The sequence below is a fragment of the Mesorhizobium sp. CNPSo 4670 genome (assembly GCF_057784235.1).
The window spans coordinates 223713-278318 of record NZ_JBWJFQ010000005.1; the positions used below are offsets into that span (position 1 = coordinate 223713).

General features: G+C 63.1%; 61 protein-coding genes and 1 other RNA gene (2 of these 62 running past the window's edge). 24 read left to right on the forward strand and 38 right to left on the reverse strand.

Annotated elements, in window-relative coordinates; genetic code table 11:
* Positions 1-1349: the 5' portion of a phosphoglucosamine mutase gene (glmM, locus tag AC0ZT5_RS11925; protein ID WP_488496593.1), read on the reverse strand. Its footprint begins 4 nt before the window's first position; only the first 1349 of its 1353 coding nucleotides appear in the window; its start codon is at positions 1347-1349; the stop codon falls past the left edge of the window.
* Between the two features lie 367 nt (positions 1350-1716).
* Between glmM and AC0ZT5_RS11930 the strand changes: the two genes are divergently transcribed.
* Entirely contained in the window at positions 1717-2556 is an 840-nt protein-coding gene (locus AC0ZT5_RS11930; RefSeq protein ID WP_488496594.1) for a hypothetical protein, read from the forward strand.
* Between the two features lie 64 nt (positions 2557-2620).
* Here the strand turns inward: AC0ZT5_RS11930 and AC0ZT5_RS11935 are convergent, their stop codons facing one another.
* Positions 2621-3505: an NAD(P)-dependent oxidoreductase gene (locus AC0ZT5_RS11935; protein WP_488496595.1), complete on the reverse strand. Its 885-nt coding sequence runs from the start codon at positions 3503-3505 to the stop codon at positions 2621-2623.
* Between the two features lie 34 nt (positions 3506-3539).
* Positions 3540-4304 carry an SDR family oxidoreductase gene (locus AC0ZT5_RS11940; protein ID WP_488496596.1) on the reverse strand — a complete coding sequence of 255 codons (765 nt, stop codon included), beginning with the start codon at positions 4302-4304 and terminating at the stop codon, positions 3540-3542.
* 184 nt (positions 4305-4488) lie between these two features.
* Between AC0ZT5_RS11940 and AC0ZT5_RS11945 the strand changes: the two genes are divergently transcribed.
* Positions 4489-4857, forward strand: a complete 369-nt coding sequence (locus AC0ZT5_RS11945) for a winged helix-turn-helix transcriptional regulator (RefSeq protein ID WP_488496597.1) — start codon at positions 4489-4491, stop codon at positions 4855-4857.
* Positions 4858-4927: 70 nt separating this feature from the next.
* Here the strand turns inward: AC0ZT5_RS11945 and ftsH are convergent, their stop codons facing one another.
* The 9 genes from ftsH to ybgC form a co-directional block, all read right to left on the reverse strand.
* Entirely contained in the window at positions 4928-6856 is a 1929-nt protein-coding gene (ftsH, locus tag AC0ZT5_RS11950) for an ATP-dependent zinc metalloprotease FtsH (protein WP_488496598.1), read from the reverse strand.
* 124 nt (positions 6857-6980) lie between these two features.
* The gene (gene tilS, locus AC0ZT5_RS11955) at positions 6981-8354 is read right to left on the reverse strand and encodes a tRNA lysidine(34) synthetase TilS (protein WP_488496599.1); all 1374 of its coding nucleotides are present in this window, start codon (positions 8352-8354) and stop codon (positions 6981-6983) included.
* 58 nt (positions 8355-8412) lie between these two features.
* A complete protein-coding gene (gene ybgF / locus AC0ZT5_RS11960; protein ID WP_488496600.1) occupies positions 8413-9486 on the reverse strand; it encodes a tol-pal system protein YbgF in 1074 nt (357 codons plus the stop codon).
* Between the two features lie 223 nt (positions 9487-9709).
* On the reverse strand, positions 9710-10216 hold the full coding sequence (pal, locus tag AC0ZT5_RS11965) for a peptidoglycan-associated lipoprotein Pal (protein WP_095089511.1): 507 nt from the start codon (positions 10214-10216) through the stop codon (positions 9710-9712).
* A 234-nt stretch (positions 10217-10450) separates the two neighbouring features.
* Positions 10451-11734 (reverse strand): Tol-Pal system beta propeller repeat protein TolB, encoded by a 1284-nt coding sequence (gene tolB / locus AC0ZT5_RS11970; protein WP_245331229.1) that lies wholly within the window; start codon positions 11732-11734, stop codon positions 10451-10453.
* A gap of 66 nt (positions 11735-11800) precedes the next feature.
* Positions 11801-12958 (reverse strand): energy transducer TonB family protein, encoded by a 1158-nt coding sequence (locus tag AC0ZT5_RS11975; protein ID WP_488496601.1) that lies wholly within the window; start codon positions 12956-12958, stop codon positions 11801-11803.
* 7 nt (positions 12959-12965) lie between these two features.
* Positions 12966-13418 carry a protein TolR gene (gene tolR, locus AC0ZT5_RS11980; RefSeq protein WP_111548317.1) on the reverse strand — a complete coding sequence of 151 codons (453 nt, stop codon included), beginning with the start codon at positions 13416-13418 and terminating at the stop codon, positions 12966-12968.
* Between the two features lie 10 nt (positions 13419-13428).
* The gene (gene tolQ / locus AC0ZT5_RS11985; RefSeq protein WP_095089519.1) at positions 13429-14139 is read right to left on the reverse strand and encodes a protein TolQ; all 711 of its coding nucleotides are present in this window, start codon (positions 14137-14139) and stop codon (positions 13429-13431) included.
* Between the two features lie 272 nt (positions 14140-14411).
* On the reverse strand, positions 14412-14894 hold the full coding sequence (ybgC, locus tag AC0ZT5_RS11990) for a tol-pal system-associated acyl-CoA thioesterase (protein ID WP_488496602.1): 483 nt from the start codon (positions 14892-14894) through the stop codon (positions 14412-14414).
* A 57-nt stretch (positions 14895-14951) separates the two neighbouring features.
* Here ybgC and AC0ZT5_RS11995 point away from each other — a divergent pair, with 57 nt between their 5' ends.
* Positions 14952-16202 carry a glycoside hydrolase family 5 protein gene (locus AC0ZT5_RS11995; RefSeq protein ID WP_488496603.1) on the forward strand — a complete coding sequence of 417 codons (1251 nt, stop codon included), beginning with the start codon at positions 14952-14954 and terminating at the stop codon, positions 16200-16202.
* A gap of 4 nt (positions 16203-16206) precedes the next feature.
* On the opposite strand, the gene AC0ZT5_RS12000 is transcribed toward AC0ZT5_RS11995, so the two are convergent.
* The 8 genes from AC0ZT5_RS12000 to AC0ZT5_RS12035 all read right to left on the reverse strand — a co-directional run bounded on the left by AC0ZT5_RS12000 (position 16207) and on the right by AC0ZT5_RS12035 (position 21721).
* The gene (locus AC0ZT5_RS12000; protein ID WP_488496604.1) at positions 16207-17103 is read right to left on the reverse strand and encodes a metallophosphoesterase; all 897 of its coding nucleotides are present in this window, start codon (positions 17101-17103) and stop codon (positions 16207-16209) included.
* A gap of 149 nt (positions 17104-17252) precedes the next feature.
* Positions 17253-18290, reverse strand: a complete 1038-nt coding sequence (gene ruvB, locus AC0ZT5_RS12005) for a Holliday junction branch migration DNA helicase RuvB (RefSeq protein WP_111548320.1) — start codon at positions 18288-18290, stop codon at positions 17253-17255.
* A gap of 43 nt (positions 18291-18333) precedes the next feature.
* The gene (gene ruvA / locus AC0ZT5_RS12010; RefSeq protein WP_488496605.1) at positions 18334-18954 is read right to left on the reverse strand and encodes a Holliday junction branch migration protein RuvA; all 621 of its coding nucleotides are present in this window, start codon (positions 18952-18954) and stop codon (positions 18334-18336) included.
* Between the two features lie 27 nt (positions 18955-18981).
* Positions 18982-19401, reverse strand: coding sequence for a type II toxin-antitoxin system VapC family toxin (locus tag AC0ZT5_RS12015; RefSeq protein WP_488496606.1), 420 nt, complete (start codon positions 19399-19401; stop codon positions 18982-18984).
* A complete protein-coding gene (locus AC0ZT5_RS12020; RefSeq protein WP_488496607.1) occupies positions 19379-19648 on the reverse strand; it encodes an AbrB/MazE/SpoVT family DNA-binding domain-containing protein in 270 nt (89 codons plus the stop codon). The genes AC0ZT5_RS12015 and AC0ZT5_RS12020 overlap by 23 nt, the downstream gene beginning before the upstream one ends.
* 56 nt (positions 19649-19704) lie before the next feature.
* Positions 19705-20214, reverse strand: coding sequence for a crossover junction endodeoxyribonuclease RuvC (gene ruvC, locus AC0ZT5_RS12025; protein ID WP_095089535.1), 510 nt, complete (start codon positions 20212-20214; stop codon positions 19705-19707).
* 74 nt (positions 20215-20288) lie between these two features.
* Complete coding sequence (rcdA, locus tag AC0ZT5_RS12030; protein ID WP_095089536.1) at positions 20289-20822, reverse strand: protease adaptor protein RcdA; 534 nt, start codon at positions 20820-20822, stop codon at positions 20289-20291.
* Positions 20823-21340: 518 nt separating this feature from the next.
* Positions 21341-21721, reverse strand: a complete 381-nt coding sequence (locus tag AC0ZT5_RS12035) for a hypothetical protein (protein WP_010912040.1) — start codon at positions 21719-21721, stop codon at positions 21341-21343.
* Positions 21722-22052: 331 nt separating this feature from the next.
* On the opposite strand from AC0ZT5_RS12035, the gene AC0ZT5_RS12040 reads away from it, so the two are divergent.
* Positions 22053-22604 (forward strand): DUF2269 family protein, encoded by a 552-nt coding sequence (locus tag AC0ZT5_RS12040; RefSeq protein WP_488496608.1) that lies wholly within the window; start codon positions 22053-22055, stop codon positions 22602-22604.
* 41 nt (positions 22605-22645) lie between these two features.
* Here AC0ZT5_RS12040 and AC0ZT5_RS12045 read toward each other — a convergent pair whose 3' ends face one another.
* The gene (locus tag AC0ZT5_RS12045) at positions 22646-23416 is read right to left on the reverse strand and encodes a sulfite exporter TauE/SafE family protein (RefSeq protein ID WP_488496609.1); all 771 of its coding nucleotides are present in this window, start codon (positions 23414-23416) and stop codon (positions 22646-22648) included.
* Positions 23417-23527: 111 nt separating this feature from the next.
* Entirely contained in the window at positions 23528-24007 is a 480-nt protein-coding gene (locus tag AC0ZT5_RS12050) for an Lrp/AsnC family transcriptional regulator (RefSeq protein WP_488496610.1), read from the reverse strand.
* A gap of 132 nt (positions 24008-24139) precedes the next feature.
* Between AC0ZT5_RS12050 and AC0ZT5_RS12055 the strand changes: the two genes are divergently transcribed.
* The 9 genes from AC0ZT5_RS12055 (at position 24140) to AC0ZT5_RS12095 (ending at position 32247) form a co-directional block, all read left to right on the forward strand.
* The gene (locus AC0ZT5_RS12055) at positions 24140-25045 is read left to right on the forward strand and encodes a DMT family transporter (protein WP_488496611.1); all 906 of its coding nucleotides are present in this window, start codon (positions 24140-24142) and stop codon (positions 25043-25045) included.
* Between the two features lie 133 nt (positions 25046-25178).
* Positions 25179-25826, forward strand: coding sequence for a thiamine phosphate synthase (locus AC0ZT5_RS12060; protein ID WP_488496612.1), 648 nt, complete (start codon positions 25179-25181; stop codon positions 25824-25826).
* Positions 25827-25872: 46 nt separating this feature from the next.
* Entirely contained in the window at positions 25873-26868 is a 996-nt protein-coding gene (locus AC0ZT5_RS12065) for a tetratricopeptide repeat protein (protein ID WP_488496690.1), read from the forward strand.
* 283 nt (positions 26869-27151) lie between these two features.
* Positions 27152-27718 carry an elongation factor P gene (gene efp, locus AC0ZT5_RS12070; protein WP_095084240.1) on the forward strand — a complete coding sequence of 189 codons (567 nt, stop codon included), beginning with the start codon at positions 27152-27154 and terminating at the stop codon, positions 27716-27718.
* An 86-nt stretch (positions 27719-27804) separates the two neighbouring features.
* Positions 27805-28605, forward strand: a complete 801-nt coding sequence (locus AC0ZT5_RS12075; protein WP_477284857.1) for an inositol monophosphatase family protein — start codon at positions 27805-27807, stop codon at positions 28603-28605.
* Positions 28606-28709: 104 nt separating this feature from the next.
* Positions 28710-29396 (forward strand): PAQR family membrane homeostasis protein TrhA, encoded by a 687-nt coding sequence (trhA, locus tag AC0ZT5_RS12080; RefSeq protein WP_488496613.1) that lies wholly within the window; start codon positions 28710-28712, stop codon positions 29394-29396.
* Between the two features lie 109 nt (positions 29397-29505).
* Positions 29506-30531: a MotA/TolQ/ExbB proton channel family protein gene (locus AC0ZT5_RS12085; RefSeq protein WP_477284853.1), complete on the forward strand. Its 1026-nt coding sequence runs from the start codon at positions 29506-29508 to the stop codon at positions 30529-30531.
* Between the two features lies 1 nt (position 30532).
* Positions 30533-31564: a peptidoglycan -binding protein gene (locus tag AC0ZT5_RS12090; protein ID WP_488496614.1), complete on the forward strand. Its 1032-nt coding sequence runs from the start codon at positions 30533-30535 to the stop codon at positions 31562-31564.
* A 248-nt stretch (positions 31565-31812) separates the two neighbouring features.
* On the forward strand, positions 31813-32247 hold the full coding sequence (locus AC0ZT5_RS12095) for a hypothetical protein (protein WP_488496615.1): 435 nt from the start codon (positions 31813-31815) through the stop codon (positions 32245-32247).
* Positions 32248-32396: 149 nt separating this feature from the next.
* Here the strand turns inward: AC0ZT5_RS12095 and AC0ZT5_RS12100 are convergent, their stop codons facing one another.
* The gene (locus AC0ZT5_RS12100; protein ID WP_095084234.1) at positions 32397-32750 is read right to left on the reverse strand and encodes a DUF1304 domain-containing protein; all 354 of its coding nucleotides are present in this window, start codon (positions 32748-32750) and stop codon (positions 32397-32399) included.
* 142 nt (positions 32751-32892) lie between these two features.
* Here AC0ZT5_RS12100 and AC0ZT5_RS12105 point away from each other — a divergent pair, with 142 nt between their 5' ends.
* Positions 32893-34380, forward strand: a complete 1488-nt coding sequence (locus AC0ZT5_RS12105) for a carboxypeptidase M32 (RefSeq protein ID WP_488496616.1) — start codon at positions 32893-32895, stop codon at positions 34378-34380.
* 36 nt (positions 34381-34416) lie between these two features.
* Here AC0ZT5_RS12105 and AC0ZT5_RS12110 read toward each other — a convergent pair whose 3' ends face one another.
* Positions 34417-36216, reverse strand: a complete 1800-nt coding sequence (locus AC0ZT5_RS12110) for an ABC transporter transmembrane domain-containing protein (protein ID WP_488496617.1) — start codon at positions 36214-36216, stop codon at positions 34417-34419.
* Positions 36217-36424: 208 nt separating this feature from the next.
* On the opposite strand from AC0ZT5_RS12110, the gene rpmE reads away from it, so the two are divergent.
* Together rpmE and AC0ZT5_RS12120 are read left to right on the forward strand one after the other, a co-directional pair.
* The gene (gene rpmE, locus AC0ZT5_RS12115) at positions 36425-36646 is read left to right on the forward strand and encodes a 50S ribosomal protein L31 (RefSeq protein ID WP_006327661.1); all 222 of its coding nucleotides are present in this window, start codon (positions 36425-36427) and stop codon (positions 36644-36646) included.
* A 101-nt stretch (positions 36647-36747) separates the two neighbouring features.
* Entirely contained in the window at positions 36748-37248 is a 501-nt protein-coding gene (locus AC0ZT5_RS12120) for a hypothetical protein (RefSeq protein WP_488496618.1), read from the forward strand.
* A 2-nt stretch (positions 37249-37250) separates the two neighbouring features.
* On the opposite strand, the gene AC0ZT5_RS12125 is transcribed toward AC0ZT5_RS12120, so the two are convergent.
* Complete coding sequence (locus AC0ZT5_RS12125) at positions 37251-37889, reverse strand: TetR/AcrR family transcriptional regulator (protein ID WP_488496619.1); 639 nt, start codon at positions 37887-37889, stop codon at positions 37251-37253.
* Between the two features lie 106 nt (positions 37890-37995).
* Between AC0ZT5_RS12125 and AC0ZT5_RS12130 the strand changes: the two genes are divergently transcribed.
* Together AC0ZT5_RS12130 and AC0ZT5_RS12135 are read left to right on the forward strand one after the other, a co-directional pair.
* On the forward strand, positions 37996-38829 hold the full coding sequence (locus tag AC0ZT5_RS12130) for an NAD(P)H-binding protein (protein WP_488496620.1): 834 nt from the start codon (positions 37996-37998) through the stop codon (positions 38827-38829).
* A gap of 1 nt (position 38830) precedes the next feature.
* Positions 38831-39310 (forward strand): anthrone oxygenase family protein, encoded by a 480-nt coding sequence (locus AC0ZT5_RS12135; RefSeq protein WP_488496621.1) that lies wholly within the window; start codon positions 38831-38833, stop codon positions 39308-39310.
* Between the two features lie 81 nt (positions 39311-39391).
* Here the strand turns inward: AC0ZT5_RS12135 and AC0ZT5_RS12140 are convergent, their stop codons facing one another.
* The 6 genes from AC0ZT5_RS12140 to ssrS all read right to left on the reverse strand — a co-directional run bounded on the left by AC0ZT5_RS12140 (position 39392) and on the right by ssrS (position 43374).
* Positions 39392-39703: an Rdx family protein gene (locus tag AC0ZT5_RS12140; RefSeq protein WP_488496622.1), complete on the reverse strand. Its 312-nt coding sequence runs from the start codon at positions 39701-39703 to the stop codon at positions 39392-39394.
* Positions 39704-39722: 19 nt separating this feature from the next.
* Positions 39723-40472 carry a YebC/PmpR family DNA-binding transcriptional regulator gene (locus AC0ZT5_RS12145; protein WP_184872386.1) on the reverse strand — a complete coding sequence of 250 codons (750 nt, stop codon included), beginning with the start codon at positions 40470-40472 and terminating at the stop codon, positions 39723-39725.
* Positions 40473-40795: 323 nt separating this feature from the next.
* Complete coding sequence (locus AC0ZT5_RS12150) at positions 40796-41563, reverse strand: TerC family protein (RefSeq protein WP_488496623.1); 768 nt, start codon at positions 41561-41563, stop codon at positions 40796-40798.
* A 70-nt stretch (positions 41564-41633) separates the two neighbouring features.
* Positions 41634-42458, reverse strand: coding sequence for a TIGR00282 family metallophosphoesterase (locus AC0ZT5_RS12155; RefSeq protein WP_095084226.1), 825 nt, complete (start codon positions 42456-42458; stop codon positions 41634-41636).
* Positions 42459-42534: 76 nt separating this feature from the next.
* Positions 42535-43122: a 5-formyltetrahydrofolate cyclo-ligase gene (locus tag AC0ZT5_RS12160; protein WP_488496624.1), complete on the reverse strand. Its 588-nt coding sequence runs from the start codon at positions 43120-43122 to the stop codon at positions 42535-42537.
* A 96-nt stretch (positions 43123-43218) separates the two neighbouring features.
* Positions 43219-43374: non-coding RNA, 6S RNA (ssrS, locus tag AC0ZT5_RS12165), on the reverse strand.
* Positions 43375-43523: 149 nt separating this feature from the next.
* Here ssrS and AC0ZT5_RS12170 point away from each other — a divergent pair.
* From AC0ZT5_RS12170 to msrB, 4 genes are all read left to right on the forward strand, one after another.
* Positions 43524-44363 (forward strand): AAA family ATPase, encoded by an 840-nt coding sequence (locus AC0ZT5_RS12170; RefSeq protein ID WP_095084224.1) that lies wholly within the window; start codon positions 43524-43526, stop codon positions 44361-44363.
* 78 nt (positions 44364-44441) lie between these two features.
* On the forward strand, positions 44442-44888 hold the full coding sequence (locus AC0ZT5_RS12175) for a GNAT family N-acetyltransferase (protein WP_488496625.1): 447 nt from the start codon (positions 44442-44444) through the stop codon (positions 44886-44888).
* 7 nt (positions 44889-44895) lie between these two features.
* Positions 44896-46086 (forward strand): vWA domain-containing protein, encoded by a 1191-nt coding sequence (locus AC0ZT5_RS12180; protein ID WP_488496626.1) that lies wholly within the window; start codon positions 44896-44898, stop codon positions 46084-46086.
* Between the two features lie 123 nt (positions 46087-46209).
* Positions 46210-46614 carry a peptide-methionine (R)-S-oxide reductase MsrB gene (msrB, locus tag AC0ZT5_RS12185; RefSeq protein ID WP_064995925.1) on the forward strand — a complete coding sequence of 135 codons (405 nt, stop codon included), beginning with the start codon at positions 46210-46212 and terminating at the stop codon, positions 46612-46614.
* A 78-nt stretch (positions 46615-46692) separates the two neighbouring features.
* On the opposite strand, the gene AC0ZT5_RS12190 is transcribed toward msrB, so the two are convergent.
* Positions 46693-47031 (reverse strand): hypothetical protein, encoded by a 339-nt coding sequence (locus AC0ZT5_RS12190; protein ID WP_488496627.1) that lies wholly within the window; start codon positions 47029-47031, stop codon positions 46693-46695.
* A gap of 213 nt (positions 47032-47244) precedes the next feature.
* Between AC0ZT5_RS12190 and AC0ZT5_RS12195 the strand changes: the two genes are divergently transcribed.
* Positions 47245-47754: an arsenate reductase ArsC gene (locus tag AC0ZT5_RS12195; RefSeq protein WP_488496628.1), complete on the forward strand. Its 510-nt coding sequence runs from the start codon at positions 47245-47247 to the stop codon at positions 47752-47754.
* A 48-nt stretch (positions 47755-47802) separates the two neighbouring features.
* Here the strand turns inward: AC0ZT5_RS12195 and AC0ZT5_RS12200 are convergent, their stop codons facing one another.
* The 3 genes from AC0ZT5_RS12200 to pyc all read right to left on the reverse strand — a co-directional run bounded on the left by AC0ZT5_RS12200 (position 47803) and on the right by pyc (position 52312).
* A complete protein-coding gene (locus AC0ZT5_RS12200) occupies positions 47803-48246 on the reverse strand; it encodes a hypothetical protein (RefSeq protein WP_488496629.1) in 444 nt (147 codons plus the stop codon).
* Positions 48247-48296: 50 nt separating this feature from the next.
* On the reverse strand, positions 48297-48557 hold the full coding sequence (locus tag AC0ZT5_RS12205; RefSeq protein WP_027027312.1) for a DUF2312 domain-containing protein: 261 nt from the start codon (positions 48555-48557) through the stop codon (positions 48297-48299).
* A gap of 296 nt (positions 48558-48853) precedes the next feature.
* Positions 48854-52312 (reverse strand): pyruvate carboxylase, encoded by a 3459-nt coding sequence (pyc, locus tag AC0ZT5_RS12210; RefSeq protein WP_488496630.1) that lies wholly within the window; start codon positions 52310-52312, stop codon positions 48854-48856.
* Positions 52313-52406: 94 nt separating this feature from the next.
* Between pyc and AC0ZT5_RS12215 the strand changes: the two genes are divergently transcribed.
* Complete coding sequence (locus AC0ZT5_RS12215) at positions 52407-52592, forward strand: hypothetical protein (protein WP_488496631.1); 186 nt, start codon at positions 52407-52409, stop codon at positions 52590-52592.
* Between the two features lie 18 nt (positions 52593-52610).
* Here AC0ZT5_RS12215 and AC0ZT5_RS12220 read toward each other — a convergent pair whose 3' ends face one another.
* The 3 genes from AC0ZT5_RS12220 to AC0ZT5_RS12230 form a co-directional block, all read right to left on the reverse strand.
* A complete protein-coding gene (locus AC0ZT5_RS12220) occupies positions 52611-53729 on the reverse strand; it encodes a branched-chain amino acid ABC transporter substrate-binding protein (protein WP_095084216.1) in 1119 nt (372 codons plus the stop codon).
* A gap of 137 nt (positions 53730-53866) precedes the next feature.
* On the reverse strand, positions 53867-54214 hold the full coding sequence (locus tag AC0ZT5_RS12225; RefSeq protein WP_095084215.1) for a DUF6867 family protein: 348 nt from the start codon (positions 54212-54214) through the stop codon (positions 53867-53869).
* Positions 54215-54326: 112 nt separating this feature from the next.
* Positions 54327-54606: the 3' end of an ABC transporter ATP-binding protein gene (locus AC0ZT5_RS12230; RefSeq protein WP_184872396.1), read on the reverse strand. It continues 449 nt past the right edge of the window; only the last 280 of its 729 coding nucleotides appear in the window; its start codon lies off the right edge, out of view; the stop codon is at positions 54327-54329.

Consider the following 54606-nt stretch of genomic DNA (forward strand, 5'->3'; position numbering starts at 1 on the left):
GCGGCGCTGCGTGTTTCCGAGATGACCTCGACGATGTCGTTGACGACGGCCTCGACCAGTTGCGGGTCGTCGCCCTCGGCCATGACGCGGATCAGCGGCTCGGTGCCGGATGGCCGGATGACCAGCCGCCCGGCCTTGCCCAGGCGGTGACGGGCGTCCTCGATGGCTGCCTTGACTGGCGCTTCCTCGAGCGGCTTGCCGCCGGAAAAATGGACGTTCTTCAAAAGCTGCGGCACCGGTTCGAATTTCTTCGACAGCTCGCTGACCGGCCGACCCTGCCGTTTGATGCAGGCCAGCACCTGCAGCGCTGAAACGAGGCCATCGCCGGTGGTCGAGAAGTCCGACAGCACGATATGGCCCGACTGTTCACCGCCGACATTGAGCCCATGCGCGCGCATATGCTCCACGACATAGCGGTCGCCGACCTTGGTGCGGTGCAATTGCAGCTTCATGTCGCCGAGGAAGCGCTCGAGGCCAAGATTGGACATGACCGTGGACACGACGCCGCCGCCGGCAAGCCGCCCGCTCTGGTGCCAGGATTCGGCGATCAGCGCCATAATCTGATCGCCATCGACGATCGCGCCGTTCTCATCGACAATGACGACACGGTCGGCGTCGCCGTCGAGCGCAATGCCGATGTCGGCGCGCACTTCGTGCACCTTCTTCTGCAGACCCGCGGGATGGGTCGAGCCGCATTCCTTGTTGATGTTGAAGCCGTTGGGTTCGACATTGATGGCGACGACTTCGGCGCCCAGTTCCCACAGTGCCTCGGGCGCCACCTTGTAGGCGGCGCCATTGGCGCAGTCGACGACGATCCTGAGGCCCGAAAGCGACATCGAGCGCGGCAAGGTGCGTTTGGCGAATTCGATGTAGCGGTCATGCACGCCGTCGACGCGCTTGGCGCGGCCAAGCCCGTCGGAGTCGGCGAGCGTCAGTTCGATATCCTTGTCGAGCATCCCCTCGATGCGCTCTTCGATCTCGTCGGAGAGCTTGTAGCCGTCAGGGCCAAACAGCTTGATGCCGTTGTCGTAATAGGGATTGTGCGAGGCCGAGATCATGACGCCGATATCGGCGCGCAGCGAACGCACCAGCATGGCGACCGCTGGCGTCGGGATCGGGCCGAGCAGGAACACGTCCATGCCGGCGGCGCACAGGCCGGACACCATCGCATTCTCGATCATGTAGCCCGAAAGCCTGGTATCCTTGCCGAGCACGACGCGATGACGATGACTGCCGCGCTGGAACGAGAGGCCGGCAGCCATGCCGACCCGCATCGCGATTTCAGCGGTCATCGGAAATTTGTTGGCGCGCCCGCGAATGCCGTCCGTGCCGAAATAATTCCCTGCCATGCTTACCAGATTCCTCGACAGTTCTTTGCCGGCACGTCATGCCACAATTGGCCAGGGCGCCATGATCACATTGTGTGATTGTATGTTACCAATCCTTAGAAAATCATTGTTGTGCACTGCACACAACATGACTGCAACCCACATGCTGAGACTGCCACGCTGCAATATACCAGTCATGCGAGCATTTCGGCGCGCATGCACCTGGAAAATCTTGCTCGGAATCCAGCAACAGGCAACAATTTCATCACCTTGTCGGGAGCTGCCAGCTTTCGGCGGTATATACGCCACTTAGCATCTGGCGCAACCGACCGTTGAGCGGTATTGATTTGCAGGGACGTATCATGGGCTGCTGCAACGGAGAAACGCTATGCTCATCCACCGACTTGCCACTTTGACCGGCCTCGCCGTCGCGACCTTGTTCCTGGCTTCGCCAGCCAGCGCGCTGACGATGGCCGAGTGCAGCACGAAGTATAACGCCGCCAAGGACGCGGGGACACTCGCCGGGGCGACCTGGAACCAGTTCCGCAAGGCGCAGTGCGGCACCGATGCCGCCGCCACCACCGATACAAAGCCAGCCGACACCAAGAAGGCTGCTGAAACGAAGCCGGCCAAGGCTGCCAAGGCGACCACCGCCGCGGCTTCCGACAGCACCGCCAAGGGTCTGACGGCCAAGGAATGCAGCGCCAAGTACCAGGCGGCCAAGGCTGCCGGTACGCTGAACGGCATGAAGTGGAACGATTTCCGCAAGGCCGAATGCGCCGCCGGCGCGTCTGCCGCCGCCGACACCAAGCCAGCAACCACCAAGGCTGCCGCAGCTCCCGCCGACAGCAAGGGTCTGACCATGGCCGAATGCAGCACCAAGTATCAGGCTGCCAAGACGGCCAACACGCTGAAGGGCATGAAGTGGAACGACTTCCGCAAGACCGAATGCGGTGCCGCCGCGTCGGATGACGACACGGTGCCGGCTCCGAGTGAGGCAAACTACACCAAAGAGCCGGCAAAGCCGACGACGGCTGCGCCGAAGGGCGTCACTTTCCCGTCGGCGATCTCGCCGAAATACGCCAGCGAGACCCCCGGAAAGGGCCGCATGCATACCTGTCTCGACCAGTACTATGCCCTCAAGGACGCCAACGCGCTTGGCGGCCTCAAGTGGATCCAGAAGGGCGGCGGCTTCTACAGCCTCTGCAACGCCAAGCTGAAGACCTGAGCGCCGCATAGCTCGACCAACAAAAGGCCCGCGAGGCGTCAGCTTCGCGGGCCTTTTGTTGCGTTCAAGCAGTCTCAATCGACCTGTTCTGTGACCGCAGAAGCTCGACCAGGCTGGTGAGATCGGCGTTGGCCTTGCCGGCCGCCACGCCGCGCTTCATCAGGCCTTGCAGCGGCAGGATGAGTTCGGTGCCGATGCCTGCGGCCTTGCTGGCATCGATCAGATTGACATAGGCCTCGGCCTGCATGCCGAGATTGGAGGCGACATTGCTGGTGTGATCGCCGGCGTCGATCTGCTCGGCCCATTTCGGCAGCCCACCTTGCATCGCCTGCAGCCATGACATCAGCAGCGGCATGAATACGCCGGCTGGAATTCCCGCGGATCCTGTCAGCGCCAGCGCTTGGATCACACCCCCGAACAGGCCATACATGCCTGCCAGCAGGGCGATATCGTAGAGTGGTGCCAGCCCAGCATCTTCGCCCAGATACTTGCTGGTGCCGAGCGCATCGAGTTGTTTCGAGTGCGTGTCGAACCCCTGCCTTGAGCCGCTGTAGAGGATCAGGGCGTGCTGCCCACCGATCATCGGCGGCACCGCCATGATGCCGCCATCGACATAGTTGGCGCCTTGCGTGACGGCCCACTGCGACATCGCCCGCGCCTGCTCGGGCGTGCCGTTGGTGAGATTGACCAGTGTGCGGCCAGACAGCGCTTCCCGCGCGGGAGCAAGGGCCTCGTGGACCGTGTCGTAGACCAGAAGACACACCACGATCACCGGGCTCGATCTGACGGCGTCCTCGACGCTGGCAGCCATAATAGCGCCCTTGGCCGCCAAAGCCTGCGCCTTTGCCGCAGAACGGTTCCACACCGTCACCACATGGCCTTTGTCGAGGAACGACTCGGTGAGAGCCGTGCCCATGGCGCCAAGGCCGATTACAGTTATGTCGCTCATCTTGTGTCTCTCTCCGTGGTTCGGGTTTGGAAGGTCAGGCCGGCAAGGGGCTGAGGTCCTGCCCAAGGCCGCCATCGACGGTCAGCCGCGCGCCCGTGGTGAAAGTTGCATCGAAAGCCAGGAACAGCACCGCACGCGCCACCTCATCGATGGTACCGTGACGCTTCATCGGCGTGACCGCGTCGCCGATCGCCATGAAGGCCGCCCGCTCCTCGGCGGAAGCGCCCGCCACGCCCATTGTCGGCGTATCGATGAAGCCGGGGCTGACCACATTGACGCGGATCCGGCGCGGCAGCAGCTCGGCGGCGAGGACCTTGGCGAAAGCGCGAAGCGCTGCCTTCGATCCGGAATAGACACTCATTCCGCCGTTGCCGGATTCATCGGCGATCGACGAGGTGAAGACGATGGCGCCACCATCCTTGATCAGCGGCAGCAGGCGCTGTGCGGTGAAGAAGGCGCCTTTCGTGTTGATGTTGAAGATGTGGTCGTAGCTGTCCTCGGTGACCCGCTCCACCGGCTCGAGATTGGCAACCCCGGCATTGATGTGGACGAAGTCGATCTGGCCGAGCTTCTGTCCCACTTCGACCCCGAGCGTGACGATATTGGCCATGTCGCCGATGTCCGACTGCACGACATGGGCCCGCGAAAACAACTTCGCGCGGGCGGCTTCGATGTTGCGATGATCGCGCCCGGTGACCAGCACGTCGGCGCCGCCTTCGACCAGGGCCTCCGCCACGGCAAGCCCCATGCCGTGCGTTCCGCCGATCACCACGGCCTTCTTGTTTGCGTATCGTGTCATGATCCATCCCTTTCGCCAAAATTCCACCGCCGACGGCCTTTGCAGGCCGAAGCAAGGTACCGATATGTTGTTGTGCTGGTCGCCGGTGCCGGCGATCTGGTTTGAAGTTATGGACCGGCTTGGTTTTTCTCAAGTACCGACAAAAATGTAAGCCACCAACCGATTGCTCAGAATTGGATGAAACATGGGAAAGAAACAGCCAGATAGTTGCGGATTGGGGCCTGCGCTGGAGGTGATCGGCGGCAAATGGAAGGCATTGCTGCTCTGGCAGATCCACAAGGCGCCGGCGCGCTTCGGTGAACTGAAGCGCCTCGTGCCTGACATCAGTGAAAAGATGCTGATCCAGCAGCTGCGCGAAATGGAGGTCGACGGCATCGTCCACCGCGAGGTCTTCCCCGAAGTTCCACCCCGGGTCGAATACTCGATCACCGAATTCGGTATCGAACTGGACAATGCCCTGATCCCCCTCGCCAGATGGGGCAAGCAACATGCCGGCCGGTCCGACGGGCAACGCCCCGGCAAGGCAAGCGCGCTTGCGCCGCACGGCCTGTGACCAACGCCGAACAGCAAAACGCCGCGGGTTGAAGCCGCGGCGTTTGTTTCTCTGAAATCAGTGGCCTCTGTCAGCTTGACGGTTGCGGTTCCATGCCGCCTTCAGGCTCTGGCCCCTTCTTGCGCCGGCCGCCGGACTTCGGCACCGCCGAGCCACGGCTGGGCGGCGTGTCGTCGCCAAGGTCGCGCGAAGGCTTCTGCCCGGCGATCAACTGCTTGATCTCTTCGCCCGACAGCGTCTCGTATTCGAGCAACCCTTCCGCAAGCGCGATCCATTCCTTCTTCTTCTTGGTCAGGATGGATTTTGCCGTCGAATAGGCCTCGTCGATCAGGCGGCGCACTTCGGCGTCGATGATCTGCGCGGTCTCTTCGGAGACGTTCTGCGTGCGCGCCACCGAATGACCGAGGAACACTTCCTCCTGGTTGTCACCATAGGCGACGTGGCCGAGCTTGTCGGAAAAGCCCCAGCGCGTAACCATGGCGCGCGCCAGCTTGGTCGCCTGCTCGATGTCCGAGGAAGCGCCGGAGGTGATGTTTTCCTTGCCGAACTTGAACTCTTCGGCGACACGGCCGCCCATCATGATGGCGAGGCGCGAAATCATGTATTTGTAGCTCATCGAGTAGCGGTCGCCTTCCGGCAACTGCATGACCATGCCGAGCGCCCGGCCACGCGGTATGATGGTGGCCTTGTGCAGCGGATCGGCCGACGGCACGTTGAGCGCCAGAATGGCGTGGCCGGCCTCGTGATAGGCGGTCAGCGCCTTTTCGGCCTGTGTCATCGCCGACGAACGCCGCTCGGCGCCCATCATGATCTTGTCCTTGGCGTCCTCGAACTCGGCCATGGTCACCAGGCGCTTGTTGCGCCGCGCAGCCATCAGCGCCGATTCATTGACGAGGTTCATCAGGTCGGCGCCGGAGAAGCCCGGCGTGCCGCGAGCGACGACCTTGAGGTCGACATTGGGTGCCAGCGGCACGTTGCGCACATGCACCTTGAGGATCTTCTCGCGGCCGACGATGTCGGGGTTCGGCACCACCACCTGGCGGTCGAAGCGGCCCGGCCGCAGCAGCGCCGGGTCAAGCACGTCGGGCCGGTTGGTGGCGGCGATCAGGATGATGCTTTCGTTGGACTCGAAGCCATCCATCTCGACCAGCAGCTGGTTCAACGTCTGCTCACGCTCGTCATTACCGCCGCCGAGACCGGCGCCGCGATGGCGGCCGACGGCATCGATTTCGTCGATGAAGATGATGCAGGGCGCGTTCTTCTTGGCCTGGTCGAACATGTCGCGGACGCGGCTGGCGCCGACGCCGACGAACATTTCGACGAAGTCCGAACCGGAGATGGTGAAGAACGGCACGTTGGCTTCGCCGGCAACCGAGCGGGCGAGCAGCGTCTTGCCTGTTCCCGGAGGGCCGACAAGCAGCACGCCGCGCGGAATCTTACCGCCGAGCCGCTGGAACTTCTGCGGATCGCGCAGGAACTCAACGATCTCTTCCAGATCTTCCTTGGCTTCATCGACGCCGGCAACGTCCTGGAAGGTGACGCGGCCATGCGCCTCTGTCAAAAGCTTGGCCTTCGACTTGCCGAAGCCCATGGCGCGCCCGGATCCGGACTGCATCTGGCGCATGAAGAATATCCAGACGCCGAGGATGAGGATCATCGGCAGCCACGAGATCAGATAGCCGAACAGCGAATTGGAACCGTCGGTCTCAGGCCGCGCATTGATGGTGACGTTCTTGTCCTGCAGTCGCGAGACCAGCGACGGATCGCCGGGCGAATAGGTCTGGAAGCCGCTGGCATTGTCGGTGTAGGTGCCGCTGATACGGGCGCCCGCAATGGTCACCGTCTTGACCCGGCCGGCCGCGACGTCCTGCAGGAACTGCGAATAAGGCACATCGCTGGAAGCCCCTCGCGTCTGCGGTGTCTGGAACAGATTGAACAGGGCGATGAGCAAGACCGCTATGATCGCCCAGAGCGCGAGGTTGCGATAGTTCGGATTCATCAATTGTCCCGTTGGCGTCCGCGCGTCGGACACACGTCATGAGAGGAAACTTGCGCCTAACATAGGGAGAGCACCTCCCCTTGCCAAGCAGAACAGCAGGTCTGGGTTAAGCTTTCGCCCAACATCAACCGGCACTGTGGCCCCTGAAAGGCAGGGCGGGAAGCGGGGCCGCGCCAATCAGCCCTGCGACGGCCCGCGCCGGCGCCAGGTCGAAGGACGGCAGGAAGCGGGCAAAGGGGGCAACGGCCGGCCGCGCCTCGACCACAGCGGGCGCCCGGACGCTTCCCGGCAAACCAAGGCATTCACCGGCTTGCCATAGCGCCGGTTCGGCGGCGAGCGCGGCGCGCATCAGGCTTGGTGGGGTTTGCCCCTCGCCGATCGGCGGCCGCTTGGCTGCTGCGCCGAACGGGGCGATCAACAATGCGCCGCTGCTGTCGTTCAATGTGATGCGCCGGCGGCCATCCCAGAGGGCGCCCTCGGTGACTGCGGCGGCGGGCGGCAGGCCGCGCGCCTCGCGGCGCAGGAAGATGCCGGCGCGCCGGGAATCGACCACCGTCCGCGACAATGTGGCGCAAAGAAATCCGCCTTTCAGCCGGCCAAACAGCGCCTCGCTGCGGGCCTGGTCCGGCAGAAAGGCAATCCCGCCGGTCGTGGCCAGCAGAAGGCGCAGTGCATAGACGGCCGCCCGCTCCTCGCCGGCGTTCAGCAGGCCAGGATCAAGACGAATGAGCCCGGCCGCCGGCTGGGTCGCGAAACGGCGGATCAGGTCCGCGGCAGCCAGGCCAAGCTGCCGGCGCGCGTTGCCCTCATGCGCGGCCAGCGCCAGCGCATCGTCGATACGCTGCACGCCGTCGCCATCGGCGAGCGTAGCGCGCAGGCGCGGCCGCTCGAAAGCCTCGTCGACATTGGTCGGGTCGTCGGCCCAGTCGACATGCTGACGCCGCAGGACGTCGCGCAACGCCGCGCGCCGCGTGCCGAGAAGCGGCCGCACGATCCAGCTGCGCCAGTCATACAAGGTGGCCGGCGCCATGCCGGCAAGCCCGCGGCCTGCCGTGTCGGCATGGCCCCCGCCCTCCTCACGTAGCTGCCGCATCAATACCGTTTCCGCTTGGTCGTCGGCGGTATGGCCGGTCAGGATCAGGCCGATGCCTTGCGCCAGTGCTGCCTCGGCCAGCAACCGGTAACGCGCTTCCCGGGCCGCGGCGGGCAGACCGGTCGATGGCTTAGGCCCGGACCATGTCAGGATGCGATGCTCAATGGCGTGCGTGGCGCACAGCCTCGCCATCCCCTGCGCTTCCGTCGCCGAACCCGGCCGCAAACCGTGGTCGATCGTCACCGCCAGCAGCTTCGTTGCCGGCGCAGTGCGGTCGAGATGGTGTTTGAGAAGAAGGAGCAGGGCGGTCGAGTCGCTGCCGCCGGACACGGCCGCAACGGCGCCGCTGGTAAAATTGATATGCGAAAAAAGGCTCTTCGAAAGGTCAGGCTCGATATCGAGCATCAATGCATGTCGCCCAAAGATGGCCCCGGTTTCGGGGCAACGACATGCTCGGAAAGGATCAGCACGCCGCCAGCGCCTTTTCCTGCTTGACGCGTTCCTTGAGCGCACCGGAGATGTCGGGGTAGCGCTTGCCGATCTCGCTGAAGGTGGCGCAGGCCACGTCATGCTGCTTGAGGCCGACCAGCGACACGCCGAGCTTCAGCAACATGTCGGGAGCTTTCTTGGCCTTGGGATAGTCCTTGCTGGCGGAAAGGAAGGTCTCGGCCGCGTCGCGGTATTTCTGCTGGCCAAGCAAAGACTCGCCAAGCCAGTAATGCGCATCCGCCGCCTTCGCATCCTTGGGGAAGCGGGAGATATGATCGCGAAAACCCTGTTCGGCGGTGCTGTAGTCGCCAGAGAGGATGAACTGATAGGAGTTGCGGTAGAGTTCCTCGGGGTCGTTGGTGGCGGGCAATGCCGCTACCACCGTGCCATTGGACTTGCCGGCCTTGGCCGGAGCGCCGCTGGCTGGCGCGGTGTCCTGAACCGGCGCGGTCGCCTGGGTGCTGCCGCCGGCATCGATGACATTGCCGTTCTTGTCGACGGTGATGGTGCCAAAAGTCTTTTCCGGCGCTCCCGTTCCGGGAATCACCTTGCCGGGGTCGCCATTGGGCGATTCGACGATGATCTCCTGGCCGGCGGCGGGCGCGGTGCCCGCATCGGCCGGCGCCTGCGTTGCCGGAGCCGCTGCCACATCGGTGTTGCTATCCGTAGTGGTTGTGGCGTCCGATTTCTTCTGTGCCGGCGGCTGCCCGCCTTGCGTGCCGCCTTCAAGCTGCTGGAAGCGGAACTCGTTGTCTTCCTGCTGCTTGCGGATCTGCTCCTGCATCTGCAGGACCTGGAAATTGAGTTCCTCGATCTTGCCGTTCATCTGCCGCAGTTGCTCTTCCAACCCGGTCACGGCGGTACCGTCGGACTGCACCAGCTGAACCTGATCCGTTTTCTTCTTTTGGCCGAAAATGCCGGGCAATTCGATGCTGGGCAGATGGAAGGAAAAGCCGCTGTCGGTTGATTGCCCTGTGCCCGCCAGAGCCGTGACGCCTGATAGGAGCAACAGCGCAAGGGTGCCGCTTAGAACCGATCTCAAATGCATGTGCCTCTCGCCGTGATTTCGTTAGCTTGTTCGCGCCTTCCAATCAGAGTGGGACCAGCCAAGCGCCCTCGGCTCATAGCAGGAGCCGAGACTTCGGCCAAATTTTGTTTCGGGCATCCGGATATGAAAAAGGCGGCCCTGGGGCCGCCTTTCGCAAGGGTGTGTGGCATTTTTGCCGCTAGACCGTCGCGCCTCCTTGGCGCTCCGGTCGGCTGCACGGTGCTCAGGAACCGGCGCCGCTGAGCGTGGTGACCGCGCGGCGGTTCTGCGACCAGCAGGAGATGTCGTCGCACACCGCGACCGGACGCTCCTTGCCGTAGGAAATCGTCTTCAGGCGGCTGGCAGAAACGCCCTTGGCGACCAGGAAGTCGCGGGTGGCGGCGGCGCGGCGGGCGCCGAGCGCCAGATTGTACTCGCGTGTGCCGCGTTCATCGGCATGGCCTTCGATGACGATGGCATACTGCTTGTACTGGTTCAGCCACTGCGCCTGGCGCGACAGTGTCGTCTGCGCGTCGGCACGGATCGAAGTCGAGTCCGTATCGAAGAAGATGCGGTCGCCAATGTTGACAGTGAAGTCCTTTGCCGATCCGGGCGTTGCCGCGCCGGCGCCGTTGAGGCCAAGGTCGGCGGCATTGTTCGGCGTCTTCTTCGAGGCGCAACCGGCGATGGCGAGCATCGCCACCAGCGCGATCATGACCGGGTTTCTGGTAAGTGCTGCGATACGGCCCATGCCGCCTCTCCTTCGCATTTCGAGTGATTTCGTTGATCACCCAGTAACCACGTTTGGGTTAACCGGCATTCAAGAAACATGGTTAAAAATTGGTTTAGGCTGCCCGTCCGCAGCTGTTTGGCTGAAGCCACATTTGGCGCGGACCCTAGGCGTAAATGCGGCCAAAACGCGACCAAGACGTGGAAAAGGGGCCACAAAGGCCCCTTTTTTGGCGCCTGTGACAATTGAGCCAAACTACTCCAGCAAGGGCGACCATGCCGGGTCGGAGGCGAAGTTCGTCGTCGGGATCGACTGTTCGTTGCGGCCGGTGAGGTCGACGGAGACCAGCTTCGGTCCGCCGGCGGAATCCCGGAAGAACATCAGCACGCGGCCATTCGGCGCCCAGGTCGGCCCCTCCTGCTGGAAGCCGGAGGACAGGATACGCTCGCCCGAGCCATCGGTCTTCATGACGCCGATCTGGAATTCGCCGCCTGTCTGCTTGGTGAAGGCGATGAGGTCGCCGCGCGGCGACCACACCGGCGTCGAATAGACTCCGTCGCCGAAGGAGATGCGGTTCTGTCCCGAGCCGTCGGCGCCCATCACATAGATCTGCGCGCGCCCGCCGCGGTCGGAGGTGAACACCACCTGGCTGCCGTCGGGCGAATAGGACGGCGAGGTGTCGATGGCGGTCGAGTTGGTCAACCGTGTCGTCGAACGGCTCCGCAAGTCCATGGCGAAGATGTTAGAATTGCCGTCGTCGCGTAGCAGGCTCATGATCACCTTCTGGCCGTCGGGGGAAAAGCGCGGCGCAAAGGTCATGCCGGGAAAATTGCCCACCAGTTCGCGCTGGCCGGTCTCGATCTGCAGCAGGTAGACCCGCGGCTGACCGCTTTCATAGGACATGTAGGTGATTTCCTGGCGGTTCGGCGAGAAGCGCGGCGTCAGCACGATCGATTTGCCGTCGGAGAGATAGCGGACGTTGGCGCCGTCCTGATCCATGATGGCGAGTCGCTTCTTGCGCGCGTTCTTGGCCCCGGATTCGTCGATGAAGACGACGCGGGTGTCGAAATAGCCCTTCTCGCCGGTCAGCCTCTCGTAGATCGCGTCGGCGATGATGTGGGCGACGCGCCTCGTATTGGCGTCGTTGGCAAAGAACTGCTCGCCGGACATCTGCTGGCCGGCAAAGGTGTCCCACAGCCGGTACTGGGCGCGAATGCGGCCGTCAGCCTCCTTGCCGACGCTGCCGGTGACCAGCGCCTGCGCGTTGATGACCTTCCAGTCGTCGAAGCGCGGTGCTGCGTCCGGATTGGATATCTTCTCGATGAAGGCACTCTTGTCGATCGGCGCGAACAGGCCCGAGCGCTTCAGATCGGCGGTGACGATCTCGGAGATCTGGGCGCCAAGCGCGTCGCCACCCTGGAAATCGGTGATGGCGATCGGCAGCGGTTCGACATTGCCCTTGTTGACGTTGAGCTCGACGAGCGCCAGGGCCGGCAAGGTGCCGGCCGCGGTCATGCCCATGGCCATCGCTGCAATCATCAGGAGCGGCTTGAGGATTGATGTCATGTCTTCTCGCTTCTCGTACTGATTTTCGGATACTCGGGCCTACAGGCCCAGCATCTCCCTTGGATCGAAGGTGACGCGGACGTCGGCCCAGATGTCCTGCTTGCCTGCGGGAACCTGCAGGCCGGTGACATCGCATTTTTGCACGGCGCGAACGGCACTTTCGTCGAACTGGCGGTTTCCGCTCGACTTTTCAACATTCGGGCGGCCATCCAGCTTGCCGGAGGCATCCAGGTTGAAGCGGACGACGACGACGAAGTTTTCCGAACCTTCAAGGCCAACCGGAAGGGTCCAGCAGCCGCCGAGCTGGCTTTCCAGGGCGCCCATTTCCGATTTCGACAGCTTCTGGCCTTGATCCTTGTCGCCACCGAGCGAGGCCTGTTGGGTCGAGCGTTTGGCGCCGCCGCCGGACGGCTTCTGCTTGTCGAGGAGAGCCGAGATTTCGTCGGCATTGAACTGCTTGTCTTCGGACTTCGGCTTCGACGAGGCTTCCTTGACCGGCTTGTCGGCATCCTTGCGTTCCGGCGCCTTGGCGCTTTCGGCCTGCGCCGGCTGCGGCTTCGGCCGCGCTTCCGGCGCGGGGGCCGAGTTCGGCAGCTGTGTCTCTTCGGTGGGTGGATCCTTGGCTATGGCCTCAGCGACAGCGTCAGGCTTGACCTCGGGCGTCGGATCGATGGCCGCGGTCTTGTCCTGCGGCGGCGGGGTCGGCGCCGGCTTGGCCGGCGTCGGCTTGGGGTCCGCCTGCTTGACCGGCTCGGGCTTCACCTCTTCCTTGGGCGTCGGCGCCGGCGCCACTTCCGTTGCCGGAATGGGCTTGGGCTTTTCCTGCGGCTTCGGCACGTCCTCCGGCTTCGGCTTTTCGATCGGGGTCGGCGCCGGCGGCGGGGCCGATGTCATGTCGACCGGCTTCGGCTTGGCTTCCGGCGTTACCGGCTTGTCGGTGTCGACGCTGTTCTCGCCGACCTTCTGCGCTACCGGCACGATGTCCGGGCGCTGGGTCGGCACGGGGGCCGGCTTTTCATGCATCACTGCCTTCTTGTCGCCCTGCAACGTCTGCGCAATGGCTTCCATCGGCACGATGTCGACCGCGACCGACTCGACATCGGCGGACGGGAGTGCGGCCGGCGCCGACAGCGTGAACAGGCCGAAGGCCAGCACCGCCGTATGCAAGATCACCGATGTGGTGAGGCCGGTCTTCATCTCGCGTCTATTGATCCTGTTCCTGCAGTGAAACCAGGCCGATGTTCTTGTAGCCAGCGGACGAGATACGAGCCATCACCTTCATCGCCGTGCCATAGTCGGTGGACTTGTCGCCGCGGATGAAGATGCGCTCTTCATAGCCGGTCTTCGAGATCGCCTGCAGCTTGGCCACCAGCTCCTCGATCGGAATCTCGGTTTCCTGGAGATAGATCTGGCCGGCAGCGTTGATCGAGACGGTGATCGGCTGCGTGTCGGCATTCATCGCCTTGGCCTGCGTATCCGGCAGATCGATCGGCACGCCGACCGTCAGCATCGGCGCCGCGACCATGAAGATGATCAGCAGCACCAGCATCACGTCAACCATCGGCGTGACGTTGATTTCCGACATCAGTGCATGGTGACGGCCGCGCCGCCTGTGGCCGCGCCCACCGCGTCCTCCCATGCCAACGGACATACCCATCAGTTACTCCTCAGGCCTTGGGGGCCACTTTTTCATCGATTTGGCGCGAGAGTATGGCGGAGAACTCGTCGGAGAACCCTTCCATGCGCACCGCTATCTTGCTCGCGTCGGACGACAGTTTGTTGTAGGCGATGACGGCGGGGATGGCGGCGAGCAGGCCGATGGCCGTTGCCAGCAGCGCTTCGGCAATGCCGGGCGCGACCACCGCGAGACTGGTGTTCTTGGAGCCGGCGATCGCCTGGAACGAGGTCATGATGCCGATGACGGTGCCGAACAGGCCGATGAAGGGTGCCGCCGAGCCGGTGGTGGCGAGGAAGCCTAGGCGCCCCTCCAGCTTTTCCATCTCGCGGGTCAGCGCCAGGTCCATCGCCTTGTCGATGCGGGTCTGCAGGCCGAGCGGCGACTTGGCGCCCTTCTCGAAGCTTTTCTTCCACTCGCGCATCGCCGCCACGAAAATGGCGCCCATGCCGGTGGTCTTGCGGTCGGCGAGCGTACGGTAAAGCTCCTCGAGCGACTGCCCGGACCAGAACACCTGCTCGAACCGGTTGAGCGACAGCCGCATGCGGGCATAGGCAACCAGCTTGTCGACGATGATCGCCCAGGTCCAGACGGAAGCGCAGAGCAAACCAATCATGACCAGCTTGACCACCCAGCTGGCCTGCATGAACAGCGCCCAAATCGACAATTGCGCGCCCGGTTCGGCGAGTGCGATATTTTCCATCGTTACGTCCTTAAGATTTTCCGGGCGAAGCTGGCGGCTGGCCCCTGGCATCCCTTGTGGTCGGTTCGCACGCAGCTACCGTAACAACCCCAAACCGTGCCGTTGGTGGCCTTTTCAGGGCAAATATTGGTGAAAGGAAGGCGCTCGATAGCGCCAATCTTCACCAATCTCTTCATGAACCGTTATGGTTAAGGATGGGTTAGTACATAAGGCGCGGCGCATTGCCGCGCCCAACGGCATGGCTCATGCAATCGCCATCGGTCGCAGTCCGTCTAGTCGGTCGCGGGAAAACCCTTGGGCATGAATGCCGCCACCCATTCCCTTGGAAAGCGCCTTGGCCGGCCATTCTCGCCGATGATCGCCGCCTCGACCCTGGCCTCGACCAGCACCTCGTCGCCGCGTTTGAGCTGCTGCGCCATGAAGATGCGCGCACCGGAAATGTCCTCGGTGCGGGTATCGATCGTCAGGATGTCGTCGATGCGGGCGGGGCCGCGAAAATTGATCTCCATGCGACGCACCACCCAGACGATCTTCTCGCCATGCTTGCCGTCGGCGAGTTCGGTGTGATGCACGCCGGTCAGCCTGAGATAGTCGGAGCGGCCGCGTTCGAAGAATTCGAGATAGCGCGCATGGTAGACGACGCCGGAGAAATCGGTGTCGGCGTAATAGACGCGCGCCATCAGCCGGTGGCCGAATTCCGTCAACGCGCCGGAAAGCCCTGCCAGCAACGCCGCCGATTCACCATGATCGTCCATTGCGCTTCCTTTTTCAGTCCCGACCGGGCACGTGTTTTCCGCGCGACATAGCATCGGATGGCACTGTTGACGGCGATGATCAAGACCTTGATGGCGGCGCTGTTCGTGCTGGTGGCTCTGTCGCTGCCCGGCAAGGCAGCCACCTTCTCGATGAAGCGCGGCCTCAATCTCGACCAGTGGACGACGTGGCCGGGCGAAGACCAGTGGGGCGATGCCAAGGCGATCCTGCCCTATCCGGAATGGCGCAAATTCCTTAGGGATGACGACCTCAAGGCGCTGAAGGATGCGGGCTTCGATTTCCTGCGCATGCCGGTCGACCCATCGCCTTTCCTGTCCGGCCAGACTGTGGCCTTGCGCGACAATCTTTATGCCAGCGTGCTGGACTCGGTCCGCATGGTCAACCGTGCCGGGCTGAAGGTGATCGTCGACATGCACCTGATCCCGGCCGGCGGCAGCCGCAAGATCGGCATGGCCGAAGTGATGGACGACCCGCGGACCTTCGACGCCTATGTCGACATGGTGCGCAAGATGGCCCGCGCGCTGGCCGGCGAAGATCCCCAAAAGGTCGCGTTCGAGCCGATGAACGAACCGATCGTCGACTGCGACAGCGACGGCACCAGCCTCTGGCCTGAGCGCCAGCAGAGACTGTTCGCGGCGGCGCGCTCCTCGGCAACGAAACTGACCCTGGTGCTGACCGGTGCCTGTTATTCGGTCGCGACTTCACTGGAGAAGATCGAACCGAAGACGATCCCCGACGACAATGTCATCTGGACCTTCCACTCCTACGATCCGTTCCTGCTCACCCATCAGGGCGCCACCTGGGCCGGCGACTTCATCCCCTATGTGACCGGCCTGCCCTATCCGCTGACCGCGGTGCCACAGGCACAACTCGAGGTGACGCTCGACACCATCCGCGCCAGGATCAAGGCCGAGGCGCCATGGGCACGGCAGAGCGGCCTGCTTGCTTATCTCGACGAACAGGTCGCCAGCATGGACAGCCCCGACAAGCTACTCGGCCTGATGGATGCGCCATTCAAAAAGGTCGAGGCGTGGGGGAACGCCAACGGCATCAAACCGGAGAACATCACGCTGGGGGAATTCGGCATGATCCGCCAGGAATATGGCAACGCCTACGTGATGCCGGCCGCGTACCGGGCCGCCTATGTCAGGGACATGATCGCGCGCGCAGAAGCGCATGGCTTCTCATGGTCAGTGTGGAGCTACGGCGGCGCCTTCGGCATCGTCGACGCCTTCAACGGCGACCGGGCCGAGCCTGAGGTGATGGACGTGATCCGCGCGCTGCATTGACAGTTCAGCCGAGATCGATCGACAGGATTTCTGGGCGCATCCCGAAACGCACCGGCACAATGCTGAAGCCAAGCCCGCCCGAGACGATCAGATTGCGGTCGTTCTCGATGACATGGCCATAGGCATAGCGATTGCCGTACCGCGACGGCACGACCGGCGAGTAGCCGAACAGCCGAATTTGTCCGCCATGGGTGTGGCCCGAGAGGGTCAGCGACACCCGCGACGGCACGGTGGGAAAAATATCGGGCTCATGCGCGAGCAGGATGACAGGCGCGGCATCGCTGACCTTGGCCAGCGTGCCGTCGAGATCGTCCAGCCCCGTGAAGCGGCTGCGGTCCCTGGTCGGTAGCAGGGCCAGTTGGTCGGCAAGCCCGGCGATCCAGACGCCCCGCCCGTCCTTCTCCAGGCGCACGACATCGTTCTCGAGGACCGGGATGCCAACCTTCTCCAGGGCCTTGCGCGCTAAGGTTGGGCCGGCGCCGGCGCGCTGCGCGAAGCCATCGCCCCACCAGTCGTGGTTGCCAAGGATCGACAACACGCCGAGCGGCGCCTTGAGGCCCGACAGCGCCGATGCCCATTGCGACGGCGTAACCGGCCCCGTCACCAGGGGCATGCCGGCGATGTAGTCGCCAAGCAGGACGATCACGTCCGCTTGCTGCGCATTCGCGTCTTCGACAAGCGAAGCGATCCGCTCCGGTGTCATCCACGGCCGGCAGGCATGGATGTCGGCGAGCGCGACGATGCGCAGTTTCAATCCCGCCGGCCAATGCGGCGGCGTCAGTGCGTAGCGCTTCACATGCGTCAGCAGCATCGGCTCGATGCCTACCGCGTAAGCACTGAACGCGGCAACCGACAGAAACGACCCGCTGACGATGCGCAGGAACCCGCGTCTGGTTATCATGCTCGGCTCCGGGACAAAATCGCGGCGACAATCGCCAAGGCAGCGTTAAAGTCCACGATTGCGCCGGCAAACCGGCGAAGCTGAGGAGATTTTGCGCAAGGACAGTCACGGATCCTTGATCGCAGGTCCCTGTCCAATTGCCCGAGCCGCTACTCTTCCTGGAACAGGTTGATCTGTTGCTGCGCCAGATCCTTCGGCGCATCCAGCCCGAGATGCCGCCAGGCATTGGCCGTCAGCATCCGGCCGCGCGGCGTGCGCTGGATGAAACCCTGTTGGATCAGATAGGGCTCGATGATGTCCTCGATGGCGTCGCGCGGCTCGGACAGGCCGGCTGCGATCGTCTCGATGCCGACCGGGCCACCGCCGAAATTGCGGGCGATCATCGACAGATACCGGCGGTCGAGGGCGTCGAGGCCGAGCGCATCAACCTCCAGCCGGGTGAGCGCCTCATCGGCAATCTGACGATCGACATGGCCGTCGCCGGCAACCGAGGCGAAATCGCGCACCCGGCGCAGCAGCCGTCCGGCAATGCGTGGCGTGCCGCGTGCGCGCCGCGCGATCTCAAGCGCGCCATCGTCGCCGAGCGGCATTTGCAGAATGCGCGCACCGCGCCGCACGATCTGCTCCAGTTCCTCGACCGAATAGAAATTGAGCCGCACCGGAATGCCGAAACGATCGCGCAGCGGATTGGTCAGCAGGCCAAGCCGCGTGGTGGCGGCGACCAGCGTAAACCGGGCGAGATCGATCTTGACCGACCGCGCCGCCGGTCCCTCGCCGATGATCAGGTCGAGCTGGAAATCCTCCATTGCCGGATAGAGGATTTCCTCCACCGCCGGGCTCAGCCGGTGGATCTCGTCGATGAACAGCACGTCGCCTTCTTCGAGATTGGTGAGCAGGGCCGCGAGATCGCCGGCCTTGGCGATGACCGGGCCGGAGGTCGAGCGGAAATTGACGCCGAGTTCGCGCGCCATGATCTGCGCCAGCGTCGTCTTGCCGAGACCGGGCGGTCCGACGAACAGCACATGGTCGAGCGCTTCGTTGCGGCCCTTGGCGGCCTCGATGAACACTTTGAGATTGGCCCGCACCGCCGCCTGACCGACGAAATCGTCAAGCGTCTGCGGCCGCAAGGTCTGCTCGGCATCCTCGCCGCGTTTTTCGGGCGTAATGAGACGGGGTGACAGGCTCATGGCGCCTTCCTTGCATGCGGCAAGGACCTGAACAAGCGACGCCTCACCGCGCCAGTTCCTTCAGGCCGAAACGGATCAGCTTCGGTGCATCGGCATCCTCGCCCACAGTCTTGAGCGCCGCCGCCACCGCATTGGCGGCGGTGTCACGCGAATAGCCGAGATTGACCAGCGCCGAGACGGCGTCGGTGATCGGCGCCGGGGCGACGCCTTCGCCGAGTTCCTGCTTCAGGCCGATGGTGCCCGAGGCGGTGCCAGCATAGGCCGGCGCCTTGTTCTTCAACTCGGTGACGATGCGCTCGGCCACCTTCTTACCGACGCCAGGCGCACGAGAAACCATGGCGATGTCGCGCAGCGCAATGGCGTTAGCGAGATCGGCCGGCGCCAGTGTCGACAGGATGGCCAGCGCCACCTTGGCGCCGACGCCTGGCACATTGTTCATGAGCAGCCGGAACCATTCGCGCTCCAGTTGCGACTGGAAGCCGTAGAGCCGCAGCATGTCCTCGCGCACATAGGTCTCGATGAACAGCACCACCGCTTCGCCCGGCGCCGGCAGCGCGGCCAGCGTGCGCGCCGAGCAATAGGCGACATAGCCGACGCCATGGATATCGACGAGGCAATGATCCTCGTCGATCTCGTCGAGCGTGCCCTTGAGTTTGCCGATCATGCCAGATCTTTCATGGAAGATGGGCCCTCATGGGTGGGTTTCAGGAGAGATGATGTCGAGAGCCGGGAAATAATTGCGGTAGCGGGCAGCGTCGCGGGTCAGCAGACGATGTCCGGCAACGGTCGCATGGGCTCCGATGAAAAAGTCTGGCAACGTCCGCTCACGAACCCCACCCGCACGGCGATAGCGGGAATGCGTGACGCCCGCAAGGAATGCCGCGTCCCAGGGCAGGAACTCGCGATCCATCTCGAGCATATCGACTGCTTTTCGAAGCGCCGTCTCTGTCGCGATCAGCGGCGCGAGCTCGGACCAAATGATCGTATTGATCACCAAAACTCCATCGCGGCGGCATGACGCAATCGCCGATGTCGACCATTTTGTCAGCGGTCCGGCCGGTCCCCAGACGTCAATCAGGACATTTGTGTCAATCAACGTCGAGATCTTCACGCGGCCCCCTCAGCCAGTCCATATACTCGTCGGTCGTCATGCCTCCCAGATCCAGGGTACCCGCCATCCGGCCAAGCACGTCGCTGAACCTGCGGGATGCCTCCTCCTCGGAGAGGTTTTCGTTAACGGCGACAAGACGAGCGCCGTCGTCGGTGGCCACGAACTCCACCTCGGAGCCCGGGCCGATGCCCAGATGGTCCCTTATCTGTTTGGGGATTGTGACTTGCCCCTTGGTGGTCACGCGCATGGTAATACCTCAGAAGTATTACTTATCGCAGGCACGGGAACAAGTCAAGAACATTGCTACCCGGCGAGCGCCATCCGATAGGCGACGCTTTGCCGGTGATGCGCATGGCAGATGGCGATGGCGAGAGCGTCGGCGGCGTGTTCGGTATCGAAGGTGGCCTTTGGCAGAAGCACCTTCACCATCATGTGGATCTGTTTCTTGTCGCCATGGCCGACGCCGATCACCGCCTTCTTGACGGCGTTGGGCGCATATTCGGCCACGACGAGACCAGCGCGCGCCGGCACCAGCATTGCGATGCCGCGCGCCTGGCCGAGCTTCAGCGTCGCCACGGCGTCCTTGTTGACGAAGGTCTGTTCGACCGCGGCCTCGTGCGGCATGGCGGTGTGCAGAATTTCGGCGAGCCCGTCATGCAATTGGCAGAGCCGCGTCGCCAGTGCCGCCTTGTCGTCGGAACGCACTGTGCCTGAGGCAACGAAGCGCAATGAATTGCCAAGGCTCTCGACGATGCCCCAGCCGGTGCGCCTGAGCCCCGGATCGATACCGATGATGCGAATCGCTTCCCCCATCCCGCCAGTCTACCTCCGACGGACAGCGATGCCAGCGAAATGTGAACAAACCGGAAACGAATGGCCGCCGAGGTTTAGCCGCGAGCGAAAGCCGTGTTCAGCAGGCTGATCTGGTCGGAAACCGGATTGGGGCGGCGGGCCGCCGGTTGCATGTCGACCACGGCGTCGGAGCCGTAGATCTCCTCGTCCATGCGACGCACCAGCGCCTGCAGGCGCAGCGAGCGAGTGACGAGGTCGAGGAAATCCTCGGGCAGTTCGGCCCAGCCCGCGGCTTCGTCATGGGCGGAAGCGGTGTCAAGGCGCACCTTGGACTTCTCAGACGCAACCTGGTCGCGGGTCATCTCACCGGAATTCGCGGCGCGCTGCAAAAGCAGCCACGAGGCAACCTGCATCAGCCTTGTGGTCAGCCGCATCGATTCGGCCGCATAGAGCGTGGCCCCCAGCCTGGACAATTTCTTTGCCTCGGCCCGGCCCTTGCCGTCGAGATACTCCGCCGCCTGTTCGACCAGGCCCATACCTTCCTGGTAAAGCGGCTTGAAGGATTGCGTGAAAACCCGGCGCTCCGCCAGCTTGACGGTTTTCGCACTGCCCGTCGAAGGCTCGTTCATTGCTGCGCCCCTGCACCTACAGCCGGCTGATTCGGCTCACTGCCGATACACCCGGCAGCCTATATGACTGAAGCTTCAAAATGCGCTTCGTCACCCGCGATGGCAAGCACATGTTTAACAGAAGGTTAACGGCGAGCCGACATCGGACGCCCCCGGAATCCAGACAAAAAAAGAGCCGCGGATAAGGCGGCTCTCAGGAGTTTAACAGGGAGGCGTCAAACAAAGTGGCTCCAACCACTCGGTAAGAATCCAGATCACTGGATGGACATAGTAAACACCTGTAAAGCTTAATGAAGCCTTAACGGCGCGCGTGTTTTTTGATCGAACGCCGCCGTCCTGTGCCGGAACAGCACAGCCCCGAACCTCGCTTCAGAGTCCGTTTCGAAATTCGCTCTGGCGAGTCACATGGTGGTGGTTTCGAGATCCGGAGCGGAGCGGACATTTGGTCCGCGAGCACCGCAAGCGCAGAAAACCCCATCAGATGGCCGCCAGAGCAGAGTTCCAGACAGGCTCTCGGCTCAGGCTTTCTTCCAGACGGCCGGTAAGGCGATGAAGGCAAACAGCAGCATGGCCGCGTAGAAGCCCATCGAAGAAATCCCGACAAGCGGTTCGATCGCGGCATTGCCGGCTAGCAGGAAATAGAGACCGATTAACAGACCGATGCCGCTGATTGCCGTCAGCCAGAAATGGATGGTGGCGAGCATCTTTTGTCCGACTGCCGGAAACAGATGGTAGAAGAAGGCGAAGACCGCCGACATCAGCCATCCGGCCACCATCGTGTGGGCGTGGGTCGGCATCTGGCCATGGTCCTGGCTGATCGCCATGTGCAGGCCGAGCGCCATTCCGCACAGCGAATAGATGATGGCCAGCGTGAAGAAATTCCGTGCTACCCCTTGCATAATGTCCCCTCGAATGCCTCTTCCCGTGTGCGGGAATGGGTTGATTGTCAGGCGAATCTTGTCGCCACCGGGCTCCCGGCATTGGCGCACTAGCATCGGCACTGTTTCCAGACGATGTCGCGCCAACCCCTCCCAACACTTCTCCAATAGCAGAAAACCGGGCAGCGCATTCGCCATCTCAGTGGCTTCGTGTGCCGGCGGCAGGCGGAAACAGAACCAGTTTTTTCGCGACATCGTTCCGAAACGGGCGCGGCGCTAAACGCTCGCTCCTCTGACGGCTGGCGCACATCGCGCCCTGCCACATCCCCTCCAGAACACTCCAGGAGCAACCATGGACTGGTACTCGATCGTAAAATTCCTCCATGTCGTCACGGCCATCTTATGGGTCGGAGGCGGCTTCGTGTTGTTCCTCCTCGGCGTGCTTGCCGAGCGCGCCGGCAACATTGAGGACAAGTTGCAGGCGATGCGGGCCAGCGGGCAGTTGGGTGGCCGTTTCTTCGCGCCGATGTCGATGCTGACCCTGATCTTCGGTCTCATCATGTGCAGCTTCTGGGTTGGCTTCTCGGATCTGTGGATCATCATCGGTCTGGTCGGCTACGCCACGACCTTTTCGATCGGCATGTTCATCTTCAAGCCAACGGGCGAGCGCATGGGAGCGATGATCGCCAAGGATGGCGTCACGCCTGCTGTTCTGGCCATCGGCCAACGCATGATGAGCGCCGCACGCTTCGACTATGCAGTGATGCTGGTAGTCATCGCCGACATGGTGCTCAAGCCGAGCGTGCATGACATCGGCATTCTTGCTGGCATGGTGCTGGTCGTCGTGGTCGGCGCCACCCTCGCCCTTGGCGTCGACCGTCGCCTCGTGCCGAGCGCCGCCTGACACCGCCGCGATGATGAGGGCGGCTGCACGACCGCCCCCCTCTACATAAGGCCGGCGATGCCGTCCCACAGCAGCTTCAGCGCCACCACCGCCACGGTTGCGTAGGTGAAGGGATAGAAGGTTTCCGGGCGCATCCGCCGCACCAGCCAGGCGCCGGCGACAGTCGAGAGCGGCGCCAGCGGCATCAGCACAGCCGACGCCGTCAGATTGGCGGTGTCGAACTGGCCGAGCGCGAAATAGGGAATGAGCTTCAGCGCATTGGTTGCGGCAAAGAAGATCGCCGCGGTGCCCGACAGAATTTTGGGATCGAGCCGGATCGGCAAGGCATAGACCTGGAACGGCGGGCCGCCGACATGGGCGACGAAGCTGGTGAAGCCGGCGACCGTCCCCCAAATGGCGGCAGCCACGCGGTTGGGCGCGACCGCGTGGTCGGCGCCATGGCGAAACTGCAGATAGAGCCAGCGCAGGACGAAGATGATGGCGACGGCGCCGACGATCAGGCGTACCGCCTCCTCGGTGACCAGTGCTGCCGTCAGCCAGCCGAGACAGATGCCGACGACCGCGCCGGGCATCATGTCGACCAGCATCTTGCGGTCGTAGACACCCCACCATGTCCACACCGACACGATGTCCATCAGGCACAGGATCGGCAGCAGGATGGCCGCCGCCTGCACCGGCGGCATGGTCAGCGCCATCAAGGGCACGCCGACGAAACCGACGGCGCCGCCGAAGCCGCCCTTGGACAGGCCGACCAGAATGACCGCCGGAATGGCAGCCGCGTAGAACCACGGATCGAGAAGCAGGCCTGACATGGGGAGGGGCTGGGCTGGAGGGGAAAGCGTATCGACGCCTGAATAGCCCAGAATCCCCGGCGGAGCGACAGCAAATATAGCCCACCGGCCGCCGACGTTTCACGGCGTCGATCAGGAAGCCTGCAAGATCTTTGCCCTGTCACGCGGAGCGGTTGCGTCGAGCGGTGGCGGCCGCCGCCGGATCGGCTGTGCCTTGATGATGGCGGTGCTGGTCTCGGCTTTGTCGGCGATGCGGTCGAGAATGCCGTCGAGATCGCCGATCGAGCGCACGAACAGCCGGGCGACGAAGCAGTCGTCGCCCGTCACTTTGTCGCATTCACCAAATTCGGGGATCTCCTCGATCAGCTTCTGGACGATGTGCAGCTTGCCCGGCAACGGCCGGATGCGCACGATGGCCTGCAACGTATAGCCGAGCGCCAGCGGATCGATCTCGACGGTGAACGCCCGGATGACGCCGCGTTCCTCCAGCCGCCGAAGCCGTTCCGAGACGCTCGGCGACGACAGCCCGACTTGGGCAGCCAATTCCTTCAGCGAGGTCCGCGCGTCCTTGACCAGGATTTCGAGGAGGCGCCGGTCGAGATCGTCAAGCATTTTACATTTCCCGAAAATTTGGAGACGAGGCCTAATATAATTAGGTCATTCTCCTATACTTCCTTTCTCATCAGATGGAAAGCTTCGTTCCCGCATGAGATTATGCCGGCTCAACGGGTTCGGAGGTTGGTTGTGAACGATACAGTGCGCGGTACGGTCGAAATGTCGGCCGCAATGGCGATCCTGGGGACGATCGGATGGTTCGTCGTCATGTCCGGTCAGCCGATCATGGATGTGGTGTTCTGGCGTTGCGCGTTCGGCGCGCTGACGCTGCTTGTCATCTGCACCGGGCTTGGGTTGCTGCGCAACAGCTTGTCGCTGCGCGTTATCGGCTTCGCCGTACTCGGCGGCGTCGCCATCGTCGTCAACTGGCTGCTGCTGTTCAGTGCGTTCTCGCGCGCATCGATCTCGATCGCCACCGCGGTCTACAACACGCAGCCCTTCATGCTGGTCGGCTTCGGCGCGCTGTTCTTCGCCGAGCGGCTGACCCTGACCAAGCTGACCTGGCTGGCCATCGCCTTTGCCGGCATGGTTCTGATCGTGCAAGCCGCCCCCGATGCCGGCGATGTCGGCACGGATTATTTTACCGGCATCGTCATGGCATTGGGCGCGGCTTTCTTCTGGGCTGTCGCCGCCATCGTCACCAAGAAGCTCAAGGGCACGCCGCCACACCTGATCGCGCTGATCCAGGTCTGCGTCGGCGTCGTCATGCTGGCACCCTTCGCCAATCTTTCCCAGCTTCCCGCCGATGCGTGGAGTTGGGTCATGCTGGCGACGCTCGGCATCGTCCACACCGGCCTGATGTACATCCTGATGTACGGCGCCATCCAGAAGCTGGCGACGCATCTCCAGGGGGCGCTGTCCTTCATCTACCCGGTGGTGGCGATCCTGGTCGATGTCGTAGCCTTCGGCCATCGGCTGCATCTGAGCCAGATTGTCGGCGCCACCGCCATCCTGATCGCCGCCGCCGGCATGAATCTTGGCTGGACGCTGTGGAAGTCGAAGGCGCCCGTCATGAGCCCGCACCCGATCAAGTGACACAGGCCCGCCGTCGGCCCGGCGGGTCACAATCGCGATCCCGGCTGCCCGCCTGTTCAAAGCGGGCACTTTGCTCTATGCCGCAATCCAACCATCTTCGCCCGGCATAGGCGAAACGCGGGATCGAAGAACCATGAATGACGCAACGCCCCCCAACCGCTGTCGCATCGTGCTGATCGCGCCGCCAAGCGTGGCGGCGGCCCGTATCGCCGCGGCATTCGACGGCGGCGATGTCGCCTCGCTGATCCTGCCCGAGAACGGCATGGACGAGGCCTCCTTCCAGGCTTTCGCCGAACAGATCGTGCCCGCCGCGCAGGCCGCGGGCGTCGCTGTCGTCATCGCCGGCGACACTCGCATAGCCGGCCGCGTCCAGGCCGACGGCATCCATGTCGAGGTCTCCAAGGCCGAACTCGCCGAGACGATCGAGCATTTCCAGGCAAAGATGATGGTCGGCGCCGGCGGCGCCAAGACACGTGACGACGCGCTCGAGCTTGGCGAGACGCGGCCCGACTACATCTTCTTCGGCCGCTTCGGCTACGACAACAAGCCCGAACCGCACCCGCGCAACCTGTCGCTCGGCAAATGGTGGGCCGATATGATCCAGATCCCTTGCATCGTCATGGCCGGATCCGACATCGCCTCGGTGGAAGCGGTCGGCGCCACCGGCGCCGAATTTGTTGCCCTATCGAGCGCCGTGTTCGCCGACGGCACCGACCCCAGGACGGCGGTCGCCAGCGCCAACGCGCTGCTCGACGAGACCGCGCCGCGCTTCGAGGACTGACGTGCCTTCGGCGACGCTTCCCCTCCAGGCTCTGCTCGCGGTGCTCATGGTCCAGGCAGCGGCCGCGGAGAACATCCCGCTGCCGCAGTCCAAGCCTGAAGCCGGCGTGCATACGGACAAGCCGATCGACAAGCCGCTACCGCAACCCGCCACCACGGCCGAGCCGGCGCCGCTGCCATCGGCCGATGCCATCAACCCCGACCGCTTCGGCGCAAAGCCTGCCGACGCCGCTTATGGCGCTTTCCAGCGCGGTCTCTACAAGACGGCTTACAATCTCGCGCTGGTGCGCGCACAAAACGGCGATCCGGCGGCACAGACGCTGGTGGCAGAGATCCTGTCACGCGGGCTGGGAGTGCCGGTCAATGCCGCGGAAGCGGCGAAATGGTACGCGCTTGCCGCCGAGCAGGGCGTGCCGGAATCGCAGTTCCAGTATGCGCTGATGCTGCTCGATGGCCGCTACGTCAAGAAGGACGAGAAAGGGGCCTATGCGCTGATGCAGGCCGCCGCCGAAGCCGGCAACCAGCTGGCGCAGTTCAATTTCGCGCAGATGCTGGTCCAGCAGGACCCCGGCGACGCCGGCCTCGCCAGGGCGGTCTCCTACTACGAGCGTGCCGCCGCCACCGGTCTCGCCGACGCGCAATATGCAATGTCGCAGATCTATGCCAATGGCGTCGGCGGCAAGCCGCGCGACGACACCCAGGCAAGGCGCCTGCTGGCGCTGGCCGCACGGCAGAATTACGACACCGCGCAGATCGATCTCGCAGCCTGGATGATCGAGGGACGCGGTGGCGGCCGCGACCTGAAATCCGCCTTCGGCTGGATGAAGCAAGCGGCCGAGGGCGGCAACGTCGCCGCCCAGAACCGCCTCGCCAAGCTCTACATGCAAGGCATCGGCACCGCTCCGGATCTTGTCCTCGCCGCCGCCTGGTACATCGTCGCCCGCCGCTCCGGTCTCATCGACCCGCAGATGGACGATTTCCTGCAAGGGTTGGACGACGACCAGACCAAACAGGCGCTGCAGAAGGCGAACCGCCTGCCCTGACGCGGGAATCCAGGACCCGGCCATGCCGATGGAGTGGCTGCGCCGGGGTCACGGGCTCGGCCTCATGCCCATGCGTCTTCTACGTCAGCATCTGCCGAAGGGCGTGATGCTCGTCGCCGATGCGTCCGCCAAATCCGTCGGTATCTCCAGGCCCCCGACCCAGTTGTTCATCCCTGCCGCTTGGCCCCAGCCTGCCCGCTCCCTTGCCTCTTCTGGCGATTTGTGGTCTTGGGAGCCCGAAATCGCTTTCCCAGCGAACATCTCATTCCCGGATCAGATCACTATGGCCAAGATCAATGGCAACGAAATCCGTCCCGGCTACGTCATCGAGCATGACGGCGGCCTGTGGGTGGCGGTCAGGACCAACACCGTCAAGCCAGGTAAGGGCGGCGCCTACAACCAGGTCGAACTGAAGAACCTCATCAACGGCACCAAGCTCAACGAGCGCTTCCGCTCGGCCGAGACGGTTGAGCAGATCCGGCTCGATCTCAAGGATTTTTCCTTCCTCTACGCGCAGGAAGACGCGCTGGTGTTCATGGACACCCAGAGCTACGAGCAGCTCGAATTGGCGAAGGACTTCGTCGGCGATCGCGCCGCCTTCCTGCAGGACGGCATGATGGTCACGGTCCAGCTTTATGAAGAAAGGCCGATCGGCATTTCTCTGCCCGACTATGTGACGCTGACCATCACCGAGGCCGATCCCGTGGTAAAGGGCCAGACGGCCGCGTCTTCCTACAAGCCGGCGGTACTGGAGAACGGCATCCGTGTGCTGGTACCGCCGTTCATCGGCGCCGGCGAACGCATCATCGTCGACACCAACGAAATCACTTACGTGCGCCGCGCAGACTGATGCATGTCGCCCAAAAGTGGCCCCGGTTTTGGGTCACCGACATGCATCAAGACAACGCCTGAAGCGCAGCAGCAGGAAGAAGCACGATGGCACGCTCAGCCCTTCTCAACGTCATGGTCCAGGCCGCAATGAAAGCCGGCCGCTCGCTGTCGCGCGACTTCGGCGAGGTGCAGAACCTGCAGGTCTCGATGAAGGGCCCTGGCGACTATGTCAGCCAGGCCGACCGCAAGGCCGAGGAGATCGTCTTTGCCGAACTGTCGAAGGCACGGCCGGGCTACGCTTTCCTGATGGAGGAGCGCGGCGTGGTCGAAGGCGACGACGGCCAGCACCGCTGGATCGTCGACCCGCTCGACGGCACCACCAATTTCCTGCACGGCATCCCGCTCTTTGCCGTTTCGATCGCCTTGGAACGCCAGGGGCAGATCGTTGCCGGCGTTATCTACAATCCGGCAATGGACGAGCTCTATACCGCCGAACGCGGTGGCGGCGCCTTCATGAACGACCGCCGGCTGCGCGTCGCCGGCCGCATCAAGCTGGTCGACACAGTGATCGGCTGCGGCGTGCCGCATCTCGGCCGCGGCCACCACGGCAATTTCCTCGTCGAATTGCGCAATGTCATGGCGGAGGTCTCGGGCGTGCGCCGCTTGGGGGCCGTTTCGCTCGATCTCGCCTATGTCGCCGCCGGCCGCATGGACGGTTTTTGGGAAACCGGCCTGTCGGCCTGGGACGTCGCCGCCGGCCTGCTGCTGATCCGCGAGGCGGGTGGCTTCGTTTCGGATATGGACGGCGGCCAGGACATGCTGGACCACGGCTCGGTGGTCGCCGGCAACGAGGTCATCCAGCGCGCTTTGCTGAAGGCCGTGAAGAAGCCGCTCTCGGCACGCTGACTGACACGCCGCGCTGATGCGCCGCAGTCGCAAAACCGCAATGGAAGCTTGAAATACTGGCCGGCGAGCGCCCAAATTAGAGTGCTCGGCGCAGGAACCCGGCAGTGAACGACATCAAGCCCCAACACGACATCCCGTTCATCGGACGCTGGCACTATTCGCGCGCCGAGATGATCGCCGACGGTATCGTCCATGCTATCGGCATCGTGCTAGCGATTTCGGCGGGTTCGGCGCTGCTGGCGCTGGCGGCCTTTCGCGTCGGGCCGGGCGAATACATCGCCGCCGCCTTCTATGTGGTTTCGCTGCTCACCGTGCTGTCGGTGTCGCTGACCTACAATCTGTGGCCAGTGTCGTCGCCGGCGAAATGGATCTTGCGGCGCTTCGACCACGCCGCGATCTATCTCCTGATCGCCGCGACCTACACGCCTTTCCTGGCTCAGCTCGAAGGCTCGCCGCTGGCGCGCTGGATGATCGTCCTCGTCTGGACGGCAGCGGCACTGGGCATCGCCATCAAGGTGTTTTTTCCCGGCCGTTTCGACCGGCTGGCGATCGTCTTCTATCTCGCCATCGGCTGGAGCGGCATCATCCTGGTAAAGCCGCTTGTCCAGACCCTGCCGACGACATCGATCGCGCTGATCGTCGCCGGCGGCATCGTCTATTCCTGCGGCGTCATCTTCTTTGCCTGGAAGGGACTGCGCTTCCACAATGCGCTGTGGCACGGCTTCGTCGTCACCGGTGCCGGCCTGCATCTGGCCGCCATGGTCGACTGTCTGGTCATCAATCGCCTCTGACACAGGCTTATAGACGCGGCAATATTGCCAAGCGCCATTCAATTTGGTCACAATTCCGTTTAGAGTCGCGGTCTACGTGATCGGCGGCGGCATCGGAAACGGGGCACGGATGGCTTTTCTCAGATCCTTCGGCATGGGCAGACGCTCTGATGTCCTGATCTACGATCCGCATAAACTGTCGAGCCCGCAGGTCTTTCTGCTGACCATGATGATCTTCCTCGTCATCGTCGCCTTCATCGCCGCCATCCTGACCCGCCAGATCTCGACCGCCTTTGGCAGCAATCCCGGCCTCAACGGCCTGATCATCGGCGTGCTGGTGGTCGGCATCCTCTTGGCCTTCGCCCAGGTCGGACGGCTGTTTCGCGAAGTGCGCTGGGTCAACTCCTTCCGTGCCGGCTCGGAGACCACCGAACCGGTGCTGCTGGCGCCGATGAAGGCGATGATCGGCCGCTCCTCGGCAACGGCCTTCTCGACCAGTTCGATGCGCACCATGCTCGATTCCATCGCCACGCGCCTCGACGAAAGCCGTGACACCTCGCGCTATCTCGTCGGCCTGCTGGTGTTCCTCGGCCTGCTCGGCACTTTCTGGGGTCTGTTGAACACCATCGCCTCGATCCGCGAGACCATCGAATCCCTCGATCCGGGTACGGGCGACGCCGCCGCCGTGCTGGATTCGCTGAAGCAGGGCCTCTCTGCGCCGCTGGCCGGTATGGGCACGGCCTTCTCGTCCTCGCTATTCGGCCTGTCCGGCTCGCTGGTGCTCGGCTTCCTCGACCTGCAGGCCGGCCGCGCCCAGACGCGCTTCTACACTGAGCTGGAAAACTGGCTGTCCTCCGTCACCGATCTGTCGTCCGACATCGTCGTCTCCGACCAGGCCAAGACCGAATCCTCGGACGAGATCCGGGTTTTGTCGGAAAGGCTGCGCAGCATGCAGGAGAATGGCGGCGGCTCCAATCCGCGGGTCGCCACCGCCATGGCCAATCTCGCCGACGGCATTTCCGGCCTGGTCAAGAACATGCGCTCGGAGCAGCAGATCATGCGCGACTGGGTCGAGGCCCAGTCCGATGAGCAGAAGGCGATGCGCAACACGCTGGAAAAGATCGCCGACGCCCTGAAGAAGCCCGGGGTGCATTGACGTGGCCCTGGCGCGTGGACGGCGCACCGATCGCCGCATCGATTACTGGCCGGGCTTCGTCGACGCGCTGTCGACGCTGCTTCTGGCGATCATGTTCCTGCTCACCGTCTTCGTGCTGGCGCAGTTCCTGCTGGGCCGCGAAATCTCCGGCAAGGACACGGCGCTCTCGCGACTCAATTCGCAGATCAACGAACTGACCCAGCTTCTGGCGCTGGAGCGCTCGACTGCGCAGGACAAGGAAGATTCGCTCGCCAATTTGCAGGCATCGCTGTCGGCGGCGGAAGCGGAAAAGAGCCGGCTCGAACAATTGCTGGCGCAAGGTGCCGGCGCCGGAGACGCCGCCAACCAGCGTGCCGTAACACTTTCGGGCGAACTCGACAGCCAGCGCCAGATCAGTCAGCAGGCGCTGAGCCAGGTCGAGATTCTCAACCAGCAGATTGCAGCACTTCGCAAGCAGATCGGTGCGCTCGAGGATGCGCTCAACGTCTCCGAAACCCGCGACCGCGATTCCAACACCAAGATCGCCGATCTCGGCCGCCGCCTGAACGTCGCACTGGCGCAGCGCGTGCAGGAATTGAACCGCTACCGCTCCGACTTCTTCGGCCGCTTGCGGGAAATCCTTGCCGACCGCGAGAACATCCGCATCGTCGGCGACCGCTTCGTCTTCCAGTCCGAAGTGCTGTTCCCGACCGGCTCCGAAGTGATCAACGATGCCGGCAAGGTGGAGATGAAGAAACTTGCCGACGCCATCATCGAATTGCAGAAGGAAATCCCGCCCGAGATCAACTGGGTGCTGCGCGTCGACGGCCATACCGACAACAAGCCGCTCTCCGGCACCGGCCGCTACCGCGACAACTGGGAGCTGTCGACGGCGCGTTCGACCTCGGTGGTGAAGTTCCTGATCGAGAACGGCGTTCCGGCCAACCGCCTGGTCGCCGCCGGTTTCGGCGAGTTCCAGCCGCTCGACCCCGCCGACACCGAAGAGGCGCGCAACAAGAACCGGCGTATTGAACTGAAGCTCACCGAACGTTGATCCATCATCACGCGGCATCACGCGAATTTGTTCGCCGGCTCAACTCTAGGGCGTAGAGCGAGGCCGGCAAGGCCTGAAAAGATTATCTTTTTTTAATTACACATCGTCGAATTGCGGTCCTAGCTTCCCCGCCTGGGCCGAGAACCGCCGGCGATGAACCCCATCGCGACGCGACGGAACCGGACGGCCCGCAGCCGGAGGGCAGGCGAGACAATCGCCGCCTTCCTCTTCAGGAGGAGAACGCGACGATGCGCTCTTTTTTTCCCAGCACCTCGCTTAGAACTGCAACACTCACGGCGGTCCTCATCGCCGTTCCGCTTGCCAGCGCCTATGCCGCGGGCCATCACAGAGGCGCTCTGGACGCCGGCGATCCGACCGACTTTACGGGGCCGCGCGTCGAAGGCCTCATCCAACAGGTTCAAGGCGTCCGCCAGGGCATAGTCGATGCAAGGCAGGCCAACAACATCACGCCCGCCGTCGCCGAACGCCTGGAAAGGCGGACGGTCCGCATCAGTCAGGCGGCCGAGAAGATAGCGGCATCGGATCACGGCAGGATACCGGCCGCGCAATACCATGAGTTGCTGCGCCGTCTCGACAATGTCGACCAGCGTCTGAGGGTCGGTATTGGCAGCGATTTCCTGATGGGCGATGGCGCCGACGGCGGAAACTATCCGAACGGCTGAAAGCTTGAACGCCAAGCTCTAGCACTTCGATCTCGCGCATGATTCCTTCCGAGATCCTGCGCCAGGAAAGGACCACCTGGCGCCCTCGGGGCCCCCTCTCCCGCGGGCGTCCTTTTTCCCTCAGCCCAGCTTGCTACCAGCCCGGTTTCCTACCAGCCAAGCCAGACGGCAATCAGGGCGACGACCGCCGGCACGGTCTGAATGAACAGGATCTTGCGGCCAACCGTTGCCGCGCCATAGAGGCCGGCAATGGCCACGCACAACAGGAAGAAAACCTTGACCTGAAATCCGGCTGTCCCGAGGTAAAGCCCCCAGATCAGGCCCGCGGCGAGGAAGCCATTGTAAAGACCCTGATTGGCGGCCAGCACCTTCGAGGCGCTGGCGAATTCCGGCTTCAGATTGAACGCCTTGTGCCCGCGCGGCGTGTCCCACAGCACCATTTCGAGATAGACGATGTAGACATGGATCAAGGCCACCAGTCCGACCAGGATGTTGCCGATCATGTTGTTCCCCCTTCAGGCGTGGCCGGCAGCATTTCACGCGTGACCTCACCTGTGCAAGATGCATCCGCCGCACAGTGCCGCAGGCTTGCAAACGCTTTTGCGTTGGTATCTTTTCGCGCCGTCCTCAATCACGGAAGCCGCCATGTCCTTTCAGAAACTCGATGATCTCGGCCACAAGCTCGAAGCGCTCGAGCATGCGCTGGCCATTCTCGGCGCCGACGAGGCCACCCACATGGCTATCGGCGGCGGCGAGAAGCGCGCCGAGGCAATGTCGGCGCTGGCCGGCATGTACCACACCAGGGCAACGGCGCCGGAAATCGCCGACTGGCTCGCCGCGGCCGAACAGGAAGCGTTGAGTGAGGAGCAACGGGCCGCGGTCGCGGAACTGCGGCGGCAGTACACCAACCTGACCTGCCTGCCGGTCGAGTTCGTCGAACGTCAGACCACCGCGCGCATGCGTTCCGAGCAGCTGTGGCGCGACCTGCGCGCCAAGAACGACTGGGCGGGCTTCCTGCCGGCGCTGGAGGGCGTGGTGGCGCTGGTGCGCGAAGAGGCGGCGCTGCGTGCCGACGTGCTCGGTCTTGCCCCCTATGACGCGCTCATGGAGCAATACGACCCCGGCAACCGCGCCGCCGACATCACGCCTGTCTTCACCGACCTCAAGGCTTTCCTGAAAGGCTTCGTGCCGGAGGCGCTGGCGATACAAGAAGCCCGGCTGCGCAAGCGCCCACTGAAGCCGCTTTCGGGCACGTACGCGATCGACCGGCAACGCGAGCTCGGCCTTGCCATGATGACGTCGGTCGGTTTCGACCTGACGCATGGGTCGCTGTCGGTATCGCACCATCCCTTCTGCGGCGGCGTACCGAGCGACGTGCGCATCACCACCCGCTACAAGACCTCGGACTTCCTGTCGGCATTGATGGGCGTGCTACATGAGACCGGACATGCGCTGTACGAACAGAACCTGCCGAAGGCATGGGCGCACTGGCCGCTCGGCAAGGCGCGCGGCATGGCCGTGCATGAAAGCCAGAGCCTGTTCGTCGAAAAGCAGCTCGGCCGCAACCCGGCTTTCTGGCGTTGGGCGCTGCCGGTGGTCGAAAAGCATCTTGGCGAAGCCCGGTCGCTCGACGACATCCTGCCGCATGTGCATCGCGTCGAGCGCGGCCTGATCCGGGTCGATGCCGACGAGGTGACCTACCCGCTGCATGTCATCCTGCGCTACGAATTGGAGCAGGAACTCGTTTCGGGCAGGCTGGAGGTGGCCGACCTGCCCGAAGCCTGGGACGCCAAGATGCGCGACTATCTCGGCCTCTCCACCATCGACAATCCGGCCGACGGGCCGATGCAGGACGTGCACTGGCCGGGTGCCGCCTTCGGCTACTTCCCCTCCTACACGCTGGGCGCGATGATGGCGGCGCAGCAATGGGCGGCGCTGACACGCGAGCATCCTGCCGCCGATGACGATCTCGCCAAAGGCAATTTCGCGTCAATCAACGCCTGGCGTCGCGAAAAAATCTGGTCGCAGGGGTCACGCTGGTCGACGCCGGACCTGCTCGAACGCGCCACCGGCGAAAAGCTCGACGCCGGCTATTTCGTCAACCATCTGAAGCAGCGATACGGAGCGGCGTAAGGGCTGTCGGCACATCAGGGGGCAGATGTTTGCGACTTACTCCGCCGCGCCCCTGAAGGCGCTGGCGCCGGTTTCGAACTGCAGCTTGGCCAGCCGCGCATAGATGCCGCCCTTGGCGACGAGGCTCTGATGCGTGCCTTCCTCGACGATGCGGCCGCCATCCATGACCAGGATCCTGTCGGCCTTCAGCACCGTTGCCAGCCGGTGGGCGATGACGATGGTGGTGCGGCCCTGCATCAGGCGTTCCAGCGCCATCTGCACCAGCGTCTCGCTTTCAGCGTCGAGCGCCGAGGTCGCCTCGTCGAGCAGCAAGATCGGCGCGTCGCGCAGGATGGCGCGAGCGATCGCGACCCGCTGGCGCTGGCCGCCGGACAGCGTTACGCCGCGCTCGCCGACCTGACTGTCATAGCCTTTTTCGAGCTTGAGGATGAATTCGTCGGCGAGCGCATCCTTCGCCGCCGTCTCGATCTGGGCCTCACTGGCACCCGGCCGGCCAAAGCCGATATTGTCGCGCGCGCTTGCAGCGAAGATGGTGACGTCCTGGGGCACGATGGCGATGCGCTCGCGGACCGAGACCGGATCGGCTTCGCGCACATCGACGCCATCGATCAGGATCTTGCCGGTTTCAGGATCGTAGAAGCGCAGGATCAGCGAAAAGACCGTGCTCTTGCCGGCCCCTGACGGACCGACGATCGCCACCGTCTCGCCGGGCATGACCTGAAAGCTCAAGCCGTGCACGGCAGCGCGGTCGGGCCTTGCCGGATAGGAGAAGGAGACGTCATCGAAGGCGATCGCGCCCTTGGCGACTGCAGGCAGCGGCTTCGGATCGGCTGGCGCCTGGATTGCCGGCTTCTCGGCCAGGATCTCGGTCAGCCGTTCGGCGGCACCCGCCGCTTGCGCAAGCTCGCCCCAGACCTCGGACAGCGCGCCGAGCGCACCGGCGGCAAACACCGAATAGAGCAGGAACTGGCCGAGCGTGCCTGGCGACAGATTGCCGTCGAGCACGTCACGCGAGCCGAACCACAGCACCGCCACGACGGACGAGAAGATCGTGAAAATAGCAAAGAAGGTGAGGAAGGAGCGCGCGAAGATCGAGGCACGCGCCGCCTCGAAAGCGGCTTCCACCGCGCCCGAGAAATGCCCGGTGACGAGCTTTTCATTGGTGAAGGCCTGCAAGGTGCGCACCGCGCCGATCTGTTCGCTGGCATAGGCGGTGGCATCGGCAAGTGTATCCTGCGCCTGCCGCGACTTGCGCCGCACCGAGCGGCCGAAGGCGACCAGCGGCAGCACGATGACCGGAATGGCCGCAATGACCAAACCGGACAATTTCGGGCTGGTGACGACCATCATCCCCACTGCGCCGAGGCCGAGGATGACGTTGCGCAGCGCCACCGAGGCCGTCGCCCCGACCGCCGACTTGACCTGCGTGGTGTCGGCGGCGAGCCGCGACACGATCTCGCCCGACTGCGCGGTGTCGAAGAAGGACGGCGACAGCGTCGTCACATGGGTAAAGACATCGCGCCTGATATCGGCGACGACGCGCTCGCCGAGCGTGATGACAAAATAGTAGCGGCCGGCCGAGGCCGCCGCCAGCACGGCGGCCATTGCCACCAGGGCTGCGAAATATTCGGCGATGAAGATGGTGTTGGCCGACGAGAAACCATGATCGATCATGCGCCGCACGGCCAGCGGCAGCGCCAGCGTCGTTGCCGCGGCGATGACCAGCGAAATGAGCGCGCCGACGACCAGCGTGCGATAATGCGTGATATACGGGAACAGGCGCCTGAGCGGCTTGAGCGAGCGCCGGCGCTCGTCTGCGCTGCTGGTTTGCGCCATTCCTGCGTTTCCTCTAGCCGCCTCTGGGCTGTGCGCCTCAATATATGCGCTTGCCGCGGCCTTGTGATTCAATTCCGGCTGATGTATAGGCTCGCCGACCGTTTTAGAAGCCGTGGCTCTTCAATAGCTGCGGCTTCGAGTTTTAAAAAGGGGCGCATCGACGCAGGCTTATGCCCGTCGGCAGCGCCGACAAGCCAGGAACCGAACCATGAAGACCGACATCCATCCCGACTACCACACCATCAAGGTCGTCATGACCGACGGCACCGAATACATGACCCGTTCGACCTGGGGCAAGGAAGGCGATACGATGAACCTCGATATCGACCCGACCACCCACCCGGCCTGGACCGGCGGCCAGCAGACCCTGCTCGACCGCGGCGGCCGTCTGTCGAAGTTCAAGAAGCGTTTCGAAGGTTTCGGCCTCTAAGCCGACGACCTTTTTCGCAGATCGGAAAACCCGCCCTCGAGGCGGGTTTTTTGTTGACCTCGAGTCACCGTGGTGGGACGCAGTCGGCCAGGGAGAGCGACATGTCTATGCTCAACGACAAGCGGTGGTCCGGTCTCACGGGTGGGTACAAGGTTGTCTATGATCCCCGACCGGCGTTGCGGGCGCTGACGCTTCGTTATGATGACGAGATGGCGTGGGACGAACTTTGGAATGAACTGCATCATCAGGGCGATGTCGGAGACGCATCCTACGCCGCAATCCCAGAGATCGTTCGAATCTCCGCAGAACGCGCTCCAGCGAATTGGGGAGTCTACGGTCTGGCCGCGGTAATCGAAGAAGCGCGATTGCTCGACCGTGGAAACCCGCCAATTCCGGATTGGGTCGAACCGCACTACAAAGCCGCCTGGCAGACGCTTTTCCATTTGGCGTTGCGAGATCTGGAAACTGAGGCGGACGAAGCGACAGTGACATATGCGTTGGCTGTTGTTGCGCTTCATCGGGGCAGTCTCGGCCTGGCCCGGATGGCAATGTGCACGGAGGACGAGCGCGCTGAAATGTTACGGAACTATCTCGGCCGTTAGCCTTACTCGGCCAACAGTTCCCGCAGCGCCATCCGCTTGTAGGCAACCACAAGTCTATCGCCCTCTTGCCGGTCGACCGAGATCGCCAGCCGCACGGCGGCCTCGCCCATCTGCCAGACCAGAAACGCCGTCGTTTCCAACTCCGTCGGATCCGCTGCCGGCCGCAGCCGCTTCAGCACCGCGGTGAGGAATTCGGCATTGGCCCGGCTGTCGGCGAGTTCGAGCTGGCGCAGCGCCTTGTCGGCCTGCGTGCCTGACCAGATGTCGCGCATCACCGGCTCGGCCAGGAACAGCCCGTAGTAGATATCGACCAGCTCCGAAAACGCTTGGCTCAGGCCTTCGGCGTCGCCGACGTCGGCGAGTGCCGCTGAGATGCAGGCCTGGCTTTCGGCGGTGTAGCGCTCGGCCAGCGCCCAGACGATCGCCCGCTTGTCCGGAAAGAACTGGTAGAGCGAGCCGATCGAAACCCCTGCCCGTTCCGCCACTTCGCCCATGCGCATGGCGTCGCTGCCTTGCTCGGCGATGAGCGCCGAGGCAGCGGCGAGCATGCGTTCGACCCGCTCGCGGCTGCGCTGCTGGCTCGGCGCCCGGCGCGGCGAAGCAATCTGCTCCTGTGACGAAACCGGCGCGGTGTCTTCCATGGCTGTCTCCAATGCCAACAAAATCGCTTGACTGGCAAAATACGAGGGTTTATCACGTTTTGCAAATGTGAGGACTACTCATGTTTTGAAACAGAGGAAAACAGCTATGAACAACACGACAACAAAACCCATCCTGGTCCTCGGCGGCACCGGCAAGACCGGCCGCCGCCTTGCCGAGCGACTGACGGCGCGGGGCCTGCCGGTGCGCATCGGCTCGCGTTCGGGCACCCCGGGCTTCGACTGGGAAGTCCCCGCGACCTGGGGTCCGGCAATGCAAGGCGTCAGCGCCGTCTACATCAGCTACTATCCCGATCTGGCCGTGCCGGGTGCCGCCGAGGCGGTCGGCGCCTTCGCCAGGCTTGCCGTACAAAACGGCATCACCCGGCTTGTGCTGCTGTCGGGGCGTGGCGAGGCGGAAGCCCAGCGTGCCGAAGAGATGCTGAAGGCCTCCGGCGCCGACTGGACGATCCTTCGCTGCGCCTGGTTCTCGCAGAACTTCAGCGAAGGCTTCCTTGTCGAGTCCTTGGCTGAGGGCGAAGTGGCTTTGCCGGTCGGCAATGTCGGCGAGCCATTCGTCGATGCCGATGACATCGCCGACGTCGCCTTCGCCGTGCTGACTGAGCCAGGGCATGTCGGCCAGCTCTATGAACTGACCGGGCCGCGACTGCTGAGCTTTGCAGACGCGGTCGCCGAGATTGGCAAGGCCGCCGGGCGCGACATCCGCTTTGTCAGGATTTCGCATGACGAATTTACCGCCGCCATGGCCGCGCACCACCTGCCGCCCGAATTCGCCTGGCTGCTCAACGAACTGTTCACCGAAGTGCTTGACGGCCGCAACGAGACGCTGACCGACGGCGTCCAGCGCGTGCTTGGCCGCCAGCCAAGAGACTTCTCCACCTACGCAACCGAAACCGCCGCTAGCCGAATCTGGAGTAACTGACATGATCACGAAACTTCTTCCCACCCTTACCATTATTGCCGCAATCGGCTCGGGGGTCGTCGGCGGCGTGTTTTTCGCCTTTTCCAACTTCGTCATGGCGGCGCTTGCTCGACTGCCCGTCCCCAGCGGCATCGCGGCGATGAATTCGATCAACGTCACGGTGATCACCCCGACCTTCATGACGGCGCTTTTCGGTACCGGCCTGCTCTGTCTGGTGCTTATCGCCGCCGCCATCATGGGCTGGAGCCAGTCCGGCTCGTACTGGTTGCTTGCCGGCGCGGTGATCTACCTGATCGGCAACCCGATCGTGACCATGGTCTTCAACGTGCCGCTCAACGATGCGCTCGCCGCCGTCGACCCGACCAGCAGCAACGGCGCCGCTGTGTGGGCGAACCATCTGAGCCAATGGGTGATGTGGAACCATGTCCGCACCATCACCGCCATCATGGCGATGGCGTGCTTCATTCTCTCATTGCTCTAAGCAACTCCAGGAAAAGTGCGTAGCCGTCCGGATTTGCGTCGAGACAAAGAGAGAAGCGTTCGGCGAAGCAAAAGATCCTGCTCAGGCGGGGTCTTTTTGCGTGTGACCCTTGCGGTCGGAATGACCGAGATCGCGATCCGGGTCGATGACATCGCGGACCAGTTGCTTGAGCTTGGCCGCTTCCGGAAAGCCGCCGTCGCGCTTGCGGTCCCAGACCAGCGTATCATTGCAGGAAATGGTGAAGATGCCGCCGGTGCCGGGCACCAGCGTCACCTCGCCGAGGTCGGTGCCGAAGGTCGACAGCAGCTCCTGCGCCATCCAGCCGGCACGCAGCAGCCACTGGCACTGCGTGCAATAAGTGATGCGGATGGCGGGGAGCTGGGCCGCGCTCATGTCTCTGGCTGAGCTCCGCTCATGCCGCGCTGAGCTTGGCCATGGTCTCGTCATCGACTTCGAAGTTGGCGTAGACGCTTTGAACGTCATCGTCATCCTCGAGCGTGGCGACCAGCTTCATCAGCGACTGTGCCCGGTCCTCGTCGACCGGAACACTGTTCTGCGGCTTCCAGATCGGCTTAACCGATTCAGCTTCACCGAGCGAAGCTTCCAGCGCCTTCGACACTTCGCCGAGATTCTCGAAAGCGCAGTAGATCGTGTGGCCTTCCTCATCGGATTCCACGTCATCGGCGCCGGCTTCGATCGCCGCGTCCATCACCTTGTCGGCGCTGCCGGCCGATGCCGGATAATAGATCTCGCCGGCACGATCCCACATGAACGACACCGAACCGGTTTCGCCCATCGCCCCGCCGGCCTTGGTGAAGGCGGCGCGCACGTTCGAGGCCGAACGGTTGCGGTTGTCGGTCAGCGCTTCGACGATGACGGCGACGCCGCCGGGCCCATAGCCCTCATAGCGCACGGCTTCGTAGTTTTCGGCGTCGCCCATCGAGGCCTTGTTGATGGCGCGCTGGATGTTGTCCTTCGGCATCGACACTGCCTTGGCGTTCTGCACGGCCAGGCGCAGGCGCGGATTCATCGATGGATCGGGCGTCCCGCTCTTGGCGGCAACGGTGATTTCGCGCGCCAGCTTGGAAAACATTTTCGACCGCACCGCATCCTGGCGGCCCTTGCGGTGCATGATGTTCTTGAACTGTGAATGGCCAGCCATGGCACCCCTGTCGTCTTCTCGGCTAGAGCATCCCGAAGCGAGGTGATCTCACCTCGTCTTCTGCAAAATGCTCGAATTCAAAATTTCAGAGCGTCCCAAGTGCAACTCGTGGAAGCACGGCGTTCTCTGTCGGAATGGCGGGCTTATAGATAAATCGGCTCAATTCGTCCAGCCGCGAGGCCGCTGCAATCGCTCACGCCTCCAGGTCGGACTTCAGCCGGTCGATGATGCTGATCGCATGGCTGGCATACTGGCTGATCCAGCGATCCTACGCGACAGCGACAAATTCCAGGTCTCGTGGCGCGGCTATGCTCTTGCCAACCTCAATGCCCCTCGCCGGACTTCGCTTTTCTCCGTCGCCGCGCCAACATGTTGAGCCCTTCGACCAAGGCCGAAAAACCCATCGCCGCATAGATGTAGCCCTTGGGCACATGGTAGCCCATGCCATCGGCGATCAGCGTCATGCCGATCATCAGCAGGAAGCCCAGCGCCAGCATGACGATGCTCGGGTTCTTGGCGATAAAGTTTGCCAGCGGTCCGGCCGCCAGCATCATCACGCTGACCGCGACGATCACGGCGATGTACATGATGGCGATCTCGTCGGTCATGCCGACGGCGGTGATGATCGAATCGATGGAGAAGACGAGGTCGAGCAGCAGGATCTGGAAGATCGCGCCGGCGAGGCTGATCTGCAGGGTCTCACCCAGCATCGTGTCCTGGTGATCGTCGGGATCGACCGTGTGATGGATCTCCTTGGTCGCCTTCCACACCAGGAACAGGCCACCGGCAATCAGGATCAGGTCGCGCCAGGAAAACCCGTGCCCCAGGGCGGTGAACACCGGCGTCGTCAGCTGGACGATGATCGAAATGGTTGCCAGTAGCACCAGCCGCATGATCAGCGCCGCCGAAATGCCGAGCCGGCGGGCGCGCGCCCTTTGCGCTTCCGGCAGCTTGTTGGTCAGGATCGAGATGAAGATCAGATTGTCGATGCCGAGCACGATCTCCAGCACCACCAGCGTCAGCAGCGCGACCCAGGCCGTTGGATCGGACACGAAGTGAAAATGTGGCGCCAGGAATTCGATGAGCTGCATGGAGGTCGTCCCCTCTACGATCTAGAGCAGTGTCGCCGGCAATTAGGTACTGCTTGCGTCCATATCAATGTCACGACCAGAAGGACGGCGCGGTTTCCTCCAGCCGGGGGCCGCGACGAAACGGCGCGATCCTCTCGGTCAGCCCGGTGCGGTCGGAAATGTCGACGCCGACGCCGCACAATGTCGCCGGTCCCGTTGCTGCCTCGAAGCGCCCTTTCGGCACTTTCGACAGGAACCGGTTGAGCGGTTCCTCCTTGTCCATGCCGAGCGAGGAATCATAGTCGCCGCACATGCCTGCGTCGGAGATGTAGCCAGTTCCGCCATTGAGGATCTGGTGATCGCCGGTCGGCTGGTGCGTGTGGGTGCCGACGACGAGACTGGCGCGGCCATCGACGAAATGCGCAAAGCACATCTTTTCCGAGGTTGCCTCGGCATGGAAGTCGATGATCACGGCATCCGCCTGCTCGCCGAGCGGACAGGCGGCCAGTTCGCGCTCACCGGCCTGGAACGGATCGTCGAGTTCGGGATGCATGAACACCCGGCCCATGATGTTGGCGACCAGCACGCGCGCCCCGCTCCTGGCGATGTAGACGCCGGAGCCGCGTCCGGGCGTGCCCTTGGGGAAATTCGAGGGGCGCAGAAAGCGCTCTTCGCGCGGCGCGAAGGCCAGCGCGTCGCGCTGATCCCAGACATGGTTGCCGGTGGTGACAACATCGGCGCCCGCCGCGATCGTTTCGCGAAAGATCTCTTCGGTGATGCCGAAGCCGCCGGCGGCATTCTCGCCATTGACGATGACAAAATCGAGTTTGAAATCGGAGATCAGTCCCGGCAGTTGTTCCCACACTGCCGTGCGTCCCGTTTTTCCAACCATGTCGCCGAGGAAGAGAAGTCTCATATGATCCCGCACCGAATGTCAGCGAAGCAAAAGCTGCATGACGTCTGTGAAAAGATCATGCGTCCATTGTGCTTATCTACAATTTTGGCGAGAAGCGGCGCAACCCACTCTCCGTGAGTATTTCCGGGATGACGACGTCGTGGTCCTCATCCGGCACCAGCGCCACCTCCTGGCAGTCGAAGGCGATGCCGATCAATCTGGGCGCCTGCCCCTTGTCGACAAGCTTGGCGATGGCACGGTCGTAGTAGCCGGCACCATAGCCGATGCGATGGCCGCGCGCGTCGAAGGCGGCGAGCGGCACCAGCATCACCGTGGGGTCGAGCACTTCGGCCTCCTCATGCGGGCCAACCGTACCGAAGCCCATCTCGACCATCGGAGCGCCCCGCACGAGCTCGCGAAAGACGATGGTGGACTTGTCGAGGATCGCCGGCAGGCAAAGCCTGGCTCCCTTCTCGCGCAAGGCGAACATCAGCGGCCGGACGTCGACTTCCGAGCGCATCGGCCAGAAGCCGGAGACGATCTGACCCGGCTCGACAGCGAGGTGATCGCGCGCCGTCTCGGCCATTTCTAGGGCGATCTCCACGCGCCAGAATTCATCGAGCGCGTCGCGGCGCCCGAGTGCCTCGACGCGAAGCTGCTTTTTCAGGTGCTTTGAGGATGTCATGCGCAGACGATAGAAAAAGTCAGATTTGGGTGGAGTTTTAGGAGCGACGTTTTCCACCGCATCATCCACCGAAATACATGGATGCGTTGCGAAAAGCGACGATCCACACAACCGGTGGAGAGAGCGATCCCGGGAACCTACAAAGTAGGTGGGCGCCGTGTGAGAAAACCCACGGGTCTTCCCAGGGACAGCTCCCTAAGGATCGTTAAGGCCCCGGGGAAAATGTTCTCCTGCCGGGAAGCACAGACCGTCCCGACCAATATAGGCTGCTGGTCGACCAAGCGCCAGTGAGACTAGCGTTCTTTCCGTGTCGGGTTCACGGCCTCGCCGCCGTCGACAAGCCACCCTTGCACAGGCGGAGCCGCGTCCTTACGGTCGTCATGACCAACCAGGGAGCAAAAATGCGTTTCGAAGGCACGGCGGCCTATGTCGCCGACAAGGATCTGATGGTGGCGGTCAACGCGGCGATCGCGCTGGAACGGCCCCTGCTGGTCAAGGGCGAGCCCGGCACCGGCAAGACCGAACTCGCCAGGCAAGTTGCGGCAGCCCTTGGGCTCGACCTCATCGAATGGCACGTCAAGTCGACCACCAGGGCGCAGCAGGGCCTTTACGAATACGATGCCGTGTCGCGGCTGCGCGACAGCCAGCTCGGCGACGAGCGCTTCAACGACATCAGGAACTACATCAAGCGCGGTAAGCTTTGGGAGGCGTTCTCGGCCGGCAAGAAGGTCGTGCTTCTGATCGACGAGATCGACAAGGCCGATATCGAGTTCCCCAACGATTTGCTGCAGGAACTCGATCGGATGGAGTTCTTCGTCTACGAGACCGGCGAGACCATTCGCGCCGCGGTCAGGCCGATCGTCATCATCACCTCCAACAACGAGAAGGAGCTTCCGGACGCCTTCCTGCGCCGCTGCTTCTTCCACTACATCCGCTTTCCCGACGTCGAAACGCTGCACAAAATCGTCGACGTGCACTATCCCGGCATCAAGCAGAACCTGGTGCGCGCGGCCCTCACCCAGTTCTACGAGATCCGCGAGGTGCCGGGGCTGAAGAAGAAGCCGTCGACCTCCGAGGCGCTCGACTGGATAAGGCTTCTGGTCGCCGACGACATCGCGCCGGAAGACCTGCGCGCCGATCCGAAGAACGCCCTGCCCAAGCTGCATGGCGCCCTTTTGAAGAACGAACAGGACGTGCATCTGTTCGAGCGACTGGCCTTCATGGCGAGACGGCAGGGGTAGCGCTTTCCCCGGCTGTGGACCTTGCCGCCAACCGAACAGGCAGGCAGTTCCGGCCGGAGCCTTTCGGAGGAGAATGAAATGACCGAGATCACCGTCCGCCCGCTGGCGCAGTCCGACCATGCCGACTGGCGGCGGCTGTGGACCGCATATCTAACCTTTTATGAAACCAGGCTGCCGGAAGAGGTCTACGCCGTTACCTGGAAGCGGCTGTTCGCGGCGGGTGAGTTCGAGCCGAAGGGTTTCATCGCCACGCTCGACGGCAAGGCGGTCGGCCTCACCCACTATCTCTATCACCGCTCCTGCTGGGCGGAGCAGAACAACTGCTATCTGCAGGATCTGTTCGCCGATCCGGACGTGCGCGGCAAAGGCATTGGTGCTGAGCTGATCAAGGCGGTGAAGCTGGAAGCCGCAAAAATCGGCGTCAAGAATGTCTACTGGATGACGCACGAGACCAACGCCACCGCGCGCAAGCTCTACGACTATGTGGCGCGCCGGACCGGCTTCATCGAGTATGATTTGCTGTAGATAGACGATGTTCATCCCTTTCTTCCTCGAACTGAAGGCAGCGCGTGTTCCCGTCTCGCTACGGGAATATCTGTCGCTGCTGGAGGGGCTGGAAGCCGGGTTGGTCGACTACGACGTCGAGGGTTTCTACTATCTGGCCCGCACCGCGCTGGTGAAGGACGAACGCCACATCGACCGCTTCGACCAGGTGTTTGCCCATGTTTTCAAGGGCGTCGAGGCGTTGGGCGGGCCGGACGCTGTCGATGTCGCCAATATTCCCGAGGAATGGCTGCGCCGGCTCGCAGAGAAGCACCTGACCGACGAAGAGAAAAAACTGGTCGAGGCACTCGGCGGTTTCGAAAAGCTGATGGAGACCTTGAAACAGCGGCTGGAGGAGCAGAAAGGCCGCCACCAGGGCGGTTCGAAATGGATCGGCACCGGCGGCACCTCACCCTTCGGCGCCTATGGCTACAATCCCGAAGGCGTGCGCATCGGCCAGCACGAAAGCCGCAACCGACGCGCCGTTAAAGTCTGGGACAGACGCGAGTTCAGGAATTTCGACGATGCCGTCGAACTCGGCACCCGCAACATCAAGATCGCGCTGAAGCGCCTGCGCCGCTGGGTGCGCGAGGGCGCCGAGGAGGAGTTCGACCTGCCGGGCACCATCCACGCCACCGCCGAGCATGGCTATCTCGACGTGCAGACGCGGCCCGAACGGCGCAACGCGGTAAGGCTCTTGATGTTCTTCGATGTCGGCGGCTCGATGGACGACCACATCAAGAGCGTCGAAGAGCTATTTTCGGCCGCCCGCGCCGAATTCCGACAGCTCGAATATTTCTATTTCCACAACTGCCTCTATGAAGGCGTGTGGAAGGACAATCGCCGCCGGCATGCCGAGACGATCCCGACCTTCGACCTGATCCATAAATATGGGCCGGACTACAAGGTGATCGTCGTCAGCGACGCCTCGATGAGCCCTTACGAGATCGCGCATCCCGGCGGCTCGGTCGAACACTGGAACCCGGAGGCTGGGACCGTCTGGCTCGGCCGCCTGCTGCAGCAATGGCCGAACGCGGTTTGGCTGAACCCCGAGCACCAGAAGAACTGGGGCTTTACCCATTCGATTGCCATGATCCGCGACATTTTTGGCGGCCGCATGTTCCCGCTGACGCTGGCCGGGCTCGAAGGAGCGACGAAGCAGCTTTCAAGAAAGCATTGAGCGTCAAGGGAAATGATTGCTTGTCGAGAAGTGCCCGTACTGGGCAGGGCTGTAACAAATGCCTATCTTGGTGCGAATATGAGGTTGCAATCAACAACGAGCAGGCAAGGCTGAGGAGATCGAATGGACACCCACACCTACCCTGTCACCCGCACCGACGCCGAATGGCGCGCCCGGCTGACGCCGGAGCAATATGCCGTCATGCGCGGCCATGGCACCGAGCGGCCTGGAAGCTGCGCTTTGCTCTACGAGAAGCGCGCCGGCACGTTTTCCTGCGTCGGCTGCGACCAGCCGCTGTTCGAGTCCAAGCTGAAGTTCGAGAGCGGCACCGGCTGGCCGAGCTTCAACGACCCGGTGCAGGGCTCGGTCGAAAACACGGTAGACCGCAGCTACGGCATGGTCCGCACCGAATGCCATTGCGCCCGCTGCGGCAGCCATCTCGGCCATGTCTTCGAGGACGGCCCGCCGCCGACCGGCCTGCGCTATTGCATCAACGGCGTCGCGCTGAAATTCGAGCCAACGGCTTAACCCGACTGTCGGATGAATGGAAAGGGCGGCTGCGGCCGCCCTTTTTCATTGCGCGATAGGTGCCCCGTATCCGCACTGTCAGACCACGACCGACAGGATCAGCCACAATGTGGCGCCAATCGTCATCAGCGAGGCCTTGGCGCCGGTGGCCTTTTCCGTGGTTCGCCATACGGCAAAGGTCAGGAAGATGTTGTAGGGCACCGGCGCGAAATGCACCGCCAGAACCAGCGCGAGCGGCAGCTTCAGTCCGAGCAGGACGATCGCGGCCACCGACGATGCGACGTTGATCGCCGTGCCGACAAGGACGAGGTCGCGCCAGAACAGCCGATCGAGCGGCACCAGGCCTTGCCAGCGTGCGCGGAAGAAGCCCCGGTCTGCCGTGTCGGTCTCGTCTTCGGGAAGCTTTGAAACATTCATCGGCGCAACCTTCGCTTCGGCGTCGGCAGGAACGTCAAACGCAACAAACTGTCAACACAAGGCGACGATGGACATCGTGACCTGACCGGATGTCATCACACGGTCGCGAAACCTTTCTACGCCGCTTCTTTTCGATATACTTTTGCCAAGCGGCGACGTCCCGACGGAATTTGCCGCCCCATCATCCAGTCGCCTTGCCAGGGAGGTCTTGAGATGAGCGACAATTTCTACAATGTGCTGTTTCTGTGCAACGCCAATTCGGCGCGATCCATCATGGGGGAAGCCATCCTCAACCGGATCGGCGCCAGCAGGTTCAAAGCCTTTTCCGCCGGCTCGCAACCGAAGGGCACAGTCAATCCCTACGCACTGCAACTGCTCGAAACCCTCAGCTTCGACACGGGCTTCGCCCGCTCGAAAAGCTGGGACGAATTCGCCGCGCCAGACGCGCCGGAAATGAACTTCGTCTTCACCGTCTGCGACAACACTGCGAACGAAGCCTGTCCCATATGGCCCGGCCATCCGATGACGGCACTTTGGGCGATACCGGATCCGGCCAAGGCCCGCGGCACCGACGCCGAGGTGCACCTCGCCTTCGCCGATGCCTTTCGCATGCTCAGCAATCGCATTTCGCTGTTCGTCAATCTGCCGGTGGGTACGCTCGACCATATGACGCTGCAGCACCATCTGGACGAGATCGGCCGCGATACGGCGACGGCGAACTGATCGCAAAACCCTCGTCTCGCTCATCGGTCGGCAGACGCGAGCTCACGCTCAGGCTTCGTCCGCCAGAACCTCGGTGACCGCGCGCTCGATGCGCGAGGCCTCCGTCACCAGCCAGTCGGCCATGGCCGGCCAGTTGTCCTCGGCAAAGCAATTCACCCGCCACATCGAATTGATGCCGAGGCCCTGGCAACTCTGTTCCGGCCTGAGCTTCAACTTGCCTTCGATCGCCGGTTGGAACGGCTTCAACCGCGACCACGCTCCCGTGGCGCCGAACTTCTCGTTGCGCCCAAAGAAGACGCCGACATGGTTCTGCGCCGGCGCGACATACATGGAAAGGACCAATGCGAAGTCGGGCAGCCCGCGCTGCCAGAACCAGGGTCCGCGCCTCGCCAGCAGGGCCTTTTCCTCCGGATGCCGTTCCTCGAACAGCGTCCAGAAACCGCGCTGGCGGAATTCAGAGGCGCGGCGGGCGCCGAAGTCGAATTCGCTCATGGTTCGAACCGTATCTCCGGCAACCGCATGGGGCGCCGAGCCGGTTAGTCTTACACCATGCCGAGCGCGGCCTTGTACAGGTCGAGGATGGTTTCCTCCTCCTGCCGCTCTGCCTGGTCCTTCTTGCGCAGCCGGATGATCGTGCGCATCGCCTTGGTGTCGAAGCCGGTGCCCTTGGCCTCGGCGAACACTTCCTTGATGTCGTCGGAAATGGTCTTCTTCTCTTCCTCGAGCCGCTCTATGCGTTCGATGAAGGCACGCAGCTGGCCGGCGGCAACAGTCTGGCTGGTCTCGGTGATATCGTCGGCCATGTTTTCTCCACATCGTTTCTGCGCCGCGACTCGGGGGACTACGGCGGCAAATTTGAGCCGGTTCGATGCCCGACCGGCGGCGGCGGGTCAAGCTGTTATCGGTGCGGTTTGTCATGACGTTCGATAGGGCGTGACAATCCGGCCTCAATCCGGATCCGAGACCTTTTCAGAACTCGCACCGGAGAGTCAGATGGCGTGGCTTTCGAGAACCGGCGCGCAGCGGACATTCAGGCGCGAACACCGGAAGCTCAGAACATCGCGTCAGGTGACCGGCGGAGTAGAATTCTCGAAAGGCCTCAGTTAAAGGCGATCAGCAGATCCTTGGCATCGATCTGGTCGCCGGCCTTGACCAGAACCTCGGCGACCGTGCCGTCGCGCTCGGCATGCAGCGCCGTCTCCATCTTCATCGCCTCGATGGAAAGCAGCACGTCGCCGGCCTTCACGGCCTGGCCAGCAGCAACCGAAAGCGCCGAGACGACGCCAGGCATCGGTGCGCCGACATGCGCCTCGTTGCCCGGCTCGGCCTTGCGGCGAGCCTTGGCGGCGGACGCGCCATGCGCCCTGTCGGGCACCTTTACGCGGCGTGGCTGGCCGTTGAGTTCGAAGAACACGGTGACCATGCCCTTGTCGTCGACATCGCCGATGGCCAGACAGCGCACCACCAGCGTCTTGCCCTTCTCGATGTCGACGAAGATCTCGTCCTCGGGCTTCATGCCGTAGAAATAGGTCGGCGTCGGCAGGACGCTGACCGGGCCGTAGGTCTCCTGCGCGCCGGCGAAGTCGGAAAACACCTTCGGATACATCAGCCAGGAGGCGAATTCGAACTCCGAGAGCTTGCGCTCGAGCTTCTCCTCGATCTCCTTGCGGCTGGCCTTGAGATCGGCCGGCTTGAGCAGCGAGCCCGGCCGCACCGTGATCGGCTTGTCGCCCTTCAGGGCCTTCTTCTGCAGCGCTGCCGGCCAACCGCCGGGCGACTGGCCGAGATCGCCGCGCAGCATCGAGACGACCGAATCCGGAAAGGCGATATCCCTGGCTGGATTTTCGACATCGGCGACGGTCAGGTCCTGGCTGACCATCATCAATGCCATGTCGCCGACGACCTTGGACGACGGCGTCACCTTGACGATGTCGCCGAACATCAGGTTGACGTCGTGATAGGTCTGCGCCACCTCGTGCCAGCGTGTCTCAAGCCCGAGAGAACGCGCCTGTTCCTTGAGATTGGTGAACTGTCCGCCCGGCATTTCATGCAGGTAGACTTCCGAGGCCGGTCCCTTGAGATCGCTTTCGAAGGCGGCGTACTGGTTGCGCACCGCCTCCCAGTAGAACGAGATCTTGCGGATCCATTGCGGGTCGAGGCCCGGGTCGCGCTCGATGCCCTTCAGCGCCTCGACGATCGAGCCAAGGCAAGGCTGCGATGTGTTGCCTGAGAAGGCATCCATCGCCGCGTCGATGGCGTCGACGCCGCTCTCCACCGCAGCCAGCACCGTCGCCGCCGACAGGCCCGACGTGTCGTGGGTGTGGAAATGGATCGGCAGGTCGGTCGCCTCGCGCAGCGCCTTGAACAGCACGCGTGCGGCGGAAGGCTTCAACAGGCCAGCCATGTCCTTGACGGCGATGATGTGGGCGCCGGCCGCCTGTAATTCGCCGGCCAGGCCGACGTAGTATTTGAGATCGTATTTGGCTCGCGCCGGGTCGAGTATGTCGCCGGTGTAGCACATCGCCGCTTCGATCAGCTTGCCTTCGGCGCCGACCGCGTCCATGGCGACGCGCATGTTCTCGACCCAGTTCAGGCAGTCGAACACCCGGAAAAGGTCGATGCCGCCGCTGGCCGCCTGCTTGACGAAATGCTGCACGACATTGTCGGGGTAATTGGTGTAGCCGACGCCGTTGGCGCCGCGCAGCAGCATCTGCAGCAACAGATTGGGCGCTGCCTCGCGCACCAGCGACAGCCGCTCCCATGGATCCTCGGTGAGGAAGCGCATGGCGACGTCGAAGGTGGCGCCGCCCCAGCATTCGAGCGACAGAAGCTGCGGCAAGGCGCGTGCATAGGTGCCGGCGATGCCGGCGATGTCATGCGTGCGCACACGGGTGGCGAGCAGCGACTGATGGCCGTCGCGCATCGTCGTGTCGGTGACCAGCACCTCCTTTTGCGCGCGCATCCAGGCGGCGAATTTCTCCGGTCCGAGCACGTCCAGCTTCTGCTTGCTGCCGCCCGGCACATTGCCGTTGAGGTAGGGCACGATGGGTGCGGCCGCGTCGGCCTTCGGCTGTGGCCGGCCCCGCGCCTCGGGATGGCCGTTGACCGACACGTCGGCAAGATAGTTGATGAGCTTGGTGGCGCGGTCCTGGCGCTTCACCTGCTGGAACAGCTCCGGCGTCGTGTCGATGAACTTGGTCGTGTAGGAATTGTCGGCGAAGCTCGGGTGGTTGATGATCGCTTCGAGGAAGGTCAGGTTGGTGGCGACGCCACGGATGCGGAACTCGCGCAAGGCCCGGTTCATGCGGGCGATGGTCTCGGCCGGCGTCGGCGCCCAGGCCGTCACCTTCTCCAGCAGCGGGTCGTAGAAGCGGGTGATGACCGCGCCGGAATAGGCGGTGCCGCCGTCGAGGCGGATGCCGAAACCGGTGGCGCCACGATAGGCGGTAATGCGGCCATAGTCGGGAATGAAATTGTGCTCGGGATCTTCTGTGGTGATGCGGCACTGCAAGGCATGGCCGTTCAGCCGGATGTCCTTCTGCGCCGGCACGCCCGATTCCGGCGTGCCGATGGCGAAGCCGTCGAGGATGTGGATCTGCGCCTTGACGATGTCGATGCCGGTCACCTGCTCGGTGACGGTGTGCTCGACCTGGATGCGCGGATTGACCTCGATGAAATAGAACTTGGCGGTATCGGCATCCTGCAGGAACTCGACCGTACCGGCACCGATATAGCTGGTCTCGCGCGCGATCTTCAGCGCATAACCGCAAAGCTCCTCGCGCTGCGACATTTCGAGATATGGCGCCGGCGCCCGCTCGACGACCTTCTGGTTCCGGCGCTGGATCGAGCAGTCGCGCTCGAACAGATGCACGGCATTGCCATGCGTGTCGCCCAGCACCTGCACCTCGACATGGCGGGCGCGCTCGATCAGCTTTTCGAGATAGACCTCGTCCTTGCCGAAGGCGGCTTTCGCCTCGCGCTTGCCTTCCATGACCTCGCGGGCAAGATCGGCCTCGGAGCGGATGGCGCGCATGCCGCGCCCGCCGCCGCCCCACGATGCCTTCAGCATGACTGGATAGCCAATCTCCTTGGCCAGTTTCTTGACCGCCTCAATGTCGTCCGGCAACGGATCGGTGGCGGGGATCACCGGCACGCCGACCTCGATCGCCAGATTGCGCGCGGCAACCTTGTTGCCGAGCCGGCGCATAGTGTCCGGCTTAGGGCCGATGAAGGTGATGCCGGCGACCGCGCAGGCTTCAGCGAATTCTGGGCTTTCCGACAAAAGCCCGTAGCCGGGATGGATGGCATCGGCGCCCGAAAGCCTGGCGACGCGGATCACCTCCTCGATCGACAGGTAGCTTTCGATCGGTCCCATGTCGCGGGTCAGGTGCGGTCCGCGCCCGACCTGGTAGCTCTCGTCGGCCTTGAAGCGATGCAGCGAGTACTTGTCCTCCTCGGCCCAGATCGCCACGGTTTTGAGACCAAGTTCGTTGGCTGCGCGAAAGACGCGAATGGCGATTTCGGATCGGTTGGCGACGAGGATCTTCGTAATGGCCAAGGACGAACTCCGGACAGCGTCGGGGAGGAAACTGGCGTCATGATTAGCGCGAAAATGCTGCAGTGCAAACAAAATTGACGCTGAATTAAATCGATTGAAACGGAATCTTTGCGCCAAAGTCGGTCGCATTCGGTCGAACGCGCAAGAAAGCCCCGGCGCGGCCATTCAAGGCCTGATCTTTTTCCGGCTAAAGGCCGGCTTTATCGGCTTGCCGGATCGTCCGGAAGGGAGCGAGGCTCAAAAGAAAAATGCCCGACGCGAAGCGCCGGGCATTCCGTAGAGATCGAGGCCGACAGGCTTACATCTTCTGGATGTAGGTGTACTTGCCGTCGTCGCCCTTCTTCCATTCGTACATGACGTAGCCGGGCAGCGTCGGGTCGCCCTTGGCGTCATAGGACAGGTCGCCGAGCACGGTCTTGAACGGGCCATTCGCATGCAGCGCCTTGGCAACTTCCTGCGGGTCGTTCGACTTGGCCGCTGCTGCTGCTTCCGAAAGCGCCTGCACGGCAGCGTATGCGTAGAGCGTGTAGGCTTCCGGCTCGAAGCCCTGCGCACGGAACTTCTCGACGAGTTCCTTGTTCGCGGGGATCAGGCGCGGATCCGGGCCGAAGGTGTTGAGCGTGCCCGCAACCGCGTCGCCCGCGATCGAAGCCAGCTCGTTAGACACGATGCCGTCACCGGAAACCAGCGTCGCCTTGAGGCCCTGGTCGGCCGCCTGGCGGATGATCAGGCCGGCTTCGGTGTGCAGGCCGCCCCAATAGATGATGGAGACACCGGCTTCCTTCATCTTGGCGATCAGCGCCGAGAAGTCCTTGTCGCCGACATTGATGCCTTCATACATGACTTCCGTCACGCCCTTGGCGTTCATCGCCTTCTTGGTTTCGTCGGCAAGGCCCTGACCGTAGGTGGTCTTGTCGTGCACAACGGCGATCTTGGCGTCCTTGAAGTTTGCGGCGAGATAAGCGCCGGCAATGCTACCCTGCTGGTCATCGCGTCCGCAGGTGCGGAACACGTTCCACAGGCCGCGCTCGGTGAACTGCGGGTTGGTGGCAGCCGGGGTAATCTCGACGATGTTGTTTTCCGCATAGACTTCGGATGCCGGGATCGAGACGCCCGAGTTGAAGTGGCCGACCACGAACTTGACGCCGTCGCCGACGAACTTGTTGGCGACCGAGATGCCCTGCTTCGGATCGGAGACGTCGTCGCCAACCTCGAGCTTGATCTGCTCGCCGTTGATGCCGCCCTTGGCATTGATGTCGGCAACAGCCGCTTCCGCACCCTTCTGAAGCTGTGCGCCGAAGGCTGCGTTCGGACCGGTGATCGGACCGGCAACGCCGATCAGTACATCAGCCCACGCGCTGCCGCCGAACGCGACGAGCGCGGTCAGGGCGACGGCGGACAAAAGTGATTTTTTCATTTAAACGCTCCCATTTACGGAGTGGGCGTGGATGAAGCTTTCATGCGATGCCCACCCTTATCGCAGAAAGCATAGTTTGCCGATTTTCAGGCACTTGTCACGCCGATTCATCCCCGAAGCGGCGTTAATGATGAACCTCAGCCTTTCGGCTTCCAGCTCAAGATTGAAGCTCTTTCGTAGAGCCAATTATACTGCGTCACCATCTGGTTTGTTCGTGTGTATTGATAGCCGACGAAGCCAAGGATCATCAGCACGATGGTGTCGACGATATAGTAGTGCAGCGAGAACATCGTGCCGCCGAACAGCGCGTGATGGATGAAGCGGATGCCTATGCCAAGGCCTAGCATATAGACGAACAGATGGATGAAGCTGCGCCATGTCTGGGCGCTTGCCTTTCCCGTCATCCAGGCCGCCCAGCCGCCGAGCAGGCAGGTGACGAAGAAGAACTGCCAGATCGACGGCTCCTCGTAAAGAATGCCCTGCATGGTGAAGTCTCCCTAGCATGATCCCGAAAAGTTGCAGACTTTTCGGACAAGGATCATGCGACAAACAAACAACTTGGAGCGGAATATCGGATGCACACGTTCCGCTCCAAACTTAGTGGTGTCCGCCTTCGAGATAGGCGGCGCGCACTTCCGGATTGGCGAGCAGTTCCTTGCCGGTGCCGCTCATCGTCACATTGCCGTTGACCATGACGTAGCCGCGCGTGGCGAGCTTGAGCGCGCCGAAGGCATTCTGCTCGACCAGGAACACGGTCAGCCCCTGGGTGCGGTTCAGTTCGCGGATGGCGTCGAAGATCTGCTTGACGATCAGCGGCGCCAGACCCAGCGACGGTTCGTCGAGCAACAACAGCTTCGGCCGCGCCATCAGCGCACGT

Coding starts and splice junctions, on each gene's coding strand:
- AC0ZT5_RS11930 (WP_488496594.1), top strand. CDS start 1,717: ATGCTCATCCACCGACTTGCCACTTTGACCGGCCTCGCCGTCGCGACC.
- AC0ZT5_RS11935 (WP_488496595.1), bottom strand. CDS start 3,505: ATGAGCGACATAACTGTAATCGGCCTTGGCGCCATGGGCACGGCTCTC.
- AC0ZT5_RS11940 (WP_488496596.1), bottom strand. CDS start 4,304: ATGACACGATACGCAAACAAGAAGGCCGTGGTGATCGGCGGAACGCAC.
- AC0ZT5_RS11945 (WP_488496597.1), top strand. CDS start 4,489: ATGGGAAAGAAACAGCCAGATAGTTGCGGATTGGGGCCTGCGCTGGAG.
- ftsH (WP_488496598.1), bottom strand. CDS start 6,856: ATGAATCCGAACTATCGCAACCTCGCGCTCTGGGCGATCATAGCGGTC.
- tilS (WP_488496599.1), bottom strand. CDS start 8,354: ATGCTCGATATCGAGCCTGACCTTTCGAAGAGCCTTTTTTCGCATATC.
- ybgF (WP_488496600.1), bottom strand. CDS start 9,486: ATGCATTTGAGATCGGTTCTAAGCGGCACCCTTGCGCTGTTGCTCCTA.
- pal (WP_095089511.1), bottom strand. CDS start 10,216: ATGGGCCGTATCGCAGCACTTACCAGAAACCCGGTCATGATCGCGCTG.
- tolB (WP_245331229.1), bottom strand. CDS start 11,734: ATGATTGCAGCGATGGCCATGGGCATGACCGCGGCCGGCACCTTGCCG.
- AC0ZT5_RS11975 (WP_488496601.1), bottom strand. CDS start 12,958: ATGAAGACCGGCCTCACCACATCGGTGATCTTGCATACGGCGGTGCTG.
- tolR (WP_111548317.1), bottom strand. CDS start 13,418: ATGGGTATGTCCGTTGGCATGGGAGGACGCGGTGGGCGCGGCCACAGG.
- tolQ (WP_095089519.1), bottom strand. CDS start 14,139: ATGGAAAATATCGCACTCGCCGAACCGGGCGCGCAATTGTCGATTTGG.
- ybgC (WP_488496602.1), bottom strand. CDS start 14,894: ATGGACGATCATGGTGAATCGGCGGCGTTGCTGGCAGGGCTTTCCGGC.
- AC0ZT5_RS11995 (WP_488496603.1), top strand. CDS start 14,952: ATGGCACTGTTGACGGCGATGATCAAGACCTTGATGGCGGCGCTGTTC.
- AC0ZT5_RS12000 (WP_488496604.1), bottom strand. CDS start 17,103: ATGATAACCAGACGCGGGTTCCTGCGCATCGTCAGCGGGTCGTTTCTG.
- ruvB (WP_111548320.1), bottom strand. CDS start 18,290: ATGAGCCTGTCACCCCGTCTCATTACGCCCGAAAAACGCGGCGAGGAT.
- ruvA (WP_488496605.1), bottom strand. CDS start 18,954: ATGATCGGCAAACTCAAGGGCACGCTCGACGAGATCGACGAGGATCAT.
- AC0ZT5_RS12020 (WP_488496607.1), bottom strand. CDS start 19,648: ATGCGCGTGACCACCAAGGGGCAAGTCACAATCCCCAAACAGATAAGG.
- ruvC (WP_095089535.1), bottom strand. CDS start 20,214: ATGGGGGAAGCGATTCGCATCATCGGTATCGATCCGGGGCTCAGGCGC.
- rcdA (WP_095089536.1), bottom strand. CDS start 20,822: ATGAACGAGCCTTCGACGGGCAGTGCGAAAACCGTCAAGCTGGCGGAG.
- AC0ZT5_RS12035 (WP_010912040.1), bottom strand. CDS start 21,721: ATGCAAGGGGTAGCACGGAATTTCTTCACGCTGGCCATCATCTATTCG.
- AC0ZT5_RS12040 (WP_488496608.1), top strand. CDS start 22,053: ATGGACTGGTACTCGATCGTAAAATTCCTCCATGTCGTCACGGCCATC.
- AC0ZT5_RS12045 (WP_488496609.1), bottom strand. CDS start 23,416: ATGTCAGGCCTGCTTCTCGATCCGTGGTTCTACGCGGCTGCCATTCCG.
- AC0ZT5_RS12050 (WP_488496610.1), bottom strand. CDS start 24,007: ATGCTTGACGATCTCGACCGGCGCCTCCTCGAAATCCTGGTCAAGGAC.
- AC0ZT5_RS12060 (WP_488496612.1), top strand. CDS start 25,179: ATGAATGACGCAACGCCCCCCAACCGCTGTCGCATCGTGCTGATCGCG.
- AC0ZT5_RS12065 (WP_488496690.1), top strand. CDS start 25,873: ATGGTCCAGGCAGCGGCCGCGGAGAACATCCCGCTGCCGCAGTCCAAG.
- efp (WP_095084240.1), top strand. CDS start 27,152: ATGGCCAAGATCAATGGCAACGAAATCCGTCCCGGCTACGTCATCGAG.
- AC0ZT5_RS12075 (WP_477284857.1), top strand. CDS start 27,805: ATGGCACGCTCAGCCCTTCTCAACGTCATGGTCCAGGCCGCAATGAAA.
- AC0ZT5_RS12085 (WP_477284853.1), top strand. CDS start 29,506: ATGGCTTTTCTCAGATCCTTCGGCATGGGCAGACGCTCTGATGTCCTG.
- AC0ZT5_RS12095 (WP_488496615.1), top strand. CDS start 31,813: ATGCGCTCTTTTTTTCCCAGCACCTCGCTTAGAACTGCAACACTCACG.
- AC0ZT5_RS12100 (WP_095084234.1), bottom strand. CDS start 32,750: ATGATCGGCAACATCCTGGTCGGACTGGTGGCCTTGATCCATGTCTAC.
- AC0ZT5_RS12105 (WP_488496616.1), top strand. CDS start 32,893: ATGTCCTTTCAGAAACTCGATGATCTCGGCCACAAGCTCGAAGCGCTC.
- AC0ZT5_RS12110 (WP_488496617.1), bottom strand. CDS start 36,216: ATGGCGCAAACCAGCAGCGCAGACGAGCGCCGGCGCTCGCTCAAGCCG.
- rpmE (WP_006327661.1), top strand. CDS start 36,425: ATGAAGACCGACATCCATCCCGACTACCACACCATCAAGGTCGTCATG.
- AC0ZT5_RS12120 (WP_488496618.1), top strand. CDS start 36,748: ATGTCTATGCTCAACGACAAGCGGTGGTCCGGTCTCACGGGTGGGTAC.
- AC0ZT5_RS12125 (WP_488496619.1), bottom strand. CDS start 37,889: ATGGAAGACACCGCGCCGGTTTCGTCACAGGAGCAGATTGCTTCGCCG.
- AC0ZT5_RS12130 (WP_488496620.1), top strand. CDS start 37,996: ATGAACAACACGACAACAAAACCCATCCTGGTCCTCGGCGGCACCGGC.
- AC0ZT5_RS12135 (WP_488496621.1), top strand. CDS start 38,831: ATGATCACGAAACTTCTTCCCACCCTTACCATTATTGCCGCAATCGGC.
- AC0ZT5_RS12140 (WP_488496622.1), bottom strand. CDS start 39,703: ATGAGCGCGGCCCAGCTCCCCGCCATCCGCATCACTTATTGCACGCAG.
- AC0ZT5_RS12145 (WP_184872386.1), bottom strand. CDS start 40,472: ATGGCTGGCCATTCACAGTTCAAGAACATCATGCACCGCAAGGGCCGC.
- AC0ZT5_RS12150 (WP_488496623.1), bottom strand. CDS start 41,563: ATGCAGCTCATCGAATTCCTGGCGCCACATTTTCACTTCGTGTCCGAT.
- AC0ZT5_RS12155 (WP_095084226.1), bottom strand. CDS start 42,458: ATGAGACTTCTCTTCCTCGGCGACATGGTTGGAAAAACGGGACGCACG.
- AC0ZT5_RS12160 (WP_488496624.1), bottom strand. CDS start 43,122: ATGACATCCTCAAAGCACCTGAAAAAGCAGCTTCGCGTCGAGGCACTC.
- AC0ZT5_RS12170 (WP_095084224.1), top strand. CDS start 43,524: ATGCGTTTCGAAGGCACGGCGGCCTATGTCGCCGACAAGGATCTGATG.
- AC0ZT5_RS12175 (WP_488496625.1), top strand. CDS start 44,442: ATGACCGAGATCACCGTCCGCCCGCTGGCGCAGTCCGACCATGCCGAC.
- AC0ZT5_RS12180 (WP_488496626.1), top strand. CDS start 44,896: ATGTTCATCCCTTTCTTCCTCGAACTGAAGGCAGCGCGTGTTCCCGTC.
- msrB (WP_064995925.1), top strand. CDS start 46,210: ATGGACACCCACACCTACCCTGTCACCCGCACCGACGCCGAATGGCGC.
- AC0ZT5_RS12190 (WP_488496627.1), bottom strand. CDS start 47,031: ATGAATGTTTCAAAGCTTCCCGAAGACGAGACCGACACGGCAGACCGG.
- AC0ZT5_RS12195 (WP_488496628.1), top strand. CDS start 47,245: ATGAGCGACAATTTCTACAATGTGCTGTTTCTGTGCAACGCCAATTCG.
- AC0ZT5_RS12200 (WP_488496629.1), bottom strand. CDS start 48,246: ATGAGCGAATTCGACTTCGGCGCCCGCCGCGCCTCTGAATTCCGCCAG.
- AC0ZT5_RS12205 (WP_027027312.1), bottom strand. CDS start 48,557: ATGGCCGACGATATCACCGAGACCAGCCAGACTGTTGCCGCCGGCCAG.
- AC0ZT5_RS12220 (WP_095084216.1), bottom strand. CDS start 53,729: ATGAAAAAATCACTTTTGTCCGCCGTCGCCCTGACCGCGCTCGTCGCG.
- AC0ZT5_RS12225 (WP_095084215.1), bottom strand. CDS start 54,214: ATGCAGGGCATTCTTTACGAGGAGCCGTCGATCTGGCAGTTCTTCTTC.